We start from the raw sequence: 56,414 nt of genomic DNA, 5'->3' as shown, positions 1-56,414 counted from the left end.
GCGCCGAGGAACACCTGCTGCCGCTGATGGTGGCCGCCGGCGCGGCGCCGGCGGGCCGCGGCCGGCGCATCTTCAGCGACCGCGTGATGGAGACGACGATCTCCGGCTACCGCTTCGACTGAGCCGCCGGCAGGCGATCGTATAATCCGCCGCTTTCCGTCACCGATGGCATCCCCGTGAGTCCCCCAAAAAGTGCCGTGGGCGCGCCGAACTGGCGTCCCGATTCCTGGCAGCAGAAGCCGGCCGCGCAGCAGCCGCACTATCCGGACGCCGGCGCCCTGCAGGAGACGCTCGCGCAGCTGGCCACGCTGCCGCCGCTGGTCACCTCCTGGGAGGTCAACAATCTCAAGCAGCAGATCGCCGCCGCGCAGCGCGGCGAGACCTTCGTGCTGCAGGGCGGCGACTGCGCCGAATCCTTCGCCGACTGCCGCTCGGACGTCATCGCCAACCGCCTCAAGGTGCTGCTGCAGATGTCGCTGGTGCTGGTGCACGGCATGCGCCGGCGCGTGCTGCGCATCGGCCGCTTCGCCGGCCAGTACGCCAAGCCGCGCTCGGCGGACACGGAGAGCCGGAACGGCGTGACGCTGCCGAGCTACCGCGGCGATCTGGTCAACGCGCCGGCATTCACCGCCGCCGCCCGCGTGCCGGACCCGCAGCGCCTGCTCGAAGGCCACATGCGCTCGGCGATGACGATCAACTTCGTGCGCGGCCTGATCGACGGCGGCTTCGCCGACCTGCATCACCCGGAGTACTGGGACCTGAACTGGGTCGCGCATTCGCCGCTCGCCGCCGACTACCAGAAGAGGGTCGACGCGCTCGGCGATTCCGTGCGCTTCATGGAGACGCTGGCCGGCGCGCCGATCGGCGATTTCTCGCGCGTCGACTTCTATACCTCGCACGAGGCCCTGCTGCTGTGGTACGAGCAGGCGCAGACGCGCCAGGTGCCGCGCTCCGAGGGCTGGTACAACCTGGCTACGCATTTTCCGTGGATCGGCATGCGCACCGCCGAGATCGGCGGCGCGCACGTTGAGTACTGCCGCGGCATCCGCAATCCGGTGGGCGTCAAGGTCAGCCCGTCGATGACGACGGACTGGGTGCTCGAGCTGTGCCGCGTGCTCAATCCCGACCACGAGCCCGGCCGCCTGACGCTGATCCACCGCATGGGCGCCGACAAGATCGGCGATCACCTGCCGAGGCTCATCGAGGCCGTGCGCGGCGCCGGGCACACCGTGCTGTGGATGTGCGATCCCATGCACGGCAATACCGTCTCGACGCCGAACGGCCTGAAGACGCGGCCGTTCGACAAGATCATGTCCGAGGTCGAGCAGGCCTTCGCGATCCACCGGGCCTGCGCATCGCAGCTCGGCGGCGTGCACCTGGAGCTGACCGGCGAGGACGTCACCGAATGCACCGGCGGCGCCCGCAACCTCTCGCACGAGGACCTCGAGCGCGCCTACAAATCGCAGGTCGATCCGCGCCTCAACTACGAACAGGCGCTGGAACTGGCGATCAAGATCGCGCGCGTCGCCGGCTGATTCCGGCCGCTGTCGCGTCGGCATGGGTGCGGTGGATTACGCGCGGCTCGCGTTTCGAGCAGCCAGCCGCTGTCGATGCCGCGCGGCAGCGCCCAGGCTTTGCCCGGGAAATCGCCGGGGAATACATGGAAGTTTCGCGTCGCGGCGCTGCCGCGTCGACCCTGCCTACGCGGCGGCGCTCGCCAGCGCGCCGGGCCGTGGTGCCGGCGCGGACGGTCGTGTCGCCGAGCGGCGCAATGCGCAATGGCGAAGGCGAGTGGATTTACCCGCAGTACGGGACGCAGGCCGGCTGGATGCTCAAGCCGGCCGCCGCGCGCGAGGCGCACTCAGGATTCCTTGCGCGCGTAGCGCTCGCGCACGTGCTGCGCGATGTAGGTGCTCAGACCGCGGCCGGCGGCGGCGAGCGCCTGCATCCGCGCCACCGCGCGCGCGCCGGGAATGCGGTCGTCGTAGACGTAGGTGTCGCCGTTGGCGAAACGCACCTTGATGTAGCCGGGCCCGCTCTCGTAGGCGCGCACGCCGGAATGACCGTTGCGGTTGCGATAGCGCTTCATGCCGCGACTGCCTCGTGCGGGGCCTGTCGCTTCGACCGTCAATGCGCGTGGGAGTGCCCGCTGCGTGGCCACAGGGTCGCGATCCATGCGCGTCCGCCGCGACGCAGCAGCGAGGCGGCATAGAGCGCGAGCAGCGCCGCCAGCGCGATCTGCCGCAGCCGATCCGGCGGCGGCGCGACGGCGAGCGCCGGCCACAGCGGCGGCATGACGAAGGCGGCGACCAGCAGCAGGGCGAGGACCCGGGCGACGCTGCGGTCGACGAGGTCGATCGCGAACAGCCTGAGCGCGCGGCGCATGTCGCCGCGCGCGGCCGCGAGCGCGGCGAGCAGATAGGCGCCGAGCAGCCAGGGCGCGGCGCGCAGGGCGAGCTGCGCGGCGATCGCGAAGAAGCCGGCCGCCGGCAGCGGCTCGTCCTCGAGCGCGGTGAGCGCGATCAGGCCGGCCAGCGCGCAGAGATTGCCGCAGCCCTCGTAGCGCGAGGGCGGCGCGCTGGCGTGGTGCTGGCCGTCGAGATGCGGGCGGCCGAACACGACGTGCAGGATGGAGCCGGCGACCAGCGCCTGGAACCAGGCCCAGCCGGTGCTGCCGAAGGTCGCGCCGAGCGTGCCGCCGAAGACATAGCCGGCGACGGTGCCGGCGCACATGCCGGCGATGGCGGCGAGCGGCGGCCAGCGGCCGAACACCGGGAACAGCAGCCACCACACCATCAGGCCCACCGGCACGCTGTGCACGGCGACCGCGAGCGGCAGGGCGATGCCGAGATGCTCACCGCCGCCGGCCGACAGCGCGACGCCGTCGCCGAGGCTGTGTACGACCAGGCCGAGCATCGCCAGCGCCAGCGCCGCCAGATGCGCCTCGCGGCGCGCGCGGCTGATCCAGTGCTCCATCAGCGTCGGGCCGAGCAGGCCGGCAACCAGGAAGGGCACGCTCCACGGACCGCCGGCGCTGAAGGTGCCGGGCACGACCTCGAGGAGCACGAGGCCGAAGATGCTGACGAAAAGAAAACCGTCGAGGAACGTCAGCAGCGCCGGGCGGTGGCGCGCATACGCGTACAGCAGCGGACCGCAGGCGAGCGCGGCGAGCGTGGCAATGAGCAGGGCGAGATGCATGAGGCCTGTGGGCGCAAGGGACGTCGCCCGTCCGGTGACGTCGATCACGGTCATTATTCCATGCTCGTCAAGGGGTCATGTCCGGCTGCTACAGTGCGGGCTGTCGCCGGGGAGTCCACATCATGAAAAAACGCGCGCTGCCGGCGGCGATCGCGCTTCTGCTCGCGATCGCCGGCGGCTGGTTCTATTGGCACCGTCAGCACGACGGCTTCGACTACGAAGCGGTGTTCGAGCGGGCCGGCGCCGACGCGGGCGGGACCGCCACGCTTGTCGATCTCAAGGCCATCGCCGGCAAGGACCGGAACGCGGTGCGCGACCTGCTCGGCGAGCCGCAGCGCTGCGAGACCGGCGAATTCTCCGAGCGCTGCCGCTACGCGCGCGCCGAGATCACTTACATCGCCGGCAAGGCCGACTGGATCACCGTGACCATGGGCGGTGACATGCAGCCGCTGCTGCCGCAGACGCTTGCCGCGCTCGGCCTGCCGGTGCGTGATCCGGACGAGGTGAACGAACACGAGAACATCTGGCGCGACCTCGCGGGCTACCGCGAGGTGCGTCTCGTCGGCGGCGACCAGGGAGCGATCTATGCCCGCATCAAAGTCGCAACGCTCTGAGCGCCGGCGCCTGCAGGGCTTCGCGCGCGGGCTGGCCGCGGCCTCGCTGCTCGCGGCGACCGCCGCCGCGGCCGACGAACTGAAGCTGCTGCGCATCACGCCCGAAGGCCGCGACGTGCCGGCCGAGAACCAGATCGTGCTCAGCTTCGACCGCGCCGTGGTGCCGCTCGGCCGCATGGAGCGCGAGCCGTCCGAAGTGCCGGTGACCATCACGCCGGAGCCGGGCTGCCACTGGCGCTGGATCGATACCGAGAATCTCGCCTGCCATCTCGCCAGTGACGCGAAGCTGCGTGGCGCCACCGAGTACGTCGTGCAGGTCAAGGCCGACGCCGCGTTCAAGGCCATCGACGGCAGCACGCTGGCGGCGCCGGTCACGCAGCGCTTCGTCACCGAGCTGCCGCGCGTGCAGTACGCCAGCCTCGGCGAATGGCAGGGCCCGACGCAGCCGGGCGTGCGCGTGCGGTTCAACCAGCCGGTGACGGCCGCCTCGGTCGAGCGCGCGCTGAGCTTCGACGGTGCCGCGGTGCGCGCGCTGCCGGAGTACTACGACGACGACACGCCGTTCTGGACGCCGGACGGCGAGGCACGCCAGCTGTGGCGCGTCGAGCCGCGCGCGCCGCTCGCCGACGATCAGGACTACGCCCTGCGCGTGCGGCCCGGCCTGCGCTCGGCCTTCGGTCCGCAGACCGGCGACGAGGCGCGCGACATCGAGAGCCTGCGCACCTTCGCCGCGCCGCGCCTGATCGGCCTGCGCTGCAGCGACGGCAAGACCACGAAGCTCGTCGCGCCCGGCATGCCTTGCGCGCCGCTGGAAGGCGTGTCGCTCGTCTTCAACGCGCCGGTCGCGGTCGCGCAGCTGCGCGATGCGCTCAAGCTGGCGCCCGATCCGCGCGCGGCGATCCGCGATCCGCAATACGACCCTTGGGCGAACGCCGGCGCCGGCGACGAAGCCGAGGGCGAGGACGGTGCGTCGCCCGCGGCCGCGCACCGCTTCAGCGGCGACCATCACGGCGATACGACCTACGACGTCCGCCTGCCGTACACGCTCGCCGCGGAAACCGAGTACGCGCTGAGCCTGGCGGCGACGCTGAAGGACCGCTTCGGCCGCACCTTCGACCGCGAGTCGCGGCTCGGTTTCCGCACCGGGGCGCGCACGCCGCGCCTGGTGTTCGAGCACAGTCCCGCGGTGCTGGAGAGCGGCGTCGATTCCGAGGTGCCGGTCGTCGTCACCAATCTCGAGCGCCTGCAGCTGAAGGCGCAGCGCATGACGGCGGCGCAGCGCGACGACGTCGACAAGAGCGTGCCGGCCGGCGGTCCGCGCAATCTCGCGTTCGCGATGCCGCTCGGCATTCGCGAGCTGCTCGCCGCGGGCAGCGGCGCGCTGCGCGGCGAGCTCGGCAGCACGCCGTCGACCACGGCCAGACCGCTGCCGTTCTTCGCCGAGGTGACGCCCTGGCAGGTGCACGCCAAGTACGGCAACAGCAACCTGCTCGTGTGGGTGACGGCGATGGCCGAGGGCAAGGGCGTCGCCGACGCCGATGTCGCGGTCGTCGACGGCTGGGACGGCGCGGTGAAGGCGAGCGGCCGCACGGATCGCGAGGGTCTGGCGCTGCTGCCCGGCGGCGGCGAGCTCGACCCTGCGCTGCGGCTGCAGTACCTGTCGACGACCGGCGATGCGCATCAGCCGCTGATGCTGCGCGTGTCGCGCGGCAGCGATGTCGCCCTGCTGCCGCTGGCGAGCGAATTCCAGGTCGATACCTGGCGCGCCTCGCGCGAGCAGGTCTCGGAATGGCGCCGCGCGCGGCACGGCCACCTGCGCGCCTGGGGCACGACCGCGCAGGGCGTGTACCGCGCCGGCGACACCATCCAGTACAAGTTCTACGTGCGCGATGACGCCGAGCGCGGCCTGAAGCCGGCGCCGGCCAGCGCCTACACGCTGCGCATCGTCGATCCGACCGGCACCGTCGTGCAGGAACGCGAGGGCCTGGCACTGTCGGCCTTCGGCGCGCTGGCCGGCGAGCTGAAGCTGGCCGCCAGCGCGGCGGTCGGCTGGTACCGCTTCGAGCTGGTGCCGGCCTACGCCAAGGACCTCACGCTCGAACCGATGCGCGTGCTGGTCTCCGATTTCGTGCCGGCGCCGTTCCGCGTCGCCGCCGAGTGGCGCGCCAAGAGCGCCGCGCCCGGCGACGCGCCGGTCGCCGCCTTGCGCGCGACCCTGCACGGCGGCGGTCCGTTCGCCGACGCGCCGGCGCGGCTCGACGCGCGCCTGCAGTCGCGCGGCTTCGAGCCGGCCGATCCGCTGGCGCGCCGCTATCGCTTCGACACCTGGCAGAGCGGCGGCCGCGAGGCGGCGCCGCTGCTCGACGCGCAGGCGCAGCTCGACGCCAAGGGCGAATGGAGTTCGGCGTTCAAGCTCGGCGACGCGCCGGTGCTGTACGGCGAGCTGGTGCTCGAAGGCACGGTGCAGGACGATCGTGGCCGCTCGATCGTCGGCGCGGCGCGCGTGCCGTACTACGGCCGCGACCGCTACATCGGCATCGATCAGCAGGGCTGGGCGCAGGCCGGCAAGCCGGCGACGGTCGACACGCTGGTCGTCGATCGCGACGGCAAGCCGCTCGCCGGCGTGCCGTATTACGTGAAGATCGAACGCAAGATCACCAAGGGCGCGCGCGTGAAGGGCGCCGGCAACGCCTACATCACGCGCTACATCCAGCAATGGCAGCGCATCGCGACCTGCAAGGGTCGTTCGAGCGCGGAGGGCGACGTCTGCACGTTCACGCCGGACGCCGGCGGCGAGCTGCGCGCGATAGCCATGACGCAGGACACGAAAGGCCGTCTGCACGAATCGAGCACCTGGATCTACGCGCAAGGCGCCAACGCCGTGCTCTGGGAGGACACGCCGGACTATTCGCTCGACGTGCGCATCGACAAGGCGACGTACAAGGTCGGCGATACCGCCAAGCTGTTCGTCAAGAACCCGTTCCCCGGCGCGACCGCGCTGATCACGGTCGAGCGCTACGGCGTGATCGAGCGGCGCACCGAGACGCTGGCGACGGCGACGCCGGTGATCGACATCCCGATCAAACCCGACTATCTGCCGGGCGCCTACGTGTCGGTCGTCGTCATGTCGCCGCGCGTCGCGGCGCCGGTCAAGGACCATGTCGATCTCGGCAAGCCGACGTTCCGCATGGGCTACGCGACGCTGAGCGTCGAAGATCCGTATCGCGAGCTGCAGGTGCGGGTGACGCCGGCGAAGCCGGAGCTGCGGCCGCGCGACAGCGTGCAGGTCGCGCTCCAGGCGACGCCGCGCCACGCCAGCGGCGAGCCGGTCGAGTTCGCCGTCGCCGTGCTCGACGAGGCAGTGTTCGACCTGATCCAGGGCGGCGCCGGCTACTTCGATCCGCTCAAAGGCTTCACCCGCCTCGATCCGCTGGACCTGACCAACTACAGCCTGCTGACGCGCCTGGTCGGCCGGCAGAAGTTCGAGAAGAAGGGCGCGAGCCCCGGCGGCGACGGCGGCGCCGATCTGTCGCTGCGCTCGGTCGAGAAGTTCGTCGCGTACTGGAATCCGGCGCTGCCCGCCGATGCGCAGGGCCGCGCCAGCTTCACCTTCACCGCGCCGGACAATCTCACCGGCTGGCGCGTGCTGGCGCTGGCGGTCACGCCATCCGACCGCATGGGTCTGGGCCAGGGCTCGGTGGCGGTCAACAAGCCGACCGAGCTGCGCCCGGCGCTGCCGAACCAGCTGACGCGCGGCGATCGCGTCGACGCCGAATTCACGGTGATGAACCGCGAGCAGAAGGCGCGCACGCTGGCGCTCAGCATCGAGGCGAGCGGCGCGGCGCGCGGCACGCTGGCGCAGACCATCGAGCTGCAGCCCTTCGAGCGCCGCAACGTCGCCGTGCCGCTGACGATCGATGGCGGCGGCAAGGTGCATTTCGTCGCACGCGCCGGCGAGGGCGACCGCGGCGACGCGCTGCAGCTCGACGTGCCGGTGCACGAGCGGCCGATGACGGTGACCGCGGCCGACTTCTCCCCGCTGACCGCCGATGCGCCGCTGACGATTCCCCTGAAGCCACCGGCCGACGCGCCGCGCGCCGAGTTGCAGCTGAACTTCGCGAGCACGGTGATCGGCAATCTCGACGGTGCTTTCCGCTACATGGCCGAATACCCGTACCTGTGCTGGGAGCAGCGCCTGACCAAGGGCGTGATGGCGGCGCACTTCCTCAAGCTGCGCGATCGTCTCGCCGCGCCGCCGGAGTGGTCCGAGGCGGCGACGCTGACGCAGGCGACGCTCGACAATGCCGCCGCCTTCCAGGCGCCGGGCGGCGGCATGGCCTTCTTCGTGCCCGAGGACGAGCGCGCGAGTCCGTATCTGTCGGCCTACACCGCGCTCGCCTTCGGCTGGCTGCAGCAGCTCGGCTACGCGCCGCCGCGCGAGGTCTGGGACAAGCTCGACGCCTATCTGCAGCGCCTGCTGCGCGAAGACATCAAGGCCAGCGGCTACGACAGCGCCGAGATGCGCGGCCAGGTGCGTGCGATCGCGCTCGCCGCGCTCGCGCAGCGCGGCGAGCTGAGCGGCGACGAACTGCATCGCTACCTGCCGCAGCTGCCGCGCATGGGTCTGTTCGGCGAAGCGCTCTATGCGCAGGCCGCGGCGCGCACGAAAGGCGGCGACGACGCGCTGCAGGCGGCGGTCGCGCGCATCCTCGCGCGCGGCCAGCAGTCGGCCGGCACGCTGGCGCTCGACGACGACAGCGACACCACGGTCTACGCCTGGCTGCTCGGCTCACCCTTGCGCTCGAACTGCGCGGCGCTGTCGGCGCTGCTGGCGCGCGGCGCGGCGAACGACAGCGAGGCCGAGCTGCCGATGAAGCTGACGCGCACGATCGCGCAGGCGCGCGGCACGCGCACGTACTGGGAAGACACCCAGGAGAACGTCTGGTGCACGCGCGCGCTGATCGAGTATGCCGATCGCTACGAGGCCACGCCGCTGCAGATGAAGGCGAGCGCCGTCCTGGGCGAGCTCGCGCTCGGCAGCGTGCAGCTCGCCGCCGGCCGTTCGGCGAGCCTCGTCAAGCCGCTCGACGTGAAGGCCGCGACCGCCGCGCCGCTGAAAGTCAGCGGCGAAGGGCAGGGACGCGCCTACGTGACGACGATGCTGCGCTATGCGACGCCGCCACCCGCGGCGCCGCGGTCGGCGGGGTTGTCGGTCGTGCGCAAGTACAGCGTGCAGCGCCAGGGCCAATGGCAGCCGCTCGAAGGCGAGGTGCTGGCGGTGAAACGCGGCGAGCTGATCAAGGCCGAGCTCGTCGTCGACGTGCCGGCCTGGGCGACGTATCTGGTCGTCGACGATCCGGTGCCGGCCGGCTTCGAGCCGCTGAACCCCGATCTGGCGACGGCATCCGGTATCGGCGCCGAGGCGATGGCCGAGGCGAGCCCGGCGTACCCGTATCCCTTCTATCACCGCGAGCTGCGCTTCGACGCCGTGCGTTTCTACGCCGACGAGGTCACGGAGGGCCGCTACCAGCTGGCGTGGATCGGCCAGGCCGTCGCGACCGGCGAGTTCGCGGCGATCGAGACGCACGTCGAGCGCATGTACGACCCGGACGTGTTTGGCAACGGCATGGCGGCGCGGTTCCGGATCGGGGCCGGACCATGAAGCGAACGCGTGCAGGGAGCGTGGCGCCCCGCCTCGTCCAGCCCTCTGCGCCCGCCTCGCAGGGGCGGAGAGGGCTGCCAAGCCGTCGGTCCTGTGCGTTCCCCTCCGCCTGCTTGCGGGGGAGGGCCTAGGGGAGGTGGGCGTCGAGGTTTCGCGCCACGGCCTCCAGGAATCATGAAGCCCGATCGGCCGCCGCTCCGGATGTGTCGCCGCACTGCTTTGGCAGGCCGCGCCTGTCTCGCATTCACGGGCGCGGCAGGACTGCTGCTGATCTTCGCCACGCTCGTCGCCCAGCGCGACCTGCCCGACACCCTGCGCCTCGACGCCGAAGCGGCGCGCAGCGCCGAGATCCTCGACCGCGACGGCCGACCGCTGCGACTCGCCTACGACGGCGGCTGGAACCTGCACGAGCGCGTGCCGCTGTCGGCGGTGCCGGCGACCTTGCGCGCGGCGATCGTCGCCGCCGAGGACCGCCGTTTCTGGACGCATCACGGCATCGACTGGCGCGCACGCCTTTCCGCGCTGTGGACCAATCTGCGCAGCGGCCGCGCCGTGCGCGGCGCGAGCACGATCAGCGAGCAGGTCGTGCGCATCCTGCATCCGCGGCCGCGCAATCTCTGGTCGCGCTGGGTCGAAGGCTTCGAGGCGCTGCGCCTCGAGGCGCGGTTCGCCAAGGCCGACATCCTCGAGTTCTATCTGAACCAGGTGCCTTACGGCGCCAATCGGCGCGGCGTCGCGCAGGCGGCGGCGTACTACTTCGACCGCAGCCTCGACACGCTGTCGCCGGACGAGATGCTCGCGCTCGCGGTGCTGGTGCGCGCGCCGACCCGTCTCGCCAACGATCCGCCGGCGCTGCAGGCGCGCATGCAGACGCTGGCGCAGGCCATGACGGCGCGCGGCCAATGGCATGCGGCGGGGCCGCAGGCCGCGCCGCCGCTGGCCCGCGCACGGCCGGCGCTGCAGGCCGCGCACTTCGTCGCCTGGGCGGCGCGCGCGGCGGCGCGCACGCGGCCCGGCGCGATGCGCCTGCGCACCACGCTCGACGGCGAGCTGCAGGCCGCCGCCGAAGCCTTCCTGCGCGAACGCCTGCGCGATCTGGCGCGCGAAGGCGCGGCGCAGGGCGCGGTCCTCGTCGTCGACCTCGACGGCAATCGCGTGCGCGCCTATGCGACCGCCGATCGCCTGCATCCCGACGTGATCGGCATCGATCCGGTGCAGACGCCGCGCCAGCCGGGCTCGACCTTGAAGCCGCTGCTGTACGCGATGGCGCTCGAACGCGGCTGGCGCGCGGATACGACGATCGACGACGCCGAATTGCGCGAACGCATCAACGGCGGTCTGCACGAGTACCGCAACTACAGCCGCGTGCACTACGGCAGCGTCACGCTCGCCGAAGCGCTCGGCAATTCACTGAACATCCCGGCGGTGAAGGCGCTGCAGTTCGTCGGCCAGGCGCCGTTCCTGGCGCGGCTGCGCGCGCTCGGCGTCGACAGCCTGCGCGAGCATCCGGACGTCTACGGCGACGGTCTCGCGCTCGGCAATGGCGCGCTGACCTTGTACGAGCTGGTGCAGGCCTACACGGCGCTGGCGCGCGACGGTCTCTGGCAGCCGCTGACGGTGCTCGACGAATCGGCGCCGCGTCCGCCGCCGCGCGCCGCCTACAGCCGCGAGGCGGCGCGCGCCGTGAGCGGCATCCTGTCCGATGCCTCGGCGCGCCTGCTCGAATTCGGCGAAGGCGGCGTGCTGCGCTTCCCGGTCGCCACCGCCGTGAAGACCGGCACCTCGAGTGATTACCGCGACGCCTGGACGGTCGCCTACAACGGCCGCTGGCTGGTCGGCGTGTGGATCGGCAATCTGTCCGGGCGGGCGACGGAAGGCGTGACCGGCGCGCGCGGGCCGGCGCTGCTGACGCGCTCGCTGCTGGCGCGGCTGCCGGCCGACGCGGCGCTGCGCGCGCAGCGCGTCGCCGCCGCCGGCGACGCCGCGCCGGCCGCCGCCGACGACGACGAGGCGCCCGCCGTGCCCGAACTCGCACAGCCTTTCGATGGTCTCCTGTTGGCGCGCGATCCGCGCATACCCGAGGCGCTGCAGGCGTTTCGCTTCGAGCTGGCGTGGCGCGAGCCCGTCGCGGTGGTGCGCTGGGAACTGGACGGCCAGGTCGTCGCCGAGACGCGCGGGCCGTACTACGACTGGCCGCTGCGCGGCGGCGCGCACGTGTTGCGGGCGCTGGTGCGCGGCGGCGACGGCGCGGAGCATGCAAGCGGCGTCGCGCGCTTCACGGTACGCTGAGTCCACAGTGCCCGCGGCGGCAGGTCCGGGTTGCTCCGGACGGTCGCCAAGTCGTTGATGCCGTGACAGATGTCTGTGCGTGACCCGATGCGCGGCTTGATTCTTGCGACGATGGCCGCATCAGAGCCACATCGCTTATTTGGCGAGCCGGCATAATGCCGGACATCAACCAGGAGATCTCGTGGACAAACAGACCGAACGCACCGCACCCGTTTTACCGCTGCGCGATGTGGTCGTGTTTCCGCACATGGCGATCCCGCTGTTCGTCGGCCGCGAGAAATCGATCAAGGCCCTGTCGGCGGCGATGCAGGACGACAAGCGCATCCTGCTGGTCGCGCAGAAGACCGCTGACACCGACGAGCCGCGCGCCGACGACCTCTACCGGGTCGGCACGCTGGCCAGCATCCTGCAGATGCTGAAGCTGCCGGACGGCACCGTGAAGGTGCTCGTCGAAGGCGTGCACCGCGCGCGCATCAGTGATTTCAATTTCGAAGGGCGCTTCCTGACCGCGGAGTGCACGCAGCTGCCCGACGACAAGCTGGCGACCACTGACGACAAGGAAGTCGACGCCGCGACGCGCTCGATCCTCGCGCAGTTCGAGGCCTACGCGAAGCTCAACAAGAAGATTCCCGCCGAGCTGTTGCCGTCGCTGGCCAGCATGGATTCGCCGGGCCGTCTCGCCGACACCATCGCCGCGCACCTGAACCTCAAGCTCGAGGACAAGCAGGAAGTGCTGGAGATCGACGACGCGCGCGCGCGTCTCGACCACGTCATGCGCCAGCTGGAAAGCGAGATCGACGTGCTGCAGATCGAGAAGAAGATCCGCACGCGCGTCAAGCAGCAGATGGAGAAGAACCAGCGCGAGTACTACCTGAATGAGCAGATGAAGGCCATTCAGAAGGAGCTCGGCGAAAACGAGGACGCGCCCAACGAGCAGGAAGAGCTGGCCGGCAAGATCGAGAAGTCCGGCATGCCCAAGGAGGCGAAGGTCAAGGCCGTCGCCGAGCTGAACAAGCTGAAGATGATGCCGCCGATGTCGGCGGAAGCGACCGTCGTGCGCAACTACCTCGACGTGCTGACCTCGGTGCCGTGGAAGAAACGCACCAAGACCGTCATCGACCTCGACCTCGCGCAGAAGAAGCTCGACGAGGACCACTACGGCCTCGAGAAGGTCAAGGAACGCATCGTCGAATACCTGGCCGTGCAGGCGCGCATGAAGAAGCTGAAGGGGCCGATCCTCTGCCTCGTCGGTCCGCCGGGCGTCGGCAAGACCTCGCTCGGCCGCTCGATCGCCGACGCCGTGAACCGCAAGTTCGTGCGCATGTCGCTCGGCGGCGTGCGCGACGAGGCCGAGATTCGCGGCCACCGCCGCACGTACATCGGCTCGATGCCGGGCAAGATCATCCAGAACATGAGCAAGGTCGGGGTCAAGAACCCGATGTTCCTGCTCGACGAGATCGACAAGATGGCCATGGATTTCCGTGGCGATCCGTCGGCGGCGCTGCTCGAGGTGCTCGATCCTGAGCAGAACAGCACGTTCCAGGACCACTACCTCGAAGTCGAGTACGACCTCTCGGACGTGATGTTCATCGCCACCGCGAACACCCTGAACATTCCGGGCCCCTTGCTCGACCGCATGGAAGTGATCCGCCTGCCGGGTTATACCGAGGACGAGAAGGTCGCCATCGCCAAGCAGTATCTGCTGCCGAAGCAGATGAAGAACAACGGCGTGCGCGACGGCGAGCTGAGCGTCGGCGACGAGGCGCTGCGCGAGATCGTGCGCCTGTACACGCGCGAGGCCGGCGTGCGCTCGCTGGAACGCCTGATCAGCAAGATCTGCCGCAAGGTCGTCAAGGAGTTGCTGACCAGGAAGGACATCGGCAGCATCGAGGTGACGAAGGCCAATCTCGACAAGTATCTCGGCGTGCCGCAGTTCCGCTACGGCCGCGCCGAAGAGAAGAACCAGATCGGCCAGGTCACCGGCCTGGCGTGGACCGAAGTCGGCGGCGAGCTGCTGACGATCGAAGCCGCGCTGGCGCCGGGCAAGGGCAAGATGACGCAGACCGGTTCGCTCGGCAACGTCATGCAGGAGTCGATCCAGGCCGCGCTGACCGTGGTGCGCGCACGCTCGAAGAAATTCGGCATCGATCCGAAGTTCTACGAGACCAGCGACATCCACGTGCACGTGCCGGAAGGCGCGACGCCGAAGGATGGTCCGTCGGCCGGCATCGCGATGTGCACGGCACTGGTGTCGGCGCTGACCGACATCCCGGTGCGCGCCGACGTGGCGATGACCGGCGAGATCACCTTGCGCGGCGAAGTGCTGCCGATCGGCGGGCTCAAGGAGAAGTTGCTGGCGGCGCAGCGCGGCGGCATCAAGACCGTCTGCATCCCGCATGACAACGTCAAGGACCTCGCCGACATTCCGGAGACGGTGAAGTCGACGCTCAACATCGAGCCGGTGCGCTGGATCGAGGAAGTGCTGAAGATCGCACTGGAGCGGATGCCGGAGCCGCGCGTCGAGGCCGAGCCGAAGTCGGCGGCGGAAGCGGCGGCCGCCGAGGCGCGGGCGCACTGAGCGTCGCTTCGACGCAGCGAGCGGCAAGACAAAGGCCGCGGCGCATGCCGCGGCCTTTTTCGTTTCACGATGACTCCAGCATCGCATTTCGCTGGACTACGTCAAGCTGGCCCTGCCCTGGTGACGACCTTCTGCTTCGGCATACGGCGGAAATAATCGATGTTTCCAGCGGCAGGATCTCGCGCCACTTCGTCGAGATCCGGATTCATCCGGAAACGATCGTAATAGCCACCCGTCGGCACTTCGACCGTATGCCCACCGAAATCAACTTCGGTGAACCGGCCATCCGCCATTACATGCGCTTTCTCTGGCATGGCCTTGGCCTCATGCTCCACGTTTGACGAATCGCGTTTCCATCCAAAGGCGATACCGCTTCGCACGACGCTTCATGGCCAGTTGCGAAAGGATCAATGCCCAGAGAGGTGAAACACCCGGGGCTGTCCTTCGGCAGTGGCTGAGGCGGGTCAGTTGATATTTGACCGCCGCCATGTGCGCCGTTGCCGCGAGCGGCTTGTTCTTCCAAGTGATGGGCTTGAGTGCCGGCGCATCGGATTTTCCGTTTCGCCAATTCCGAGGCAAATTCGGCTCTATGGCCAACGCCGTGGCAATCCCGGCCATCGCAACACCGCTTTCGATCACCTTCTCTGCGACCTCACGCCGCCGAATGCCGCCGGTGACCATCAGCGGCATCGTTGCCACCTTGGCGATGTCGCGGGCGAATTCGAGGAAGTAGGCTTCACGCGCCAAGGTTCGCTCATCGCGAGCTGCGCCCATCATCGCCGGCGCCTCATAACTACCGCCGGAAAGTTCGACGAGATCAACGCCCAGCGGCGCGAGCATGGACACCACCACCTGCGCATCTTCCGGCGAAAATCCTCCTCGCTGGAAATCAGCCGAGTTGAGTTTGACCGCCACGGCGAAGCCGGGCGACACGACAGCGCGCACATGGCGAACGATGTCGAGCAGCAGCCGCGCGCGGTTCTCGATACTTCCGCCCCAGCGATCCTGCCGCTGGTTGGCCAGCGGCGAGAGGAATTGACTGAGCAGGTAACCGTGCGCCGCATGGATTTCCACGCCGGTGAATCCCGCGCGCTCGGCAAGAAGCGCGGTGTCCACGAAGCGTTTTTCGACTTCGGCAATGTGGGCTTCCGTCATTGCACGCGGCGTTCGAAATCGGTTCGACTGCCTGCCAAGATCGAGCGCGATCGCGGAAGGTGCCCACGTCTCCTGACCCAGCCCCGCCGGCATCTGCCGGCCGGGATGATTGATCTGCATCCACACCTGCGCGCCGTGCGCACGAGCCGCTTCGGCCCACGCGCGGAATCGGCCAAGATGATGATCGTTTTCCAACACCACGCCGCTGGGGCCGGTCATGGCCCGCGCATCCACCATCACGTTGCCGGTGATGATGAGACCCGCTCCGCCTTCGGCCCAGGCGCGATAAAGACGCAGCAACTCGGTCGAAGGCGCATGGTCGTTGTCGGCCATGTTCTCTTCCATGGCGGCCTTGGCGATACGGTTCGGAATGACCGAACCATGGGGGAGTTCAAGCGGAGAAAAGAGCTTCATGACAGAGGCTTTGCCTATTGAAAGCGCAGAGCCTAAGATTGAAGTTAACTTCAATGTCAAGCGCCGGGTGAGGCTCCATGAAAATTGGCGAATTGGCGAAAAAGAGTGGACTCACCGCCTCGCGTATCCGGTTCTACGAATCCTCCGGCTTGCTCCGCACGGCAAGCCGGCAAGCCAATGGGTATCGGGACTATTCACCGGATGCCCTGGTGGTGCTGCACATCATCACCAGCGCGCAGCAGGCGGGTTTCTCGCTGGATGAAATCCGCAATCTGGTGCCGGCTGACTTGTCCCAATGGCAGCACGATGAATTGATTGGCGCCCTGCAACGCAAGGTGCAGGACATCGAAGCCATGCAAGCCCGGCTTGCGCGGAGCAAGGCGCAACTGATCGAAATCCTGGCTGATATCGAAGCCAAGCCCGACGACGTCGATTGCGCCAGCAATGCCAGGCGCGTGCTGGCGCAGGTCTTGCCTGTCGAAATGAAAGCAGTGGCCGAGGCTGCGACCCGGCCCAAACCGTCACAGCAAGGACGCAATCTTCGCAGCCGTCGCCTTGGCTGAGTTCGGATTCTGGCCGGTGACCAACCGGCCATCCACAACTACCTTGGAAACGAACGGCAGCAGCGCCTTTTCGTAAAGCGCACCGCGCCGTTTCATTTCCTCTTCGGCGTTGTAGGGCATCTTCTTGGCGACGCCCGCCAAGACTTCTTCGTTCCAGGAAAAACCCGTCACGCGGCGGCCAGCCACGAGCGAACTTCCATCCGACAGCCTCGTATTGAGCAGTCCGCAATATCCGTGGCAGACCGAAGAGACGATGCCGCCACGCTCGTAGATTTCGCGTGTGATTTTCTGCAAGCCTGCACTGTCGGGAAAATCCCACATCACGGCATGTCCGCCGGTGAAATAGATGGCATCGAATTCCGACGAATCAATTTCGCTGGGCCGGGCCGTATTCGACAGCAATGCATGCCTGTTCTTGTCCGCGAGCCATGCCTTGACGGAAGCGTCCGCAAACGGCCACTTGAGCGAGCGTGGCTCCAGCGGCGAAACGCCGCCTGCGGGACTGACGATGCGTTGCGCATACCCCTTCGCCTCGAAAACCTCCCAGGCATGGGTCAATTCGGACAGCCACAGTCCCGTGGGGTCGGATTGATCTTCATAGTTGGCCACGTTGCTGACGACATGAAGAATGCGCTTGGTCATGCTGGACTCCTCTGTCTTCCAACCATAACCTTAAAGCTCGCTTCACGGTCAAGAGAATTGCGATAGTTGGCCAAAGGGTAAGTCTTGCTTGGATGTCCAGCGGCGGCGGGCTGTGCCGAGGCGCGTTGCAGCGATGCCATGTTGCCCTGGGCACATGGAGCGCCAAGGGCATCGCGGCGGTTCAAATCCCACCGAACACGCTGCTTGATTTGGCTTTCTCCTCATCAAGCTGATCCACGATTTGCTTGACGGCGGACGTTTTTCGTGGCTGCGACGGGCGCTACGGCGCGCAGATCGACCAGTTCGCCGGATCGTCCCAGACGTTGGTTTCGCGCACGCCGGGCACCGCTTCGCCGGTCCTGGCGTCGAGCACGCGCACCAGGATCTGCACCTGGCCGCGCTCGTAGCCCTGCGTGATGCCCTGGTATTTGCGCGTGCCGTCGGCCGACAGCCGGCAGACGTCGATGCCGCGTTCGCCGCGGATGCGGCTGATCTCGCGCGCGCGGTCGGCCGGTGACGGGGCCGCCGGCGCGCGGGTCGCCGGCGCGGTCGCGGCTTCGTCTGGCTGCGCCGCGGCAGCCGCGGCGGTCAGGACCAGCGCCGCCAGCAGCGGCGCGCGGAACAGGCATGCGTCCATCGTTCTCATCGTCCTTGTTGCGAAGATTGCTGCAGCGGTATGCAGGACCTCAGCCGCGAAAGCCGTCCTTCCAGCGGCGCAGTGCGGCGAACACGGCGACCTCGCCGTCGAGCGCGCTGCCGGCCTGGCGCTCGGCGGCGGCGCGGACGGCCGCCACGCGCGTGCGCAGGAAGGGGTTGTAACGCTTCTCGGCGCCGATCGTGCTCGGCAGCGTCGGCCGGCCGGCGGCGCGCAGGCGGCCGGCCTCCTCGATGCGCGCCTGCAGGTCGGCGTTGTCCGGTTCGACGGCGGCGGCGAAGGAGAGATTCGACAGCGTGTACTCGTGCGTGCAATGCACCGCCGTGGCATCGGGCAGGGCGGCGAGCGTCTGCAGCGACGCGTGCATCTGTGCCGGCGTGCCTTCGAACAGCCGCCCGCAGCCGGCCGAAAACAGGGTGTCGCCGCAGAACAGGCGTTGCGCCGCGGCGTCGTGGAAGGCGATGTGGCCCAGCGTGTGGCCCGGCACGGCGAGCACCGCGTAGCGCGCGCCGAGCACGTCTATCGTGTCGCCGCCGTCGAGCGCCTCGCTCAGCTCGCCGATCTTCGCGGCCTCGGCGCGCGGGCCGTAGACCGGCACGTCCCATCGCGCGCGCAGGGCGGCGATGCCGCCGGTGTGGTCGGGATGGTGATGGGTGACGAGGATCGCGCGCAGGCGCAGCGCCTGCGCCTCGAGATGGCGCTGCACGACGGCCGCATCGCCCGGATCGACGACCAGCACCTCGTCGCCCTGCGTGACGAGCCACAGGTAGTTGTCGGTGAACGCGGGCAGCGGCTGGACGGTCGTCACGGCGGGGGTATGATGGCTGACACGGTATGCAGGAACGTATCGAGGAGGGTAGTGCGATGACGCCGCGACGTCACCCCCGCAGCAGCAGGCTGTTCGATCGCCGCACGCTCGAACGCTGGTCCGATTCGGCGCGCGGACAGCGCCTGCTGCAGTTCGAGGCGCGCGAACTGCGCCGCCAGCTGCCCGAAATCTTCGGCCGCCACGTGCTGCAGATCGGCAGCTGGGCCGGCGGCACGCGCCTGCTCGAAGGTGCCGAGACCCTGCATCGCGCCGTGCTCGGCACCGTGATGGGCGACGGCTCGTCGGCGATCGTCGATCCGGAGCATCTGCCCTTGCCCGAGCGCTGCATCGACGCCGTGATCCTGCCGCACACGCTCGAGTACTGCGAATCGCCGCACAAGGTGCTGCGCGAGGCGGCGCGCGTGCTCAATGATCGTGGCCGCCTGTTCGTGCTCGCCTTCAGTCCCTGGGGCGTATCGGCCTGGCGTACGCGCCTCGGCTTGCGCTCGCGCGTGTTTCCGCCCGGCGCGCGCTTCTACGGCGCCGGTCGCGTCGGCGACTGGCTGCAGCTGCTCGATTTCGAGATTTCCGAGATTCGCCGCTTCGGTCCGGGCTTTCCGTGGATTTCGCCGCATTCGAGCACGCATCCGTGGACGCCGGGCGATCTGCTCGCGCCGTTCGCCGAGAGCTATCTGATCGTCGCGCGCAAGCGCGTGCTGCCGATCAACTTCGTCGGCAAGCTGCAGCGCGCGCAGATCCGGCCGCTGGTCGGTGTCACCGCGCCCGCCGCGCAGCGCCAGGGTCTCGACGGCGAGCCGAAGCCGACACCCTGAGTCGGCCGATGCGCCGCGCGGTCGCCGCAACGCGCGTGACCACGCGCCGAGCTGGCGCTGCGCGGAGAGAGGCGCGGAACGGGGCGCCGCCGCCGGCCCCTGCCGCCGCTTCCGTGCACTAGAATCCGCGCATGAGCGAAGCCACCGCGTCGAAACGCATCACGATCTATACCGATGGCGCCTGCAAGGGCAATCCCGGGCCGGGCGGCTGGGGCGCCGTGCTGCAGTACGGCGAGCACCGCCGCACGCTGAACGGCGGCGAGTTGGCGACCACCAACAATCGCATGGAACTGCGTGCGGCGATCGAAGCGCTCAATGCGCTGAAGCAGTCCTGCGACATCACGCTCTACACCGATTCGGTCTACGTCATGCAGGGCCTGACGCAGTGGCTGCCGAACTGGAAGGCGCGCGGTTGGAAGACGGCCGACAAGAAGCCGGTGAAGAACCAGGATCTCTGGCAGGCGCTCGACGCCGCCGCGCAGCGCCATCGCATCGACTGGAAGTGGGTCAAGGGCCATAACGGCGATCCCGGCAACGAAGAGGCCGACCGGCTCGCCAACGAAGGCGTCGGCCTCGCGCAGCGCGACAGCGCGGCGACGGCGGCCGCCGGAGCCGCGTCGTGACGCGCCAGATCATCCTCGACACCGAAACCACCGGCCTCGAAGTCGAGCTCGGCCATCGCATCATCGAGCTCGGCTGCGTGGAGCTGCGCAACCGGCGGCCGACGCAGAACAATCTGCATCGCTACATCAATCCGCAACGCGAGATCGACGCCGGCGCGATCAAGGTGCACGGCATCACCAACGAGCGCGTCGCCGGCGAACCGACCTTCGCCGCGCTCGCCCGGCAGATCTGGGAATATCTCGAGGGCGCCGAGCTGATCATCCACAACGCCTCGTTCGACATAGGCTTCCTCAATGCCGAGTTCGCGCGCGCCGGCATCCTGCGCAAGCTCGAGGAGGTCTGCGTCATCACCGACACGGTGAGCATGGCGCGGCGCCTGCATCCCGGCCAGAAGGTCAATCTCGACGCGCTGTGCAAGCGCTACAACGTCGACAACTCGAACCGCGAGTTCCACGGCGCCCTGCTCGACGCGCGCCTGCTGGCCGACGTCTACCTGGCGATGACCGGCGGCCAGAGCATGCTGGTGCTCGACAGCGACGGCGGCGGCCAGACGCGCCGCTCGCGCTTCGCCGAACTGCTCGGCGCCAGCGACGCTCCGCTGCCGGTCATCATGGCCGATGCCGCCGAACGCGCCGCGCACCAGGCGCGGCTCAAGAAGATCGCCGACAAGGGCAAATGCCTGTGGGCGGACGATCTGCCGGTGGCGAGCGCGTAACAGCGAACCACAGATTTCACAGATTCACACAGATTCACACAGATTCGAAAGCACCCCGTGATCACGTCCGATCAGTGACCCCGCTCTCCATTGCGTCGTCATTCCCCCGAACGCGGGAATCCAGGGCAGGGGCCCCGCCACCGGGTCCCTGGATGCCGCTCTTGGATCCGATAAGGAAGGCACCGGGACCGATGCACTTGCCTGTGAAATCTGTGGTTTCGTCTTTATCTCAGCTGATCTTGCGCGCCAGCGCCGTGACCACGCCGAAGTAGGGCGGCCGCGGTTCATGCGAGCTGATGCGGCAGCTCTCGACGTGGTAGCCGCAGCCCGCCAGCAGCTTGCGCAGCCTGTCCGGGCTGATGCCGAGGTTGAGATGGTCGTAGGCGCGCATGGTCTCCTCGTGCGTGTGCTCGGCGAGCGCCGCGACGATCAGCCGGCCGCCGCGCCTGAGCAGGCGCGCCGTCTCCTGCAGCACCGCCTTCGGCTCGCGCGTGTAGGCGAGGGTGTGCATCAGGAACACGTGATCGTACTGCGCGGCGGGCAGCTGCGTCGCGTGCATGTCGGCTTCGACGAAGCGCACGTTCGACAGCTGCCGCAGGCGCTTGTGGGCGGCGGCGATCACGGTCGGGCTGACGTCGACGCAGGTCACGCTGCCGGCCCGCTCGGCGATCAGCTCGGCGAGCACGCCGTCGCCGCAGCCGAGATCGACGACGTCGCCGAGGTTGAGCAGGCCGATCAGCGCGCGCGCCGTCGCCTCCCAGGTGCGGCCCGGCGAGTAGTGCAGCTCCATGCGCCCGGCGACCGATTCCGCCCAGGTCTGGCCCTGCTTGCGCTTGGCGATGACCTGGGCCGCGCGTTCGCTGTCGACGCGCGCCTGGCCGTCATCGAGCGTGCCGCGCAGGAGATTCCAGAAGGTCGAGGCCTCGCCGTCGTGGCTCAGCGCCGAGTAGTAGGCCGCGTTGCCGCTGCGCTTGTCCTGCACGAGGCCGGCGCGCTTGAGCCGCGCCAGATGCGTCGACACGCGGCTCTGCGCGAGATCGGTGACCTCGGTGAGTTCCGCCACCGTCAACTCGTAATGCTCGAGCAGGAGCAGCAGGCGCAGGCGGCTGACATCGGACAGCAGGCTGCAGAGCGCCGTGCTTTGCTCGAGCGTGAGGCTCATTTATGTGTTCATGCGGATGAGCGGATGGAACGACGATTGTCGCCTGCGGCGGCGCAAACAAAAAGGCCCGCCGGGGGCGGGCCTTGGCGCGGCGGCGGCGGATTCAGGGCAGCGCGCCGCTGCTCTGGGTGTCGCCGGCGGCGCCGGTTTCGCTGCCCGCCGGGGCGTCGCCGGAATGTTCGGCAGCTTCCTTCTTGCCCTGCGAGGTGGCGAGGAAGGCGCGCGACAGCGGCGAGGGCGTGATCTTCTCGACGGCGGCGACCACCGGCTCGCTCACTTCGGCGACCTTCTTCTCGACGGCGGCGACCGCTTCCTTGGCCCTGACCTCGACCTTCTTCACTTCCTTCCTGGCCTTGACCTCGACTTTCTTGACCGCGGCCTGGACCTTCTCGACGTCCTTCTTGACCGCGACCTGGGCCTTCTTCACTTCCTTCTTGGCAGTGGCCTGGACCTTCTTCGCCGTGGTCTGCACCTTCTTGACCGCCTTCTTGGCCTTGGCCTCGTTCTTCTTGACCGCCGCCCTGGCCTTCTTCACGGCCTTTTTCGCGCTGCTGACGGCGCTCTTGGCCTTCGACTTCAGCGAGGCGAGCGGGCTCTTCACGCTGCTCTTGGCCGGTGCCTTCTTCGCCGGTTTCCTGGCGGCAGCCTTTTTGGCGACCGTCTTCTTCGCAGCCTTGGCAGCTTTGGCCGGGCCCTTCTTCGCGGACTTCTTCATAAGCGTGACAAGCTCCATACGGGTTGCGGCCGTGTCGGCCAGGGATACGCGCACCGTATGGAGCCCTGGCAGCGACGCGCACTGGCACGCCACAGGTCCACCGGAGAACGTGGGAAAACGGCTCGTTGCGGGCAGCAAGGGACGGCGGTGGAGACGGGCCTGAGGGAACCTCCGGCGCGAGCACGCGACACGGCGGCGCGGCGGCCTTCAGGCCTCCTCAATGCGCTGCCAAGCGGACATTCCGGGTACGCCATCTGCTCCCCTTGACTTTTCCCCCGAAAAGATGCCTCGGAGTGTAGGGGGCGATAAAAACGTTGTCAAAAAATAAACACATGCGCTCGCCAGCGTAGGGCGGCGGCATGGCGCGGCGCGCAGTTTGGGCGGCCGCGCCTCGGGTTTCACCGGCGTGGCGCGGCCGCTATGATGGCCGCCTCCCGAAATCCAGCGGCGCGGTAATGCGGATTGTCGATCGCGCCGATCGTTTTTCCCATCGTTGAGAGAGGTAGCTCGCATGTCCAATGCGCCCATGTTTCAGGGGCAGTCCCTCCTGGTCGAAAAAATCGACAACGGCTACGCCGAACTGCGTTTCGACCGCCAGGGCGACGCCATCAACAAGTTCGACGCGGCGACCGTCAAGGAGCTTGGCCAGGCCGCCGAGGCGCTGAAGAAGGACGGTGCCATCAAGGGCCTGATCGTCACCAGCGCCAAGGACGTGTTCATCGTCGGCGCCGACATCACGGAGTTCGGCGCCAGCTTCCAGCGTTCCGAAGAGGACATCGTCGGCTGGCTCGAGGAGTCCAACAAGTCGTTCAGCGCCATCGAAGACCTGCCGTTCCCGACCGTCACGGCGATCAACGGCATCGCCCTCGGCGGCGGTTTCGAGATGGCGCTGTCGACCGATTACCGCGTGTCCAGCAGCACGGCCGTGATCGGCCTGCCGGAAGCCAAGCTCGGCCTGTTCCCGGGCTTCGGCGGCACGGTGCGCCTGCCGCGCCTGATCGGCGCCGACAACGCGATCGAGTGGATCGCCGGCGGCGAGCAGCAGAAGCCGGACGCGGCGCTGAAGGTGCACGCGGTCGACGCCGTCGTGGCGCCGGACAAGCTGCGCGCCGCGGCGCTCAAGCTCCTGCAGCAGGCGGCCGAGGGCAAGTACGACTGGAAGGCGCGCCGCGCGCAGAAGACCGGCAAGCTGCAGCTGAACCCGATCGAGGCCATGATGGTGTTCAGCACCTCGAAGGCCTTCATCGCCGGCCAGGCCGGCAAGAACTATCCGGCGCCGCTCGCCGCCGTGAGCGCGATCGAGAAGGCCGCCGGCAAGGGCCGCGACGAGGCGCTGAAGATCGAATCGCAGGCTTTCGCGAAGATCGCCAAGACCACGCAGGCGGACGCGCTGATCGGCCTGTTCCTCAACGACCAGCTGATCAAGAAGAAGGGCAAGGCCTACGTCAAGGCCGGCAAGAAGGTGCAGCACGCGGCCGTGCTCGGCGCCGGCATCATGGGCGGCGGCATCTCCTACCAGTCGGCGGTGAAGGGCGTTCCGGTCATCATGAAGGACATCGCCGACAAGGCGCTGGACCTCGGCATGGAGGAAGCCAACAAGCTGCTGTCCAAGCAGGTCGAGCGCAAGAAGCTGACGCCTGAGAAGGCCGGCCACATCCTGTCGACGATCCGCCCGACGCTGAACTACGGCGACTTCAAGACGGTCGACATCGTCGTCGAGGCCGTCGTCGAGAATCCGAAGATCAAGAAGAGCGTGCTCGCCGAGACCGAGGCGCAGGTCAAGGAAGGCACGATCATCGCCTCGAACACCTCGTCGATCTCGATCGACGAACTGGCCACGGCGGTGAAGCATCCCGAGAACTTCCTCGGCATGCACTTCTTCAATCCGGTGCATCGCATGCCGCTGGTCGAGGTGATCTACGGCGAGAAGACGTCGAAGGAAGCGATCGCCACGGTCGCCGCCTACGCGGCGGCGATGGGCAAGACGCCGATCGTCGTCAAGAACTGCCCGGGCTTCCTCGTCAACCGCATCCTCTTCCCGTACTTCTACGGCTTCCTCGGCGCGCTGCGCGACGGCGCCGACTTCGTGAAGATCGACAAGGTCATGGAAGGCTTCGGCTGGCCGATGGGCCCGGCCTACCTGCAGGACGTGGTCGGCATCGACACCTCGCACCACGTCGGCGACGTGCTCGCGGAAGGCTATCCGGACCGCATGAAGAACACGACCGGCGAGAAGACCGCGCTCGACGTGATGTACGAGAACAAGCGCTTCGGCCAGAAGAACGGCGTCGGCTTCTACAAGTACGAAACCGATCCGAAGGGCAAGCCGAAGAAATTCGCCGATCCGACGACCTACGAGCTGCTCAAGCCGGTCCAGAAGGGCCAGGTCGACATGAGCGAGGAAGAGATCATCGACCGGCATATGCTGCCGATGATCATCGAGACGGTGCGCTGCCTCGACGACGGCATCGTCGAAACGCCGACCGAAGCCGACATGGGCCTGATCATGGGCATCGGCTTCCCGCCGTTCCGTGGCGGCGCGCTCAAGTACGCCGACACGATCGGCATGAAGACCATCCTCGACAAGTGCGCCAAGTACGCGCACCTCGGCAAGCTCTACGAGCCGACCGAGTCGATGAAGAAGATGGCCGCGGAAGGCAGGCTCTACTTTCCCAAGTAAGCCCGCGCGCAAGGAATTCTTTTTGGAGATTTGCAATGACTGATGTCGTGATTGTCGACGCGATCCGCACGCCGATGGGCCGTTCGCGCGGTGGCGTGTTTCGCAATGTGCGCGCCGAGGCGCTGTCCGCGCACCTGATGCAGGAAATCCTCAAGCGCAATCCGGCCGTCAAGCCAGAAGAGGTCGAGGACGTGATCTGGGGCTGCGTGATCCAGACGCTCGAACAGGGCTTCAACATCGCGCGCAACGCCGCGCTGCTCGCCGGCCTGCCGCAGAGCGTGTCCGGGCAGACCGTCAACCGCCTGTGCGGCTCGTCGATGACGGCGCTGCACGCCGCCGTCGGCAGCATCAAGGCCGGCGTCGGCGACACCTTCATCGTCGGCGGCGTCGAGCACATGGGCCACGTGCCGATGACGCACGGCTTCGACGGCGCGCCGGAGCTGTCGCTCAACACCGCCAAGGCTTCGGCGATGATGGGCCTGACCGCCGAGATGCTGACGCAGACCCACCAAGTCTCGCGCGAGCAGCAGGACCAATTCGCGCTCGCCTCGCACCAGAAGGCCTACACCGCGTGGAAGAACGGCGAGTTCAAGAACGAGATGGTGACAGTCGAAGGCCACGACGCCGACGGCGCGCCGCTGGTCGTGGATTACGACGAAGTGGTGCGCGCCGATGCCAATCTGGCCGACCTCGGCAAGCTCAAGCCCGCCTTCAACCCGAAGGGCAGCGTCACCGCAGGTAACAGCTCGGCCATTTCTGACGGCGCCTCGTGTCTGCTGGTGATGTCGGCCGACAAGGCCAAGGCGCTCGGCCTCAAGCCGCTCGCCAAGGTCGTCAGCATGGCCTCGGCCGGCTGCAACCCGTCGATCATGGGCATCGGCCCGGTGCCGGCGTCGCAGAAGGCGCTGAAGCGTGCCGGCCTGTCAATCGACAACATCGACTACTTCGAGCTCAACGAAGCGTTCGCCGCGCAGTCGCTGGCCGTGCTCAAGGACCTCAAGCTCACCGAGCGCATGGACCGCGTCAACATCCGCGGCGGCGCGATCGCGCTCGGCCATCCGCTCGGCTGCTCGGGCGCGCGCATCACCGGCGCGCTGGCGCACGTGCTGAACGACAAGAACGCCGAGTTCGGTCTCGCCACCATGTGCATCGGCATGGGCCAGGGCGTCGCCACCGTGCTGCAGCGCGTGCAGTAAGCGCTCACCCGGCTGTCCGCGGTACGCGAAGGCCGGGCACCGCCCGGCCTTTTGCGCTTTCGACGCTGTATTTTCAGCGCCACACTTTCACGCTACGGTGTCGCCCGCGCCGCATTGGCATCAGGGCAAGAGGGGAGATCATGGAAATCGCAAAGGCGATGCTGCAGCCGCTGGTCGCGCTCGTGCTGTGGACCTTCGTGATGTGGCTGTGGATGTACGCGACGCGCGTGCCGGCGATCATGCGCATGAAGATGCGGCTCGATCCGATGCGCATCAACGGCGAGCAGATGGCGGAGCTGCCGCCGCAGGTGCGCTGGAAGGCCGATAACTACAACCACCTGCACGAGCAGCCGGTGCTGTTCTACGCCGTCGTGCTCGCGCTCGTCCTGCTCGGCGACGCTTCGCAGGCCAGCGTCGCGCTGGCCTGGGCCTACGTCGGCGTGCGTGTCGTGCACAGCCTCGTGCAGGCTCTGGTCAACAAGATCGAGGCGCGTTTCGGATTGTTCGTGCTCGGCTCGCTGCTGCTGCTGGCGCTGACGATCCGCCTGGCCTTGCAGATCTGTTGAGCGGTGCGGCGGCGCGACGCAGGTCTCGTCGCGCGCGCCGTCGATCCTCGCGAATCATCGCGCTGGCCTTCTCGGCGATCATCATGGTCGCAGCAGCGCGCAGCCGACGCTGCCGCCGACGATGATGTAGTCGTCGGTGCCGGGCGGCTGGCGGCCTCAGACGCTGTTCTTGATGCGCGCCACCAGTGCTTTCGTGAACGTCTTGGTGTCGGCCTTGCCGCCGAGATCGCCGGTGCGCACCTGATCGACATTGAAGGTGTCGTTGATCGCCTTGCGCAGGCGCGCGGCCTCGGTTGTGAGCTGCACGTGATCGAGCATCATCGCCGCCGCCAGCATCAGCGCGACCGGGTTGGCGATGCCCTTGCCGGCGATGTCGGGCGCCGAGCCGTGCACGGCCTCGAAGATCGCCGCGTCGGTGCCGATGTTGGCGCCCGGCGCCATGCCGAGTCCGCCGACCAGGCCGGCGGCGAGGTCGGAGAGGATGTCGCCGAACAGATTGGTCGTCACCAGCGTGTCGAACTGCCAGGGGTTCAGCACCAGCTTCATCGCGCAGGCATCGACGATCACTTCCTGCAGCTCGATCTTTCCCGCGTAGCGGGCCTTGTAGAGCTTGCGCGCCTCGTCGAGGAAGATGCCGGTCAGCGCCTTCATGATGTTGGCCTTGTGCACCACGGCGATCTTCTTGCGGCCCAGGGCGATGGCGTGCTCGAAGGCGTATTCGAGCAGGCGGTGCGAACCCTGGCGCGTGTTGACGCCGGTGGCGATGGCCACGGCTTCCGGATCGCCGTCGATCGGGATGTAGTGCTCGTAGCCGGTGTAAAGGCCCTCGAGGTTCTCGCGGAAGATCAGCAGGTCGACGTTCTCGTAGCGGCCGCCGGGAATCAGCGTGCGCGTCGGGCGCACGTTGGCGTAGAGCTTGAACGCTTCGCGCAGGCGCACGTTGCTCGAGCGGTAGCCGCCGCCGGACGGCGTTTCGAGCGGGCCCTTGAGCGCCAGCCGCGTGCGGCGGATGCTGGCCAGCGCCGCTTCCGGCAGCGGATCGCCGGCCGCCTTGATGCCCGCGAGGCCGGCCTGCTGCACGTCCCAGTCGAAGGACACGCCCAGCGCATCGAGCGCGGCGAGGGTGGCGTCGACGATCTCGGGGCCGATGCCGTCGCCGGGAATCAGCGTGGCGGAAAGGGTCTTGCTCATGGGGGCCTGCCTTGCGGGTGCGGGGGACGCGCGGATTCTACTGGCGCGCGCCGCGGGCCGACATTCGGGAAAGCCGCCAGACCGATGGCGCGCGCGCCGCCTTCACTGGAAGTACGCGCTCGGCGAGACGCCGAACTGGCGCTTGAACATGGTCGCGAACGCGCCGGGGCTGGCGTAGCCGAGCGCGAGCGCGGTGTCGAGCACGCGTTCGCCGCGCGCCAGGCGTTCGAGCGCGGCCAGCAGGCGCGCCTGCTGGCGCCACTGGCCGAAGCTCATGCCGGTGTCGCGCGCGAACAGGCGCTGGATCGTCTTGGCGTCGACGTGCAGGCGCTGCGCCCATTGCGTCGCCGTGCTGTTGTCGGCCGGCTCGGCGAGCAAGTGCGCGCAAATGCGCTTCAGCCGCGGATCGCGCGCTTCGGGCAGATGCAGCGCGAGCGACGGCAAGGTGCGCAGCTCGTCGATCAGCAGTTGCGAGAGGTGCTCGCCGCGCGAGCCCGGCGCGTGCGGCGGCTTGAGTTCGACGGCGGCGACGATCAGCTCGCGCAGCAGCGGCGAAACGGCCAGCACCGCGCACTGCGTCGGCAGATCGGGGACGAGCGCCGGGTCGATGAACGTCGAGCGCATCTGCACGGCGCCGACCATGCGCACGGCGTGCTGCGTGCGCGGCGGCATCCAGATGCCGCGTGTCGGCGGCACGACCCACTGGCCGGCTTCGGTGCGCACGATCATCACGCCGCTGACCGCGTAGATCAGCTGCGCGTAGGGGTGCTCGTGTTCGTGCGTGAAATGCCCGGCCCGATAGTCATTGGCGATCGCCGTGACCGGCGCCGGGCCGTGGTCGTAAGCGCGATAGCGCGTATCGGCCATCGATATGTCCCAATCGAGAAGGATGTCGCCTCATTCTCGCAGGACGGGCGGAATTTTGCCGCCTACGATGCGCGCCGGGTTCGTCGCCGAAGGCGAATTCCGCATAGCCATCCGGAGAATGAAGATGTCGTCCCGTCTCGAAAGCCCGCTGCAAGCTGCCGCGGGCGCCGCTCCCGCCGCCGCTGCGGCCAACGTCGCCGGCGCCGTTCCGCGCACCGGTTTCGGCGTGCTCGGCGCGATCAGCTTCGCGCATTTCCTCAATGACATGATGCAGTCGCTGATCCTCGCGATCTATCCGCTGCTCAAGGCCAGTTTCGCGCTGAGCTTCGCGCAGATCGGCCTGATCACGCTGACCTACCAGATCAGCGCGTCGCTGCTGCAGCCGGCGATCGGCCTGTACACCGACAGGCATCCGCAGCCGAACTCGCTCGCGGTCGGCATGGGCTTCACCCTGTGCGGCCTGCTGCTGCTGGGCTTCGCGCCGAGCTTCGGTTTCGTGCTGCTGGCGGCGGCACTGGTCGGCACCGGCTCGTCGATCTTCCATCCGGAATCGTCGCGCGTCGCGCGCATGGCGTCGGGCGGCCGTCACGGCCTCGCGCAGTCGCTGTTCCAGGTCGGCGGCAACGCCGGCAGCGCGGTCGGTCCGCTGCTGGCGGCGGCCATCATCCTGCCGCACGGCCAGCGCAGCGTCGCCTGGTTCTCGCTCGCCGCGCTGCTGGCGATCGTCGTGCTGCGGCAGGTCGGCGTCTGGTATCGCGCCCGGCAGCGCGCCGCGGCGAGCAAGCCGCGCGCGACGCCGTCGAGCCTGCCGCGCGGCGCGATCAGGCGGGCGATGCTGGTGCTGATGCTGCTGGTGTTCTCCAAGTATTTCTACATGGCGAGCATCACCAGCTACTTCACTTTCTATCTGATGCACCGCTTCGCGCTGTCCGTGCAGGCCGCGCAGCTCTATCTGTTCGTGTTCCTGTTCGCGGTCGCCGCCGGCACCGTGCTCGGCGGGCCGATCGGCGACCGCATCGGCCGCAAGCGCGTCATCTGGTTCTCGATCCTCGGCGTGGCGCCGTTCACGCTGGCGCTGCCCTACGCGGACCTCGCCTGGACCGGCGTGCTCGCCGCGATCATCGGCTTCGTGCTCGCTTCGGCGTTCTCGGCGATCCTGGTGTTCGCGCAGGAACTGGTGCCGGACAAGGTCGGCGCGGTGTCCGGCCTGTTCTTCGGCTTCGCCTTCGGCATGGGCGGCATCGCCGCCGCCGTGCTCGGCTGGTTCGCCGATCTGTACGGCATCGAGGCGGTCTACCAGGCCTGCGCTTTCTTCCCGCTGCTCGGCGTGCTGACGGTGCTGTTGCCGGATCAGCGCGGCGGGCATCTGGCCCGGCGCTGAAGCCGGGCGGCGCCGTGCTCAGCGCGCGGCGCCGCGCAGCTTGCGCGAGCCGATGCGGATCATCGGCGTCTGCGCCGACCGCGCCGCGGCCGGCGCGAGGCCGGCGACGCCCGGCATGCCGTCGAGGAACAGCCGCGTGACGTAGCGGGCGACGATTTCGGGCTCGTGCCGCGGCTGCTCGGCCATCAGGCGGCACAGCTCGTAGCCGGCGCCGAAGGAGATCGCCGTCAGCAGCTCGACGTCGATGGCCGCAAACACGCCGCGCGCCACGGCTTCGCGCAGGTCATCCTTCAGCGAACGCAGCATCAGGCCAAAAATGTTGTCGCTGTACAGCTCGCGCAGCACCGCCTCGTTGCGGAACATCATCGCGAAGAATTCCGGATCGGCCTGCACTTCCTGCAGCGCGCCGAGATAGGCGTCGTGGAAGAAGGCCTCGATGGTCGCCGCGTGCTGGCGCGAGGCGTGGATGCGCTGCTCGAGATGCGCGAGACGCACATCGGTCAGGGCGCGGAACACCGCTTCCTTGTCGGGGAAGTAGTTGTAGAAGGTGCCCGCCGCGAGGCCGCTGGCGCGGATCACGTCGCGGATGGTGATCGCGTCGTAGCCCTGCTCGATGAAGCAGCGCCGCGCGGCGTCGAGGATCGCCGCGCGGTTGGCTTCCTTGTTGCGCTCGCGGTTGCCGCTGGTGGTGGCGCCGCGGCGCGGGGGCTTGGTGGGCATGCGGTGATTATGGCCGCTGGCGCGTGGCGGCTGCACTACGCGGCGCGCATGCGGTTCGTCGCCGAGGCTTCCTCCTTGAGGCGGAAGATCGAGGCGTTCTTCGGCCGCGGGTGCGGACCGTCGCCGGCCTTCTTCAGCTCGGCGAACAGCTCGCGGCGGAAATCGGCGTAGTCGACTTCCGTCGAATGGCGCGGCGATTCGACGAACCGGTAATGCGGACGGCGACGCTCGGCCTCGATCTTCGCCCTCATGTCGGCCGGACGCGGATAGCGGCCGAGGATGTCGAGGCAGGCGAGGCGGGCCTGGTAATCGGCGAGCGGCCAGATGCAGCCGATCGGCTGGAACAGACCGATGAAATACAGGTTCGGCACGCTCTCGTGGAACATGCGGCGCCACAGCGGCACGTAGTGGGTGTCTTCCCAGTCGATGAACGATTTGTCGAAGAACGGGAAGCTGATCCTGTAGCCGGTCGCGGCGACGATGGTGTCGAACTCGTCGCTGCTGCCATCGCTGAAATGCACGCGCCTGCCGTCGAGCCGCGCAACGCCCGGGCGCGGCTTGATCTCGCCGTGACCGATGAAATAGATCAGCTCCGAGTTCAGCGTCGGGTGGCCCTGCAGGATCTTGTAGCTCGGCTTCTGCAAGCCGAAGCGCTCGTTGCGGCCGCCGATCATGTGCACGGTCAGCTGCATCGCCCACTGGCGCAGCCAGTTCGGCAGCCAGGCGGCGCGCTCGTAGATCACGTCGCCGGGCAGGCCGAACATGAACTTCGGCAGGAACCAGTGGCCGCGGCGCATCGAGATCGACACGTGCGGCGAGACGCGCGCGCACTCCACGGCGACGTCGGCCGCCGAATTGCCGCCGCCGATGACCAGCACGCGCTTGCCGCGGAACGTTTCGCCGCGCTTGAACTGGTGCGAGTGGATGAACTCGCCGTCGAAGTGGCCGGGGTAGCTCGGCAGGCGCGGATTCCAGTGATGGCCGTTGGCGACCAGCAGCGCATCGAAGCTCTCGATCCTCTCGCCGTCCGGCCCGCGCGAACGGATCTGCCACAGCCCCTGCGCATCGCGCGCCGCGCCCAGCACTTCGGTATGGAAGCGGATCTTCGGCAGCACGCCGAAGTGGCGCGCGTAGTCCTGGAAGTAGGCTTTCAGATGCGTGTGGTGCGGATAGTCCGGCACGCCGTCGGGGAAGGGGAAGTCCTCGTACTCGGAGTAGTACTTCGAGCTGATGATGTGCGTCGTTTCGTAGACACTCGAATGGCCTTCCTGCTCGCGGAACACCCAGTTGCCGCCGACCTGGTCCGATTTCTCGAAGACGACGAGGCCGTCGCCGAGCCCGAGCTGGATGCATTCCTTGGCCGCCGCGATGCCCGACGGTCCGGCGCCGATGACGGCGACGCGCTTGCCCGCGCTCATGAGTCCCTCCGCTGTTTTTCCGAATGCGCTGGCGGTGAGCATGAATAAAAATGACGCATGCGTCAACTTTGTCCCTGAACGAAGTCGCCGGCCCCGTGGCCGGCGACTTCGTCTCCGTCATGCGGCGGTCACCAGATGACGATCTGCCGCTTGCCCTCGCGCACCATGGCATCGCCACTCTTGCAGTCGAAGGCCTTGGCGAAGGCCGGCATGTTCGACGCGGCGCCGATCGCGCGGAAGCGGTCCGGCGCATGCGGGTCGGAAGCGACGATCACCTTCTCCAGCTCCGGCGTGTAGCGGCCGCGCCAGGCGGTCGCCCAGCCGACGAAGAAGCGCTGGTCGCGCGTCAGGCCGTCGATCTTCGGATCGGGCTCGCCGGCGGTCGCCGCCTGCAGGGCGTCATAGGCGATGTTGATGCCGCCGAGATCGGCGATGTTCTCGCCGAGCGTCAGACGGCCGTTGACCTTCGTGCCGCCCGGCGTCTTGTAGCCGTTGAACTGTTCGACGAGCTTGCCGGTCAGCGCCTCGAATTTCTTCTTGTCGGCGGCCGTCCACCATTCCTCGAAGTTGCCGGTCGGGCCGAAGCGCGCGCCCTGGTCGTCGTAGCCGTGCGTCATCTCGTGGCCGATCACCGAGCCGATGGCGCCGTAGTTGAGCGGCGCGTCGGCCTGCGCATCGAAGAACGGCGGCTGCAGGATGGCGGCCGGGAAGACGATCTCGTTCTGCAGCGGATTGTAGTAGGCGTTGACGGTCTGCGGCGTCATCGTCCACTCGGTCTTGTCGACCGGCTTGCCGATCTTGCCGAGCTGCCAGCGGTAGTTGAAGGCATCGGCGGCGAGGATGTTGCCGAGGTAGTCATCCGGCCTGGTCTGCAAGCCGTTCCAGTCGCGCCACTTGTCCGGATAACCGACCTTCGGCGTGAACGTCGCCCACTTGGCGAGCGCCCTCTGCTTGGTCTCGTCGCTCATCCAGCCGAGCTTCTCGATGCGCGCTTTCAGCGCCGTGCGCAGATTGCCGACGAGCTGTTCCATGCTGGCCTTCGACGAGGCCGGGAAGGCGACCTGCACGTACAGCTCGCCCATCGCTTCGCCGACTTCGCCTTCGACCATGCGCAGCACGCGCTTCCAGCGCGCACGCTGTTCCTTCTGGCCGGCGAGCGTCTTGTTGTGGAACTCGAAGCTCTCGGTGACGAACGCCGTGCTCAGCGCCGGCGAGGCGCTGTCGACGAGGTGGTAGCGCAGATAGCTCTGCCACTGCGCGACCGGCACGTCGGCGAGCATCTTGCTGACCTCGGCGTGGAAGGCGGGAATCGCCAGCGAGAACATGGCCGGCACGTCGATGCCCTGGGCCTCGATGAACGTCGTCCACGGGAAGTTCGGCGCGAGCTTGTCGGCGGCTTCCGGCGTCACCGGGTTGTAGTACAGCGAGGCATCGCGCGACAGGTCTTCCTGCGACTTCGACACCTTGGCCAGACGCGTCTCGAACGCCAGTACCGTCTTTGCCTGCCTGACAGCGTCATCGGCGGCGATGCCGGACAGCTCGAGCACCTTGGCGACGTGCTTCTCGTAGGCGTCGCGGATGTCCTTCTTGTCGGCGTCGAAGTAGTACGTCGTGTCGGGCAGGCCGAGGCCGCCCTGCATCGCGTAGGCGATCTCCATCGACGAGTTCTTGAAGTCGGCTTCCGGCGAGAAATCGAACAGCGGGTTCTGGCCGACGGCGGCGATCTTGCGCAGGTAGTCGGCGACGGCCGGGCCGTCGTTCAGCGCTTCGATCGTCTTGAGCTGGTCATTCAGCGGACTGATGCCGAGCTGCTCGATCTTCTGCTCGTCCATGCCCGACAGCCAGAAGTCGGCAATGATTTTCTCGATGCCGCCCTGCGGCTTGCCGCTGGCGATGTGCTCGGCGATCTGGTGACGCACGTCGAGCGAGCGCTCGGCGAGGGTGTCGAACGGACCCCAGCTCGAACGGTCCGACGGGATCGGATTGGCGTCGAGCCATTTGTCGTTGACGTAGTGATAGAGATCGTTGCAGGCCCCGCCATCGGCCGCGAAATCGGCCGGCGTGAAGCGCATCAGCGGCGTCAGCTTGCTCTCGTCGAGTTTCCATGCCGGCGCGATGGCGGCTTCCGGTGCCGCCGGCGCTTCGGCGGCGCGTTTGCAGGCCGCGACATTCGCCGCCAGCGCGAGCGCCAGCAGCCACTTGGTGGTCTTCATGAAAATCCCCCGGAGTCGGTGTGACCCGGGGACTGTAAGGGCTGCGACCGCCGGGCGATAGGGGAAACGCCCGGGGGGAAGGCTTACTCGAACTTCGAGAAGTCCGGCTTGCGCTTCTGCATGAAGGCGCCCAGCGCTTCCAGCGCTTCCGGCTGCTTGAGCATCGGCACGAAATGATTGATTTCGACGCCGATCACTTCCTTGACGCGCTCGCGCGTCCAGCGCTTCAGCAGGTCCTTGGACGTGCGCATTGCCTGCGGCGGCTGCGCGGCGAGCTTGAGCGCCTGGGCGCGGGCGTGCGCGTGCACCTCGGCGTCCGGCAGCACGTCGTTGACGAGGCCGTACTCGCGCGCCTTGGCCGCCGAGAACATCTCGCCGAGCAGGACCAGTTCGGCAGCGCGCGGATGGCCCATCATCGCCGGCAGCATCAGGCTCGAACCGAACTCCGGGCAGATGCCGATGTTGACGAACGGCATCTGGAAGCGGGTCTTCTCGCCGGCGTAGATCAGGTCGCAGTGCAGCAGCACCGTGGTGCCGACGCCGATCGCCGGGCCGGTCACGGCGGCGACGATGGGCTTGCTGCAATCGACCATCGAACGCATGAAGCGGCCGACCGCGGCGCCGACGGCGTCGCCGGAATTGAGAAAGTCGCCGAGATCATTGCCGCTGCAGAAACAGTCGTCGGTGCCGGTCAGCAGCACCGCGCGCACTTCCGGATTCGTGCTGGCGCCACTGAAGGCATCGGCGGACGCGTTGTACATGGCGCTGCTGACGGCGTTCTTCTTGTCGGGGCGGTTGAAGCGGATCGTCAGGACGCGATCCTGCAGCTCGGTAACGATGTGTTCGGTGCTCATGGCCAATTCCGGCGATCGAATGCGGAAGCGCTAGTGTAACGGCTGGAGCGCGGCCGCCCGCCTCCCGCGCCCGGACGAGCCGGCTCGCGCTCACGCCGCACGCTTCGGCGAGACGTACATCGTGATGTCGGCCTCCATGACGATCTCGCCGGCGGCGTTGCGCACGCGCGCCGGCACCGCGACGTCGCCGCGATGCTCGGCGCCGGGCATCTCGTCGAGCGTCGCGCGCACCACCAGATCGCCCTGGGCCTTCTTCAGGTAGCGCACCGTCATGCCGCGCGGAATCCAGCGCAGGGCCGCGGGCAGCGAGGCGTCGATCATGGTGCCGGCGGCCAGCTCGCACATCGCGCACATGGCGACCGCGTTGACGGTGCCGAGATGGTTGTGCACGGCGCGGCGGTCGCGGATCGCTACCTCGCAGAAGCCGGCGCGCAGCTCGAGGAAGCGCGGCGCGATCGAGGCGAAGTAGGGCGCGCGCCAGGTGACGGCGCGCGAGAACAGGCGCGTGCCGAGCGGATAGCGGCGGGCACGCGCGAAGAGTTCGGCAGGATTCATGAGGGCTGGACGACGTGAGGGATCAGGCGGCGAGCGGCAGCGACGGCGAGGCGGCGTCGCGCAGCCAGGCGAGCGTCAGCGGCCACAGCACGCGCGCCTCGCTGCGGAAGAAGCCGAAGTGACCGAGGCGGTGCAGGCCGTGCGCGCGGCCGTCGAGCACGCGCACGTCGCTGCGTGCGTGACGGTAGAAGCCGGCGAGTTCGCGCACGGCGGCCAGCGGCGCGTAGAACGCGTCGTCGGCGATCGCATAGAAACGCATGCGGCCGCGATAGGCGTCGAAGTGTTCGCGCAGCGGTCTGCCGCGGGCGTCGCTGATGTAGTGCGGCGAGCGGCACCAGCGCGCCCATTCGCGCGCCACGCCGCCCGGCAGTTCGCTGCCCATCAGCGCCGCCGGCACCTTGCCGCGCAGCGCGACCGCCGCCGGCAGCACGCCGTACCACAGCGCCGCCATCGTCGGCTGCAGGTGTGCCGGCCACAGGCGCCAGTAGCCGCTCTGCGCGGCGATCGCCAGCGCCGCGTCGACCAGATGGTTGTTTGCGGCGAGGCCGAGCAGCTGGCCGCCGGCCGAGTGGCCGATCGTGTACAGCGGCGCTTGCGGATAACGCTGCTTGAGCCAGGCGAGCATCGCGGCGAGATCGCGTTCGCCCCAGTGGCGCATGCGCAGCTGCTGCGGCGCGATGCCGCGCCACTGGCTGTCGCCGATGCCGCGATAGTCGTAGCACAGCACCGCATAGCCCTGCGCGGCGAGGAACTGCGCATAGGCGCGGTAATAGCGGCGCCGCACGCCGGTGGCGCCGTTGATCTGCACCGCGGCGAACGGCGTGCCGCGCGGCTCGAACAGGGTGGCGGCGAGCAGATGGCCGTCGCCGGCCGTCAGCGTCAGGTGAATCTCGCTGAAATCGTGTTGTTGATCGCGCATGTCGCGCTCCCGAACCAGTGGTAGGCGCAGTCTCGGCGCGCGCGCGGGCGGCGACAAACGAAATCGCGACGTGCTTCGGATGAAGGACATTCATCCGGCGGCGGGCTCAGCCGAGCAGGCGCGCGAGGTCGGCGACCAGCCAGTCGCGGAAAGCGATCACTTCGCGCCGCTCGCGGTCGGAGTCGCGGTGCAGCAGGTAATAGCCCTGCGGAATCTCGGAGCGCAGCTTCGGCCACGGCGTGGCGAGCTTGCGGCGCCGCAACCAGGGATTGACCATCGGCACCAGTCCCAGGGTCAGGCCGAGGCCCTGCTCGGCGGCGCGCAGGATGGCGAGATAGCTGTCGAGCCACAGATCGTTCTTCGGCCGGCCCAGCGTCGCGCCGACCAGGCGCGCCCAGTCCGCCCAGGCGTTCGGCATCGGGCTCGAATGGATCAGGGTGAGGTCGCCGATGTCGCCCGGCGCGCGCTGCCGCAGCGCGCGTGCCAGCCCCGGCGAGCACACCGGCACAGCCGACATGCGCATCAGCGGCACCACGCCGAGCTTCGGCCACTGGCCGTCGCCGAAGCGCAGCGCGATGTCGATGTCCTCGTGCAGCAGATCGACCGGGCGCAGCGTGGTCTCGATGTGCACGTCGATGTCCGGATGCTTTTCCTGGAACGCCGACAGCGCCGGCAGGATGACCTCGCTGCCGATGAACGGGCCCATGCTGATCTTCAGCCTGGCGCGCGCATGGCGCTGGGCGACGCGCTGGCTGCCGTCGCGCAGGCGCGCCAGCGTGTCGCGCACGACGGCGAGGTAGTCGCGGCCGCCGTCGGTCAGTTCCAGCGAGCGGTTGCCGCGGCGGAACAGCGTGAAGCCGAGGAAGGCTTCGAGCGCCTTGATCTGGTGGCTGATCGCCGAGGCGGTCAGGTGCAGCTCGGACGCCGCGGCCTTGAACGACAAGGTGCGCGCGGCCGCCTCGAAGGCCTGCAGCGTGTGCAGCGGCGGCAGGCGGCGGAACTTCACGCGAGCGCGAGCTGGAAACGCTGTTCGCGCAGCGCGCGTCCCCATTGCGTGCCGTCGAACTCCTCGGCGAGCACGAAGCCGGCCTGTTCGTAGAGCCGTCGCGCGGCGTCGAGGCCGGCGAAGGTCCACAGCTCCACGGCGCGGTAACCGCGCTCGCGGCAGAAGGCGAGGGCGCTGCCGAGCAGGCGATGACCGACGCCGTTGCCGCGCAGCGCGTCGCCGGCGATGAACCAGCGCAGGTGCGCGGCGCGCTCGGCGTGCAGGCCGTCGATGGCGATCGAGCCTTCGATGCGGCCGCCGCACTGCGCCGTCCACAAGCCATCGCGGCGCTCGTCGTAGCGGCTCATGAATTCGCCGAGATCGCGCGCGACGCGTGCTTCGAAGAAGGCGCCCAACTGCCAGTGCCATGCGTAGTAGCAGCCGTGCAGTTCGGCGATGCGGCCGAGGGCGCCGGGCACGTAGCCGCAATGGAGCGTGAATGCCTGCATGCGGCGATTGTGGCGCGGCGCGGCGTGCGCCGCTACGCGGCGGCGCGCGTCTGCTCGATCGGGAAGATCAGGCAGGTGGTCACCGCGTGCGCCAGCAGCTTGCCGTCCTCGGCGAAGATGCGGCCCTCGGCGGTCGCCAGCTGCCTGCCGCGATTGAGGATGGTGCCGACGCCGCGCACGCGCATGCCGGGCAGGATGGTGCGCGTCAGGTTCACCTTGAGCTCGATCGTCGTGTAGCCCTCGCCGGCGGCCAGCGTCGAATGCACGGCGCAGCCCATCACCGAGTCGAGCAGGGTGCAGGCATAGCCGCCGTGCACGCTGCCGAGCGGATTGAGGTGCTCGCGCTGCGGCGCGCCGTGCATCACCACTGCGCCCTCGCGCGCGCTTTCGAGCGTGATCGCCATGATTTCGGTGATCGGCGGGGCGGGCAGCTGTCCGGCGAGCATCGCCTGCAGGAACCGCAGGCCGCTGGTGCTGCCGCGCTCGGCGGGCGGTACCACGCCGTAGCGCGGGCTGGGGGAGGCGGTGGTATCGGCCATGGCGTTTCCCGGCTGGCTTCGGATTTGGAAGCCGAGTCTGGCGGCGCTATGCTGGCTTTGTCAATGAAAGCCAGAAAGCCCGAAACCGCCCTGCCGCTGACGCCCGAGCTGCGCCTGCAGCTGGTCGAGGACTGTTCGGTCGCCGCGGCCGTCGCCTTCATCGGCGACCGCTGGAGCCTGCTGCTGCTGCGCGAGCTGTTCCAGGGCGTGCACCGCTTCGACGATTTCGCGCGCTACACGGGCTGCTCGAGCGCGGTGCTGGCGGTGCGGCTGAAGAAGCTGCTCGACGCCGGCATCATCCGCCGCCAGGGCTATCGCGACGAAGGCGCGCGGCCGCGCCACGAATACCGGCTGACGCGCAAGGGCGTCGACTTGCTGCCGGTCGTGGTCGGCCTCATGCAGTGGGGCGACCGTCATCTGGCCGCGCCACACGGCGGTCCGGTGCTGCTGCGCGACCGCCGCAACGGCGAGCGGCTGCGCGTCGCGCTCGTCAACGAAAGCGGGGACATCGTCGAGCCGCGCGATTCGCAGCCGGTGCGCAATCCGCGCTTCGCCGGCCGCGCGCGGCGCTGACGCCCGGCTTCAGACCAGCAGGCGGTAGGTGTTGCGGCCGCGTCGCTTGGCCTGATAGAGGCATTCGTCGGCGCGGCGATAGGCGTCGGAAAGCGCCTCCGGCTCCTTGGCGCTGACCACGACGACGCCGGCGCTGCAGGTCAGCGTGCCGGTCGGGCTGGCGACGTGCTCGATGCCCAGGCCGCTGATGGCCTCGATGATGGCCTGCGCGCGCGCCGCGGCGGCGTCCGCCGCGCAGTCGTAAAGCAGCAGGGCGAACTCCTCGCCGCCGATCCGCGCCGCCATGTCGAGCGGGCGACGGGCGAGCCCGGCGAGCGCGACGCCCACTTCGGCCAGCGCGCCATCGCCGTAGTCATGTCCGTAATGATCGTTGAGCGCCTTGAAGTGATCGAGGTCGATCAGCGCGAACAGCAGCGTGCCGTGCTCGCCGCGCGGCAGCGCCTGCAGCATGGCGTCGTAGTGATCCTCGAAGGCGCGCCGGTTCGACAGGCCGGTCAGCGCGTCGCGATAGGCCATCATCTCCAGCAATCGGGTCGATGCCCATTGCCGGCGCAGCGACAGGCGCATGAGAACCACCGACAGCAGCACCATGCCGAGCAGCAGGACCTCCATCAGCCAGGCCGTCGCGCTGCGGTGCGCGCCGCTGTCCGGCCACAGCCGGGCGAGGCCGAGCATGGCGATGACGTAGACGGCGATGAACATCACGCAGTGCCGCACGCGCAGGCGCGCCAGGCCCATCAGAGCGACGGGCACGGTGACGGCGATCGAAGGCTCGATCTCGAAACCGGCGGAGCGGCTGATGTAGCGCACGATCTCGACGGTGACCATTTCGACGACGAAGGCGCCGATCAGGAACCATTCGACGCCTTCCGACGTGGGATAGCGCGCGACGACGAAGGTCAGCAGGCCGAACAGCGGCGCCATGACGGCCAGTTCGATGACGGTCATCAGCCCGGCGGTCTCGACGGGCGTGGCGAAAATCAGGCGCGTCCACAGCGGTGCGCTGACGAACAGCGCGAAGGTCAGCAGGGCGACGCAAATGCGCGCGGTGCGCGCCGACAGGCGCATGTCCGCCTGGAATTCGCTTTCCAGTGCCGGACTGAGACGATAGCGGCCGCGCTGGCCGCGGGCCATCGCTTCGAGCTGCTGGACGTCGCGCGGTTCGATCGTCGCGCCCGGCGTGGCGTTCGCGCGCGACACCTCGTAACTGGTGAGCGTCGGGGCTCGTCCGCGCCGGCGCAGCGCGCCGCCGGCAGCCGTGGCGGACGGCGGAGCCTGGGCGTCGGCGACTGCGGAATGCTCGTCCGTCGATTCGCCCACGCGCTCAGGCCCGCTTGCCGGGGCCGGCGAAGCGCCGGACAGGATGGGTGGTGTCGGCGCTCGGACAGGAAGCAACGGGAGCCGGACGCCCCAGCGCCGCTTCGGCGCCCCTTGCCGAAGGGATCGGCCCGTCACCGCCGCGACACTGGTGGTCGCGCCCGCACGTCCAGAACACAGCGTCCCCGTCGATGCGCCGCGACCTCCCGCGGCGACGGCGGTACGTTAGCAGAGGTCTAGAACATCTGCGTGCTGCTGGCGTCGACCCGCTCGGCCGGCTTGGCGCCGCGCGTGGGAATCCAGTCGCCGGTGATCATCTGCTCGTAGGCCTGGCCGGGGCCGACCATCGGATAGACCGAGGCCATCGGGTCGATCATCACTTCGAGGAAGGCCGGACCGTCGAAGGCGATGAACTCGGCGACCACGCGATCGAGATCGGCCTTCTTCTCGACGCGCGCCGCGAACTTGTAGCCGTCGGCCTCGGCAGCCTTGATGAAGTCCTTCTGGTGCAGTGTCTTGTCGGAGCCCGAGTAGCGCGATTCGAAGAACAGGCGCTGCCACTGCTTGACCATGCCGTCGCCGACATTGTTCAGCACCACGATCTTGACCGGGATGTTGTAGGTCGTCGCCGTTTCCAGCTCGCCGTAGTTCATGCGGATCGAGGCATCGCCGTCGATGTCGATGACGACCTTGCCCCTGGCCGCGTAGGCGGCGCCGAGCGCGGCCGGCAGGCCGAAGCCCATGGTGCCCATCGAGCCCGAGGTCAGCCACAGGCGCGGCTCCTTGAAATCGAAATACTGCGCGGCCCACATCTGGTGCTGGCCGACGCCGGTGGCGACCACCGCTTCACCCCTGGTGATGCGATTGATCGTCTCGATCACCGCATGCGGCTGGATCCACTCGCCGCCGCGCTCGTAGTTCATCGCGTAGGTCTTTTTCAGCTCGGCGATGTGCGCGTGCCAGGCCGTGTAGTCGGGCCTGAAGCCCTGTGCCGCGATGTGTTCGCGCAGCGTGGTCAGCGCCGCGTTCAGCTCGCCGACGTGATGCCAGTGCACGCGCTTGACCTTGTTGATCTCCGACGGATCGATGTCGAAGTGGGCGATGGCCTTCGCGCTCGGCGCGAAACGCGCCGGATTGCCGGCGACGCGATCGTCGAAGCGCGCGCCGATGGCGATCAGGAAATCGCAGTCGTCGACCGCGTAGTTGGCGAACGCGGTGCCGTGCATGCCGAGCATCTGCAGGCACAGCGGCTCGGTGGTGTCGTAGGCGCCGATGCCCATCAGCGTGGTCGTCACCGGGATGCCGAAGGCCTTGGCGAAGGCGCGCAGGCTCGCCGCGGCTTCGCCGTGGATCACGCCGCCGCCGGCGTAGATCAGCGGCCGCTTCGACGCCTTCAGCAGTTCCAGGAATGCCTCGGCCTGCGCCGGCTGCACGCGGTTCTCGTAGACCTCCTTGAGGCGCGCGCGGTAGCCGGGCAGCGGCAGCGTGCCTTCGCCGCGGAACGGGCCGGACCAGTTCTGCACATCCTTCGGGATGTCGACCACGACCGGACCCGGGCGGCCGGTGCGGGCGATCTCGAAGGCGCTGCGCACGGTCGCTTCGAGCTTGGTGGCGTCGGTGACCAGGAACACGTGCTTGGCGGCGGCGCCCATGATCGAGCTGATCGGCGCCTCCTGGAAGGCGTCGGTGCCGACCGCGGCGGTCGGCACCTGGCCGCAGATCACCACCATCGGGATCGAGTCGGCCATGCAGTCGCGCACCGGCGTCACCGTGTTGGTCGCGCCGGGGCCGGAGGTCACCATGCAGACGCCGACCTTGCCCGAGGCGCGCGAATAGCCGGCGGCCATGAAGCCGGCGGCCTGCTCGTTGGCCGGCACGATCAGCGGCATCGGTTCGCTGCCGTCGGCCCTGGCGTGCGCGGCATTGAAGCGGAAGATCGCGTCGTAGCTGGGCAGAATGGCGCCGCCGCTGTAGCCGAAGACGACGTCCACGCCCTCGTCGGCGAGGATCTGGACGAGCATCTCGGCGCCGGTCATGGTGTGGCCAGCGAGCGGATGCGGGGTCTTCAGCACGGCGTTCATGTTCGTCAGGGGCGGTCGGCCACGAAGGGGGCGCGATATTAGCGCCATTTGAGGGGCGCCCCCAATAGCCGCAGCGCCGCGTTCGTGCTAGCCGCGGCGCAATTTTTGAGTGATTTTCCGGGCGCGAGCCACTATCATGCGCGCCCCTATGCGTCACATCATCTCGATCCTGCTGCAAAACGAGGCCGGCGCGCTCGCGCGCGTGGCGGGCATGTTCGCGGCGCGCGGCTACAACATCGACTCGCTGTCGGTGGCGCCGACGCTCGATCCGGCGGTGTCGCGCCTGACGCTCGTCACCAGCGGCTCGGACGCGGTGATCGAGCAGATCATCAAGCAGACGCGCAAGCTGATCGACGTCGTCGAGATCGCCGATCTGTCGAGCGCCGAGCACGTCGAATCCGAGCTGGTGATCGTCAAGGTCGACCTGCCGCCGCAGCAGGCCAACCACTTCATCCACTGCGTGCGCGACCATCACGCGATCACGCTCGACGGCACCGACAACACGCGCACCGCGCAGCTGGCCGGCAGCGCCGCGCAGATCGAGGCCTTCATCGCCGCGCTGTCGAAGTTCTCGACCGTGCTCGAGCTCGTGCGCAGCGGCGTCGCCGCGGTGGCGATCGGCCATCAGGTCGTCACACCCGGCGCGACGTCCATCCCGTAAAAGACCCGCAAGCATCCGGCCCGCGCATCGGGCCAAAACTGGAGCATCCCGTGAGCATCAACGTGTACTACGACAAAGACGCCGACCTTTCGATCATCCAGTCGAAGAAGGTGGCGATCGTCGGCTACGGTTCGCAGGGCCATGCCCATGCGCTGAACCTCAAGGACAGCGGCGTTGATGTCGTCGTGGCGCTGCGCCCGGGTTCGGCGACCGCCAAGAAGGTCGAGGCCGGCGGCCTCAAGGTGATGAACGTGGCCGAGGCCTGCGCCTGGGCCGATCTGGTGATGATCCTGACGCCGGACGAGTTCCAGTCCGAGCTGTACAAGAACGAGATCGAGCCGAACATCAAGAAAGGCTCGACGCTGGCGTTCGCGCACGGCTTCGCGATCCATTTCAACCAGGTCGTGCCGCGCGCCGACCTCGACGTGATCATGATCGCGCCGAAGGCGCCGGGCCACACGGTGCGCAACGAGTACACCAAGGGCGGCGGCATTCCGGACCTCATCGCCGTCTACCAGGACAGCAGCGGCAGCGCCAAGCAGCTGGCGCTGTCCTACGCCTCGGCGATCGGCGGCGGCCGCTCGGGCATCATCGAGACGACGTTCAAGGACGAGTGCGAGACCGACCTGTTCGGCGAGCAGGCCGTGCTCTGCGGCGGCGCCGTCGAGCTGGTCAAGGCCGGTTTCGAGACGCTGGTCGATGCCGGCTACGAGCCGGAAATGGCCTACTTCGAGTGCCTGCACGAGCTCAAGCTGATCGTCGACCTGATGTACGAGGGCGGCATCGCGACGATGAACTACTCGATCTCCAACAACGCCGAGTACGGCGAGTACGTGACCGGCCCGAAGATCATCAATGCCGAGTCGCGCAAGGCCATGAAGCAGTGCCTGGAAGACATCCAGACCGGCAAGTACGCCAAGGCCTTCGTCGCCGAAGGCAAGCTCGGCTATCCGGAAATGACCGCGCAGCGCCGCCTCAACGCCGCGCACCCGATCGAGCAGACCGGCGCCAAGCTGCGCGCGATGATGCCGTGGATCGGCAAGAACAAGCTGGTCGACAAGTCGAAGAATTAACGCTGCGAGCAGCGTGGAGGGGCCCCTTGCGACGCATGGGGACCTAGCGTTGCGAGTCTGCGTCGCTGCAAGTAGCGAATAAAAGGGCGCCTTCGGGCGCCCTTTTTCATTTTGCCGCCGGGCGCTCCGCGTATTGCCATGCACAACCCGCTAAGATTCGCCCGACCACAGGGAACCCACGAACTTCATGGACACCGGCAAGCCGGCCAAGCGCCGCAAGGGCATCTATCTGGTGCCGAACCTGCTGACGACGGGCACGCTGTTCGGCGGTTTCTACGCCATCGTCATGGCCATGGCCGGGCGTTTCGAGCACGCGGTGTTCGGCATCTTCGGCGCCATGATCGCCGACGGCCTCGACGGCCGCGTCGCGCGCCTCACCAACACGCAGACGGATTTCGGCAAGGAATACGACTCGCTGTGCGACATGGTCGCCTTCGGCATCGCGCCGGCGATCCTGATCTACGCCTTTTCGCTGCATTACCTCGCCGATTACCCGTGGATCGGCGGCAAGCTCGGCTGGATCATCGCCTTCGCCTACGCGGCCTGCGCCGCCCTGCGCCTGGCCCGCTTCAACGTGCTGGCGGCGATCGCCACCTCGAACAAGGATTTCTACGGCGTGCCGAGCCCGGCGGCGGCGGCGGTCGTGACCTTCTTCGTGTGGAGCTGCGTCGATTCGAGCCGCTCGCTGTTTTCCTGGGTGTCCGGGCACATGCCGCTGGCCGGCGACGAGGTGCTCGGCTTCGCGGCGCCGCTGACGCTGGCGACGGCGCTGTCGATGGTGTCGAGCATCCGCTACCACAGCTTCAAGAAGCTCAACCTCAAGGCGAGGGTGCGTTTCCTGTCGCTCGCGGCACTGATCGGCGTGTTCGTGCTGGTGCTGTACGACCCGCCGCGCATCCTCTTCCTGGTGTTCTTCGCCTACGCGCTGTCCGGTCCGGTGGTCATCGCCTGGCGGCGCCTGCGCCGCAAGCCGCCGGCCTGAGCCGGCGGCCCGTTCGTCGGCGACGAGGGTTTTCCCGGGCGGCGAATTGGTCTACAGTAACGGCCCATGAACAGCGCCCGTCACATCGACACCGCGAACCGCACGCTCCGTGCGGCGCCGGCGCTCGCGCTTCTCGGTCTCGCGCTTCTGCCGTAAGGCAGACAGACGACCGCGCCAGCACGGGGCCGAAACCGTGCAAACCGACTCCAGAGCTTCACCCCCCGAATCCCGCCGCGACACGCCCGTGGGGCCGTGTCCGACACCGGCCAGGAATGCCGTCATGACCATGCTGAAAGACCCGTCGACCAAGTACCGCTCGTTCAAACCCGTGCATCTGCGCGACCGCCAGTGGCCGGACACCGTGCTCACCAAGGCGCCGATCTGGCTGTCGACCGACCTTCGCGACGGCAACCAGGCGCTGATCGAGCCGATGAACGTCGAACGCAAGCTGCGCATGTTCCGCGAGCTGATCCGCATCGGCTTCAAGGAGATCGAGGTCGGCTTTCCGAGCGCCTCGCAGACCGAGTTCGACTTCGTGCGCCGCCTGATCAACGAGGACCTGATTCCGGACGACGTCACCATCCAGGTGCTGACGCCGGCCCGCGAGGAGCTGATCCGCCGCACTTTCGAATCACTGAAGGGCGCCAGGCAGGCCATCGTGCACGTCTACAACGCCGTCGCGCCGATCATGCGCCGCGTCGTCTTCAACATGACGAAGGAGCAGGTGCTCAACGATCTGGCGATCAGGCATGCGCGCCTGGCGCGCCAGCTGGCGAACGAGAATCCGGGCACCCGGTGGCGCTTCGAGTATTCGCCGGAAATGTTCTCCGGCACCGAGCTGGAATTCTCCAAGCAGGTGGTCGACGCCGTGGTCGAGGCCTTCGGCGCGACCCGGGACGATCCGCTGATCATCAACCTGCCGTCGACGGTCGAGCATTCGACGCCGAACATCTTCGCCGACATGATCGAGTGGATGCACCGCAACGTCGCCAAGCGCGAGGCGATCATCCTGTCCGTGCATCCGCACAATGACCGCGGCACCGGCACCGCCGCCGGCGAATTCGCGCTGATGGCCGGCGCCGAACGCATCGAAGGCACGCTGTTCGGCAACGGCGAGCGCACCGGCAACTTCGACGTCGTCAACCTGGCGCTGAACCTGTACACGCAGGGCGTCGATCCGCAGCTGAATTTTTCGGACATCGATGAAATCCGCCGCGTCGTCGAGTACTGCAACCAGCTGCCGGTGCATCCGCGCCATCCCTACGTCGGCGATCTGGTCTACACCTCGTTCTCCGGTTCGCACCAGGACGCCATCAAGAAGGCGTTCGCCGCGCGCCAGGACGGCGACATCTGGGAAATGCCGTATCTGCCGATCGACCCGATGGACCTGGGCCGCTCCTACGAGGCGGTGATCCGCGTCAATTCGCAGTCGGGCAAGGGCGGCATCTCGTACCTGCTCGAGCACGAGTACGGTCTGGTGCTGCCGCGTCGCCTGCAGATCGAGTTCTCGCAGGTCGTGCAGGAGGCCATGGACGAGAGCGGCAAGGAGATGACGGCCGAGGACATCGGCGGCATCTTCATCCGGCACTACTTCGACGCGCAGCAGCCCTATGGCTATGTCTCGCATCACCTGGTCGAGGATTCGACGCGCAACGAAGTCGAGCTGTCGACCGAGATCCGCATCGACGGCCGCGCACAGAAGCTCGCCGGCCGCGGCAACGGCCCGATCGACGCGTTCATCGCCGGCCTGTCGCAGCTGATCGGCGAGAAGGTGACCGTCGTCGATTACCACGAGCACGCGATCACCAGCGGCGCCGATTCGGCGGCGGTGGCCTACATCGAGCTCAAGGTCGGCGACGGCAAGGCGCTGTTCGGCGCGGCGCGCGATCCGAACATCGTCACCGCCTCGCTGAAGGCCATCCTGTCCGGCGTCAATCGCGCGCGCGCGCTGCGCCGTCCGCAGGCCGAACGCCGCGTCGCCTGATTCGCCTGAATCAGCCCGGACCCGCTGCCGGCGCGTCGGCATCCACGGCTAAAATAGGCCGTATGGACGCCACGCGCCGCCAGCGTTATCTGAAACTCCTGGGCATCGATGCCTGGCGCCCGCGTGGCGCCGAGCCGGACATCGTCGAAGGCGAAGCACTGGCGGCGGTCGAAGCCGAGGCGCCACGCGCCGCGCGTCCGGCAGCAGCCGGGCCCGCCGCGCCGGGCGAGCCGCCACGCCCACCGCTTTCGCGGCCGTCGCCGCGCATCGCCCAAGCCGCGGCCGCGGTGCGCGTGTCCGAGTCGGCGCCGCCCGCCGCGCGCAAGCCCGCGGCCGAAGTGCCGCGCGACTGGGCCGGGCTGCGCGCGATGGTCAAGGACTGCACGGCCTGCAAGCTGTGCGGCACGCGCAGCAACACGGTGTTCGGCGTCGGTACCGAGAACGCGCCGCTGATGATCGTCGGCGAAGGGCCGGGCGCCGACGAGGATGCGCGCGGCGAGCCCTTCGTCGGCCGCGCCGGCCAGTTGCTCGACGAGATGCTCAAGGCGATCGGCCGTTCGCGGCAGAAGGACGATGCGGCCTCGGCGGTGTTCATCGCCAACGTCGTCAAGTGCCGGCCGCCGGGCAATCGCGACCCGGAGGCCGACGAGGTCGAGGCCTGCCGTCCGTATCTCGACCGGCAGATCGAGCTGGTGAAGCCGAAGCTGATCGTCGCGCTCGGCCGCATCGCCGCGCAGCGCCTGCTCGACAGCGACGCGCCGCTGTCGCGCCTGCGCGGGCCGATGTACCAGTACGGGCCGCAGCGGACGCCCCTCTTCATCACCTACCATCCCGCCTATCTGCTGCGCAGCCCGCGCGAGAAGGCGAAGAGCTGGGAAGACTTGAAGAAGATCCATCGGTTCCTGGCGAAGACCTCGTGAGCGCGCAGCCGCAGGACATCTGGCGCCTCTATCCGATGGCGCCCTCGCACCTGCCGCAGGTGCTGGAGATCGAGCGCGCCGCCTATGCGTATCCGTGGACCGAGGGCATCTTCGACGACTGCCTGCGTGTCGGTTACAGCGCCTGGGTCGTCACCAACACGCTCGGCGAGGTGCAGGCCTACGCGCTGATGAGCATGGCGGTCGGCGAGGCGCACGTCCTCAACATCTGCGTGGCGCCGGAGCAGCAGCGCCGCGGCCTCGCCAGCTTTCTGCTCAGGCATCTGATCATGGTCGCGCGCGCCGCCGGCGTGACCCTGATGCTGCTCGAGGTGCGCAAGTCGAACAAGGGTGCGCAGAAGCTGTACGACGGCTTCGGCTTCAAGAAGATCGGCGAGCGACGCAGCTACTATCCGGCGCTGGACGGGCGCGAGGATGCGCTGGTGCTCGCGCTCGAATTGATCGGCGCCTGAAGGCGCGGCGCGGCAAGCAATCCCGCGCGCGGGAACGACGGGAAGACACTGATGAACGCCGAACAGAGGGCGCGCTGGTCCTGGGCTTTCTACGACTGGGCGAACTCGTCGTTCGCGACGACCGTGATGGCGGGCTTCTTCCCGCTGTTCTTCGCCAGCTACTGGGCGCACGATCTCGAACCCGGCGCGCGCACGTTCTGGCTCGGCATCGCCAGTTCGGCGGCCAGCGTGGTCGTGATGATCCTCGCGCCGGTGCTCGGCGGGCTGGCCGACCGCAAGGGCTACAAGAAGCGCTTCCTGTTTCTCGCGACGCTGCTCGGCGCCGCCTCGACCGCGGCGATGTTCTGGGTGGCGAACGGCAACTGGACGGTCGCGCTGACGCTGTTCACCCTGGGCTCGATCGGTTTCTTCGCCGGCACCTCGTTCTACGATTCGCTGATCGTCGCGGTCGCCGGACCGGAGGAGATGGATTTCACCTCGGGCCTCGGCTACGGCCTCGGCTATCTCGGCGGCGGCCTGCTGTTCGCGCTGAACGTGTTCATGTTCCTCAAGCCGCAGACCTTCGGCCTCGCCGATGGCGCGCAGGCCGTGCTCTGGTCGTTCCTGATGGTCGGCGTCTGGTGGATGCTGTTCTCGCTGCCGCTGTTCCGCAATGTTCATGAAGAACCGATGCACGACCAGTCCGGCTCGGACTGGCAGGAACTGGTGCGCACCTTCCGCCAGGTGCTGACCATGAAGCCGGTGCTGCTGTTCCTCGGCGCGTACTGGCTGTATATCGACGCCGTCGACACCATCATCCGCATGGCGGTCGATTACGGCGTCAAGCTCGGTTTCGCGCCCGGCGCGCTGATCGGCGCGCTGCTGATGGTGCAGTTCATCGGCTTTCCGGCGGCGGTCGCCTACGGCTGGCTCGCCGAGCGCTTCGGCACCCGACGCATGATCTATCTCGCGCTCCTGGTCTACGGCGCCGTCACGGTCGGCTCGTACTGGCTCGAATCGGAGCGCGACTTCTTCATCCTCGCCGCGGCGATCGGCTGCGTGCAGGGCGGCATCCAGTCGCTGTCGCGCTCGTACTACGCGCGGCTGATCCCGGCCGAGCAGTCGGGCCAGTTCTTCGGCTTCTACAACATGCTCGGCAAGTTCGCCGCGGTGCTGGGGCCGCTGGTCGTCGGCTTCACCGCCGACGTCGTCAGCAACCAGCGCCTGCCGATCCTCACCCTGCTGCCGTTCTTCATGATCGGCGGCTGGCTGCTCGCCAAGGTGCGCGAGCCGGCCAGGGCCCGGGTGTCGAAGCTCTAGCTCGCGGCACTAGCCCATCGCGAAATTTTCCGGCCGCTTCGCGGCGACGCCGCGATAGAAGGCGAAGACCGGCGCCATGTCGGCATCCCAGTCGCCGCTCGGCTTGAACATCGGGCCGGTGAGGACGCGCTTCTCGCGATAGTCGATGCCGGCAACCAGCACCGGCACGCCGGCCTCGCTCGCCATGTGGTAGAAGCCGCGCTTCCAGCGCGCGACGCGCGTGCGCGTGCCCTCCGGCGCCAGGCCGATGACCAGCTGTTCGCATTCGCCGAAGGTCCGCGCTGTCTGCCGCACCACGCCGCCGGCGGCGCCGCGGTCGATGGCGATGCCGCCGAGCGCGCGGAACATGCGGCCCCAGGGGCCCTTGAAGATCGTGTGCTTGCCGAACCAGTGCAGCTCGAGTTCGAGCGCCAGCACGGCGGCCAGGCCGAACACGAAATCCCAGTTCGAGGTGTGCGGCGCGGCGATGACGATCAGCTTCGGCTGGTCGGGGATGCGCACCTGCAGCCGCCAGCCGCCGGCGCGCAGCACGCAGCGCCCCGCAATGCGCAGCAGCGGACGCCGGTGCCGGGGCACGGACGCGCCGATCTCGATGACATCGCTCATGGTATTGCCGCTTCTCGCTCGTTCGCCCGCCGCTTGCCGCGGGCTCGTCGTTGTCGGATCTGCCGCCGGCGGGGGACAGCGGCGGACGCGCATTATCAGGGATTGTGTGCGCAGGCGCCCGGCCGCGCGCCGGCGCGGCGCGGGCCGCGCGGGCGTCCGTGAGGATTCCGCCAGAACTCGCGGCACGCGTCCGCTGGCGCACCGGCGCGAACCTTGTTAGCTTCTCCGCCGGGGTATGCGCATCGCATGCCGGACCAGACAAGGTGCGCCGGGGGGCGACGATGAAACAGTTACTGGGCGTCTGTGCGCTTGGGCTTTTGGCTGCCTGCGCGGCCGGAACCGGGGGCAACGCGAATCCCGACGGATTCCGCACGGTGGAAATCGATCCGAGCCAGAAGGGGGCCGTGCAGGGCACCGGGATCGAGGGCCAGGACATCGTCGCGATGACCAACCGCATGGCGCGCGACATGTTCGCCAGCGGCTTCCTCAACGGTCTCACGCAGGCGCCGCGCATCCAGATCGACGAGCAGAACTTTCGCAACGAAGGCTCGCAGGCGATCAACCGCAAGCTGATCACCGACCGCCTGCGCGTCGAACTCAACCGCGCCAGCCAGGGGCGCATGGTGTTCGTCGGCCGCCAGTACGCGGCGGCGGTCGCCGAGGAGCGCGACCTCAAGCGTTCCGGCGTCACCGATTCCGGAACCACCGGGCTGACGCGCGCGCAGGCCGGCGTCGACTTCAAGCTCGGCGGCACCATCTCCACGCTCGATTCGCGCGACAACGCGCGCGGCGTGACGCAGAAGTACAACCAGATCGTCTTCGAGCTGTTCGACGCCGAAACCGGCGTGGTGGTGTGGAGCAACATCTACGAATTCACGCGCGCATCCGGAGAGGATGTGATCTATCGCTAGCGGATCGCCGGCACGCGGCCCGGGGGGCTTCGGTCGATCGGGTTTGGGGGATGCGATGAAGAGGAAAATTCCGGCAAGCCTTGCGGCCGCGGCGGTGCTGTGTGCGGCGGCGCATGACGTCCGAGCGCAGAACGCGCTGCTCGATGCGCAGCCCGCCGGTCTGCAGGGGCTGATGAACGCCACGTATGCCGAGGGCGAATGGGCGGCGGTGCTCAACTACAACCGCCTGGCGGTCGCGGCGATCGAGCAGGGCCGCGCCGACATCGCCGTCGACGCGCTCGATCAGAGCATCGCGCGCATCGAGTCCGTGTACGCCGACGATCCCACCGCGAAGAAGGCGCGCGGCCTGTGGTCGGCGGAGGGCATCAAGGACTTCAAGGGCGAGTCCTATGAACGCGCGATGACCTACTACTACCGCGGCCTGCTGTACATGGCGCAGGGCGATTACCAGAACGCGCGCGCCTCGTTCCGCTCCGGCGAGTACCAGGACACCGTCGCCGAGAAGGAAGAGTACGCCGGCGATTTCGGCATGCTGCATCTCTTGGCCGGATGGGCGTCGCACTGCGACGGCGACGACGCCATGGCGGCGGATTTCTACGACAAGGCCGGGGCCCAGCAGCCGGGCATCCTGCGTCCCGCGCCGGGCGCCAACACGCTGGTGCTGGTCGAAACGGGCTTGAGCCCGATCAAGTCGACCGCCGGCCAGTATCAGGAAGCGCTCGTGATTTCGGCCGGCGGTGGCGCCGGTTCGACCATCGTCGTCGGCGGCGCGCCGGCCGTGGTCGTCGGCGACATCGCCTTCCAGGCCATGACCCGCGGCGGCCGTCAGGTCGACAAGGTGCTGGCCGGCAAGGCCTCGTTCAAGGGCACCACGGAAACGGTCGGCAACGTCGCCACCGCCGCCGGCATGGGCCTGATGCAGGCCTCGACCTACGCCAACAGCCTCGACAGCATGCGCAACATGGCGGGCGTCGGCGCACTGGCCGGCCTGTTCGGCATGGTGACCAAGGCGACGTCGGCGGCCATGACGCCGAAAGCCGACAGCCGCTACTGGGACACGATCCCCGACAAGGTGCATGCGCTGTTCCTGGCCGCCGACACGCTGCCGCAGGTCAGCGTCGACGGCGTCGCCGTCGATCCCGTGCTGCACGCGAAGTCCGGCGCCTGCCGTCTCGGGCTGGTGCGCGCGGGAACCAATTCGGCACCGCCGGCCTCGGCGCCGGGCAACACCACGGCGGCGGAAAGGAAAGACATCTTCCGCCGCAACGGTGATCGCGACCTGCGCTTCCGCCAGGCGTTCACCGAGCTTCTGCAGGCCCATCCGCAAGCCCAAGCCTCCGCCGATCCCCAGGAGATGTGATGAAGAGCCGAATGGTGCGTATCGCCGGCCTCGCCGCCGGCATGGTCGTGGCTTCGATGCTGGGCGCCTGCGCGAAGGGGCCGGGGTTCGTCAACGCCGCGCCGCAGACCCTGCTGGTGTGCGACTTCAAGGCGCTCGAAAACAACAGCCGTCGCGAAGGACCAGCCATCGTCGCGCAGGCCTACGACAGTACCTCGGTGATTCCGCTCGGCGCCGTGGTGGTCGCCGATCCGGTGCTGTTCAAGCTGTTCATCGCGCAGACCATCGGCAGCGAAGTCACCGGCGGCTCGACCGTGAAGGTCTCGGCCCGTTTCGCGAACTGCGGCGCTTACCCGCTCGTCTTCCAGGCGCGCACGCATTTTCTCAAGGGCAGTGGCGCGCCCGCCGAGGCTGCTTCGAACTGGACCACGGTGCACCTGCCGCCGGGACTGACCGCCGTTTACGAAGAGGCCTCGTTCAGCCGGTCCGATGTCGTCAGCGGCTTCTACATCGAGGTCGCCAGGTTGTAGCGCGAACGTCCGTGCGCCGGCGCCGCCGGCGCCGCCGGCGCGCGGTCGCATGGGTTCTTGACGAGGGCATCCGCATGAAAATCAGATCTCTGCTGTTGCTGGTGATGGCCGGCTCGCCGCTGCTGGCGAGCGCCGCCACGCCGGGCGCCGGGAATTCGCAGCCCTTCTACCGCGACGGACAGCCGGCGGTCGCCACGCCGCCGCCGGCGCCGGTCGACGATCATGCCGCGCGTGCCGCCGATGGCCTGCGCTCGGCGCTCGGTCGCGCCGGCGGCCCGCGCTTCGTGATGCTGTGGAACCGGCAGCTCAGCGATGCGCTGGTCACCGAGTACGAATCGGTCGCCCACACCTCGCAGACGGCGCAGATCGGCGCCTCGTCGCGGTCGGCGTCGATCGAGACGGAGTCGCGCTTCTCGAATCGCGCGGTGCGCGAGCAGGAGTCTTCCGCGCTGGCCGAGGACGACGACTGGCAGGTGCGCGGCGCATTCGAGAGCTGGCTGCTGGACTGCGGCATGAATCTCGTCGACCGCACCGCGGTCTTGCGCCAGGCGGGGATCACGGTCGACAGCCGGCAACCGAACGCGCAGAAGATCGAGACGGAAGCGATCAACCAGTACGCCGACTACATCCTGGAGGTCCTGAGCACGCCGGCCAGCGGGCCGGCGGATGCCCGCTTCCGCATCCGCATCACGCAGGTGAAGAGCGGACGCACGATCGTCGGCTTTTCCAGCACCGGCCTGGGCGCGGAGCGAAGCACGTCCGGCTACGTGGCGACCGACAACGGCTTCCGGCACGTCTCGGAAACGCAGGTCACGACCGTCGACGACGTCGGCGCCAATGTCGCGATCGAAGTGGCGCAGCGCCTGAGCCGCGCGCTGGCGCCTTGAGCGGGCCTCGCGGCACCACGCCGTGCAAGGGGCGCATGGGGATGGCGCATGAATAGAAGGACGATCTCGATACCGCGACGGCGCCTGGCCTCGATGGCGCTCGCCGGTTTTCTCGGCGCGGCGTCTTCGCCACCGCTGTCGGCGCAGCAGTTCACAGCCGCGGCGAGCACGCGGGCCTATCTCGGCATCGCCCTGTCGGGGCAGATCCTCGAATCCGGCGTGAAGATCGGCGAGGTGCGCGAAGGCTTCCCGGCGGCACTCGCCGGCTTGCAGGCGGGCGATGTGATCGTCGGCTTCCAGGGCGAGGCGGTCAGCGACGGACAGGCGCTCTACGAACGCATGCGCGCGCTGAAGATCGGCGACGTCGTGACGATCGACTACGAACGCGATCATCAGGGCCGGCGCGCGACCATGACCGCCGTCAACCGCGACGGGCAGAATGCGCCGCCGGTCGCCGAGATCGCCGTTCCGGCGGCGGAGCCGCCACTGGTCGCGGCGCCGAAGGAGCCGGTAGCGCTCGCCGCCGCGCCCGCACCGCCGCCGCAGCTTGCACCGGCGCCGGCCGCCATCGCGCCGCGACCGGCCGAAGCGCCCGGAACCGCGGCCGCGTCGCCATCGGTGACGGCGGATGCCGGCGCACGGCCCGCCGCGATCGATACGGTGCCGCCGCAAGCCATCGCCGCGCCCGCCGCCGCGCCGTCCGCCTCACCGCTGGCTCCGCCATCGGTGCCGGCGACGCCGCTGCCGGCCGTCGCCGTATCGGCACCCGTCTCCGCAGCGGCGGCGCCGGTGCTTGCACCGCCGCAGGCCGCGACCGCCGCGGTCGAGCCGCCGCCCGCGCCTTCCGTGTCGCCGGCACCCGCGCCGGCGCCGAGCGTGTCCGCTCCGCAGCCGCGGCCGATCGAGCCGCCGGCAGCGGCCGTCGCCGCCGCGCATGGCGGCGCCAGCATCGGCATCCGCGGCGACGCGAAATGGGCGCAGGCCGGCGTCAGTGTCGTGGCGGTACGCCCGGGATTTCCGGCCGAAGCGGCCGGCATCCAGATCGGCGACGTGATCACGCGCTTCGCCGGCGCGCCCGTCGCCAGCCCCGAAGAACTGCGCGCGCGCATCGCGGCGATGAAGGCGGGCGACGTGGTGAGCGTCGGCTTCTTTCGCTACGTCGGCCCCTTGCGCCGCGCTTTCGATGCCAGCCTCACGCTGGCGGCGGGCGACGGCGCGAAGTGGTAGCCGCGCGGCCCTGCGCGTGACGGCGCGTGCTCAAGCCGGCAGACGCAGCGTGCGCACCAGACGGTGCAGCATGGCGAGCGCGGCGGCGTCGGGCGTGTCGAGATAACGGCTGCGCAGGTAGAGCTCGAGCGGCGGCTGCAGCAAGGGCCGCCACGCGGGGCGGGCGCTCAGCACGCGCGCGATGAAATCACGCGGCCCCTCGTCGGCGCGCGGCGCATAGCCGCGCCGTGCGAGCTTGCGCAGCAGGCGCTGCCATTCGCGCAGCGCGGCGTCGGGCGCGTGCGCCGGCGCGGCGCGGCGCATCAGCACGAAGCCGACGATCGTCATGCCGGCG

At 68.6% G+C, this 56,414-nt stretch carries 50 protein-coding genes and 1 pseudogene (2 of these 51 cut by a window edge); 27 read left to right on the top strand and 24 right to left on the bottom strand.

Annotated elements, in window-relative coordinates; all coding sequences use genetic code 11:
* Together K344_RS0115415 and K344_RS0115410 are read left to right on the top strand one after the other, a co-directional pair.
* A protein-coding gene (locus K344_RS0115415; protein WP_028081418.1) for a DODA-type extradiol aromatic ring-opening family dioxygenase crosses the window boundary here: on the top strand, positions 1-122 show its 3' end. The gene continues 694 nt to the left of window position 1, outside the view; only the last 122 of its 816 coding nucleotides appear in the window; the start codon falls outside the window, past its left edge; the stop codon is at positions 120-122.
* A 48-nt stretch (positions 123-170) separates the two neighbouring features.
* Positions 171-1,535 (top strand): class II 3-deoxy-7-phosphoheptulonate synthase, encoded by a 1,365-nt coding sequence (locus K344_RS0115410; protein WP_436278833.1) that lies wholly within the window; start codon positions 171-173, stop codon positions 1,533-1,535.
* 326 nt (positions 1,536-1,861) lie between these two features.
* On the opposite strand, the gene K344_RS0115405 is transcribed toward K344_RS0115410, so the two are convergent.
* Both K344_RS0115405 and K344_RS0115400 read right to left on the bottom strand, forming a co-directional pair.
* Positions 1,862-2,089 carry a hypothetical protein gene (locus K344_RS0115405; RefSeq protein ID WP_028081416.1) on the bottom strand — a complete coding sequence of 76 codons (228 nt, stop codon included), beginning with the start codon at positions 2,087-2,089 and terminating at the stop codon, positions 1,862-1,864.
* 38 nt (positions 2,090-2,127) lie between these two features.
* Complete coding sequence (locus K344_RS0115400) at positions 2,128-3,252, bottom strand: ZIP family metal transporter (protein WP_157622991.1); 1,125 nt, start codon at positions 3,250-3,252, stop codon at positions 2,128-2,130.
* Positions 3,253-3,320: 68 nt separating this feature from the next.
* On the opposite strand from K344_RS0115400, the gene K344_RS0115395 reads away from it, so the two are divergent.
* The 4 genes from K344_RS0115395 (at position 3,321) to lon (ending at position 14,341) form a co-directional block, all read left to right on the top strand.
* A complete protein-coding gene (locus K344_RS0115395) occupies positions 3,321-3,812 on the top strand; it encodes a hypothetical protein (RefSeq protein WP_028081414.1) in 492 nt (163 codons plus the stop codon).
* The gene (locus tag K344_RS22030) at positions 3,784-9,474 is read left to right on the top strand and encodes an alpha-2-macroglobulin family protein (protein WP_051362290.1); all 5,691 of its coding nucleotides are present in this window, start codon (positions 3,784-3,786) and stop codon (positions 9,472-9,474) included. The genes K344_RS0115395 and K344_RS22030 overlap by 29 nt, the downstream gene beginning before the upstream one ends.
* Before the next feature lie 219 nt (positions 9,475-9,693).
* Entirely contained in the window at positions 9,694-11,763 is a 2,070-nt protein-coding gene (locus tag K344_RS0115385; protein ID WP_051362289.1) for a transglycosylase domain-containing protein, read from the top strand.
* A 247-nt stretch (positions 11,764-12,010) separates the two neighbouring features.
* The gene (gene lon / locus K344_RS0115380; protein ID WP_028081412.1) at positions 12,011-14,341 is read left to right on the top strand and encodes an endopeptidase La; all 2,331 of its coding nucleotides are present in this window, start codon (positions 12,011-12,013) and stop codon (positions 14,339-14,341) included.
* A gap of 107 nt (positions 14,342-14,448) precedes the next feature.
* Here the strand turns inward: lon and K344_RS23605 are convergent.
* Together K344_RS23605 and K344_RS0115375 are read right to left on the bottom strand one after the other, a co-directional pair.
* Positions 14,449-14,634 (bottom strand): annotated as a pseudogene (locus tag K344_RS23605) (acetoacetate decarboxylase); the annotation flags it as partial.
* A 31-nt stretch (positions 14,635-14,665) separates the two neighbouring features.
* The gene (locus K344_RS0115375) at positions 14,666-15,910 is read right to left on the bottom strand and encodes an NADH:flavin oxidoreductase/NADH oxidase family protein (RefSeq protein WP_028081411.1); all 1,245 of its coding nucleotides are present in this window, start codon (positions 15,908-15,910) and stop codon (positions 14,666-14,668) included.
* Positions 15,911-15,987: 77 nt separating this feature from the next.
* On the opposite strand from K344_RS0115375, the gene K344_RS23600 reads away from it, so the two are divergent.
* Positions 15,988-16,473 (top strand): MerR family transcriptional regulator, encoded by a 486-nt coding sequence (locus K344_RS23600; protein ID WP_084197508.1) that lies wholly within the window; start codon positions 15,988-15,990, stop codon positions 16,471-16,473.
* Here K344_RS23600 and K344_RS0115365 read toward each other — a convergent pair.
* From K344_RS0115365 to gloB, 3 genes are all read right to left on the bottom strand, one after another.
* Complete coding sequence (locus K344_RS0115365; RefSeq protein WP_028081410.1) at positions 16,432-17,115, bottom strand: type 1 glutamine amidotransferase domain-containing protein; 684 nt, start codon at positions 17,113-17,115, stop codon at positions 16,432-16,434. The two genes, K344_RS23600 and K344_RS0115365, sit on opposite strands and share 42 nt — an antisense overlap.
* 280 nt (positions 17,116-17,395) lie before the next feature.
* Entirely contained in the window at positions 17,396-17,752 is a 357-nt protein-coding gene (locus K344_RS0115360; protein WP_028081409.1) for a hypothetical protein, read from the bottom strand.
* 49 nt (positions 17,753-17,801) lie between these two features.
* Positions 17,802-18,578, bottom strand: coding sequence for a hydroxyacylglutathione hydrolase (gene gloB, locus K344_RS0115355; RefSeq protein WP_028081408.1), 777 nt, complete (start codon positions 18,576-18,578; stop codon positions 17,802-17,804).
* A 56-nt stretch (positions 18,579-18,634) separates the two neighbouring features.
* Between gloB and K344_RS0115350 the strand changes: the two genes are divergently transcribed.
* The 3 genes from K344_RS0115350 (at position 18,635) to dnaQ (ending at position 20,750) form a co-directional block, all read left to right on the top strand.
* Positions 18,635-19,411 carry a methyltransferase domain-containing protein gene (locus K344_RS0115350; RefSeq protein ID WP_028081407.1) on the top strand — a complete coding sequence of 259 codons (777 nt, stop codon included), beginning with the start codon at positions 18,635-18,637 and terminating at the stop codon, positions 19,409-19,411.
* Between the two features lie 131 nt (positions 19,412-19,542).
* The gene (rnhA, locus tag K344_RS0115345) at positions 19,543-20,034 is read left to right on the top strand and encodes a ribonuclease HI (protein WP_028081406.1); all 492 of its coding nucleotides are present in this window, start codon (positions 19,543-19,545) and stop codon (positions 20,032-20,034) included.
* Positions 20,031-20,750: a DNA polymerase III subunit epsilon gene (gene dnaQ, locus K344_RS0115340; protein WP_028081405.1), complete on the top strand. Its 720-nt coding sequence runs from the start codon at positions 20,031-20,033 to the stop codon at positions 20,748-20,750. Before rnhA ends, dnaQ begins: the two co-directional genes overlap by 4 nt.
* A 229-nt stretch (positions 20,751-20,979) precedes the next feature.
* Here dnaQ and K344_RS0115335 read toward each other — a convergent pair whose 3' ends face one another.
* Together K344_RS0115335 and K344_RS24175 are read right to left on the bottom strand one after the other, a co-directional pair.
* Positions 20,980-21,912: a metalloregulator ArsR/SmtB family transcription factor gene (locus K344_RS0115335; protein ID WP_028081404.1), complete on the bottom strand. Its 933-nt coding sequence runs from the start codon at positions 21,910-21,912 to the stop codon at positions 20,980-20,982.
* A gap of 103 nt (positions 21,913-22,015) precedes the next feature.
* Positions 22,016-22,627 carry a hypothetical protein gene (locus tag K344_RS24175; RefSeq protein ID WP_051362288.1) on the bottom strand — a complete coding sequence of 204 codons (612 nt, stop codon included), beginning with the start codon at positions 22,625-22,627 and terminating at the stop codon, positions 22,016-22,018.
* Positions 22,628-23,138: 511 nt separating this feature from the next.
* On the opposite strand from K344_RS24175, the gene fadB reads away from it, so the two are divergent.
* From fadB to K344_RS0115315, 3 genes are all read left to right on the top strand, one after another.
* A complete protein-coding gene (fadB, locus tag K344_RS0115325; RefSeq protein ID WP_028081403.1) occupies positions 23,139-25,307 on the top strand; it encodes a fatty acid oxidation complex subunit alpha FadB in 2,169 nt (722 codons plus the stop codon).
* Positions 25,308-25,342: 35 nt separating this feature from the next.
* Positions 25,343-26,503: an acetyl-CoA C-acyltransferase FadA gene (gene fadA, locus K344_RS0115320; protein WP_028081402.1), complete on the top strand. Its 1,161-nt coding sequence runs from the start codon at positions 25,343-25,345 to the stop codon at positions 26,501-26,503.
* 140 nt (positions 26,504-26,643) lie between these two features.
* Positions 26,644-27,069, top strand: a complete 426-nt coding sequence (locus tag K344_RS0115315; protein ID WP_028081401.1) for an MAPEG family protein — start codon at positions 26,644-26,646, stop codon at positions 27,067-27,069.
* A 156-nt stretch (positions 27,070-27,225) separates the two neighbouring features.
* Here K344_RS0115315 and K344_RS0115310 read toward each other — a convergent pair whose 3' ends face one another.
* Positions 27,226-28,260 (bottom strand): isocitrate/isopropylmalate dehydrogenase family protein, encoded by a 1,035-nt coding sequence (locus K344_RS0115310; RefSeq protein ID WP_028081400.1) that lies wholly within the window; start codon positions 28,258-28,260, stop codon positions 27,226-27,228.
* A 102-nt stretch (positions 28,261-28,362) separates the two neighbouring features.
* Positions 28,363-29,127 (bottom strand): AraC family transcriptional regulator, encoded by a 765-nt coding sequence (locus tag K344_RS0115305; protein ID WP_043114684.1) that lies wholly within the window; start codon positions 29,125-29,127, stop codon positions 28,363-28,365.
* A 124-nt stretch (positions 29,128-29,251) separates the two neighbouring features.
* On the opposite strand from K344_RS0115305, the gene K344_RS0115300 reads away from it, so the two are divergent.
* Positions 29,252-30,508, top strand: a complete 1,257-nt coding sequence (locus tag K344_RS0115300) for an MFS transporter (RefSeq protein WP_028081398.1) — start codon at positions 29,252-29,254, stop codon at positions 30,506-30,508.
* Between the two features lie 18 nt (positions 30,509-30,526).
* Here K344_RS0115300 and K344_RS22020 read toward each other — a convergent pair whose 3' ends face one another.
* The 9 genes from K344_RS22020 to K344_RS0115255 all read right to left on the bottom strand — a co-directional run bounded on the left by K344_RS22020 (position 30,527) and on the right by K344_RS0115255 (position 39,220).
* A complete protein-coding gene (locus tag K344_RS22020; protein WP_051362287.1) occupies positions 30,527-31,228 on the bottom strand; it encodes a TetR/AcrR family transcriptional regulator in 702 nt (233 codons plus the stop codon).
* A 35-nt stretch (positions 31,229-31,263) separates the two neighbouring features.
* Positions 31,264-32,646 (bottom strand): flavin-containing monooxygenase, encoded by a 1,383-nt coding sequence (locus tag K344_RS0115290; RefSeq protein ID WP_028081397.1) that lies wholly within the window; start codon positions 32,644-32,646, stop codon positions 31,264-31,266.
* Between the two features lie 128 nt (positions 32,647-32,774).
* The gene (locus K344_RS0115285) at positions 32,775-34,859 is read right to left on the bottom strand and encodes a M13 family metallopeptidase (RefSeq protein WP_028081396.1); all 2,085 of its coding nucleotides are present in this window, start codon (positions 34,857-34,859) and stop codon (positions 32,775-32,777) included.
* An 83-nt stretch (positions 34,860-34,942) separates the two neighbouring features.
* On the bottom strand, positions 34,943-35,713 hold the full coding sequence (locus K344_RS0115280; protein ID WP_028081395.1) for an enoyl-CoA hydratase: 771 nt from the start codon (positions 35,711-35,713) through the stop codon (positions 34,943-34,945).
* A gap of 90 nt (positions 35,714-35,803) precedes the next feature.
* Positions 35,804-36,268: a hotdog fold domain-containing protein gene (locus K344_RS0115275; RefSeq protein WP_028081394.1), complete on the bottom strand. Its 465-nt coding sequence runs from the start codon at positions 36,266-36,268 to the stop codon at positions 35,804-35,806.
* A 22-nt stretch (positions 36,269-36,290) separates the two neighbouring features.
* Positions 36,291-37,187 (bottom strand): alpha/beta hydrolase family protein, encoded by an 897-nt coding sequence (locus K344_RS0115270; protein WP_051362286.1) that lies wholly within the window; start codon positions 37,185-37,187, stop codon positions 36,291-36,293.
* Positions 37,188-37,293: 106 nt separating this feature from the next.
* A complete protein-coding gene (locus tag K344_RS0115265; protein ID WP_028081392.1) occupies positions 37,294-38,193 on the bottom strand; it encodes a LysR substrate-binding domain-containing protein in 900 nt (299 codons plus the stop codon).
* On the bottom strand, positions 38,190-38,681 hold the full coding sequence (locus K344_RS22015; protein WP_051362285.1) for a GNAT family N-acetyltransferase: 492 nt from the start codon (positions 38,679-38,681) through the stop codon (positions 38,190-38,192). Before K344_RS22015 ends, K344_RS0115265 begins: the two co-directional genes overlap by 4 nt.
* A 32-nt stretch (positions 38,682-38,713) precedes the next feature.
* Complete coding sequence (locus K344_RS0115255) at positions 38,714-39,220, bottom strand: PaaI family thioesterase (protein ID WP_043114680.1); 507 nt, start codon at positions 39,218-39,220, stop codon at positions 38,714-38,716.
* A 63-nt stretch (positions 39,221-39,283) separates the two neighbouring features.
* On the opposite strand from K344_RS0115255, the gene K344_RS22010 reads away from it, so the two are divergent.
* Positions 39,284-39,793, top strand: a complete 510-nt coding sequence (locus K344_RS22010) for a winged helix-turn-helix transcriptional regulator (RefSeq protein WP_051362284.1) — start codon at positions 39,284-39,286, stop codon at positions 39,791-39,793.
* Between the two features lie 9 nt (positions 39,794-39,802).
* On the opposite strand, the gene K344_RS23150 is transcribed toward K344_RS22010, so the two are convergent.
* The gene (locus tag K344_RS23150; protein ID WP_051362283.1) at positions 39,803-41,113 is read right to left on the bottom strand and encodes a GGDEF domain-containing protein; all 1,311 of its coding nucleotides are present in this window, start codon (positions 41,111-41,113) and stop codon (positions 39,803-39,805) included.
* A gap of 233 nt (positions 41,114-41,346) precedes the next feature.
* The gene (gene ilvB, locus K344_RS0115240; RefSeq protein WP_043114678.1) at positions 41,347-43,191 is read right to left on the bottom strand and encodes a biosynthetic-type acetolactate synthase large subunit; all 1,845 of its coding nucleotides are present in this window, start codon (positions 43,189-43,191) and stop codon (positions 41,347-41,349) included.
* 136 nt (positions 43,192-43,327) lie between these two features.
* Here ilvB and ilvN point away from each other — a divergent pair, with 136 nt between their 5' ends.
* From ilvN to K344_RS0115200, 7 genes are all read left to right on the top strand, one after another.
* A complete protein-coding gene (ilvN, locus tag K344_RS0115235) occupies positions 43,328-43,852 on the top strand; it encodes an acetolactate synthase small subunit (RefSeq protein ID WP_245586236.1) in 525 nt (174 codons plus the stop codon).
* Positions 43,853-43,908: 56 nt separating this feature from the next.
* Positions 43,909-44,925, top strand: coding sequence for a ketol-acid reductoisomerase (gene ilvC / locus K344_RS0115230; RefSeq protein ID WP_028081388.1), 1,017 nt, complete (start codon positions 43,909-43,911; stop codon positions 44,923-44,925).
* A gap of 187 nt (positions 44,926-45,112) precedes the next feature.
* Complete coding sequence (pssA, locus tag K344_RS0115225) at positions 45,113-45,907, top strand: CDP-diacylglycerol--serine O-phosphatidyltransferase (protein ID WP_028081387.1); 795 nt, start codon at positions 45,113-45,115, stop codon at positions 45,905-45,907.
* Positions 45,908-46,193: 286 nt separating this feature from the next.
* On the top strand, positions 46,194-47,891 hold the full coding sequence (gene leuA, locus K344_RS0115215) for a 2-isopropylmalate synthase (protein ID WP_043114754.1): 1,698 nt from the start codon (positions 46,194-46,196) through the stop codon (positions 47,889-47,891).
* A 62-nt stretch (positions 47,892-47,953) separates the two neighbouring features.
* A complete protein-coding gene (locus K344_RS24705; protein ID WP_028081385.1) occupies positions 47,954-48,811 on the top strand; it encodes a uracil-DNA glycosylase in 858 nt (285 codons plus the stop codon).
* On the top strand, positions 48,808-49,281 hold the full coding sequence (gene rimI, locus K344_RS0115205) for a ribosomal protein S18-alanine N-acetyltransferase (protein ID WP_157622989.1): 474 nt from the start codon (positions 48,808-48,810) through the stop codon (positions 49,279-49,281). Before K344_RS24705 ends, rimI begins: the two co-directional genes overlap by 4 nt.
* A 51-nt stretch (positions 49,282-49,332) precedes the next feature.
* Positions 49,333-50,580, top strand: coding sequence for an MFS transporter (locus K344_RS0115200; protein WP_028081383.1), 1,248 nt, complete (start codon positions 49,333-49,335; stop codon positions 50,578-50,580).
* A gap of 9 nt (positions 50,581-50,589) precedes the next feature.
* Here the strand turns inward: K344_RS0115200 and K344_RS0115195 are convergent, their stop codons facing one another.
* On the bottom strand, positions 50,590-51,186 hold the full coding sequence (locus tag K344_RS0115195; RefSeq protein WP_028081382.1) for a lysophospholipid acyltransferase family protein: 597 nt from the start codon (positions 51,184-51,186) through the stop codon (positions 50,590-50,592).
* Between the two features lie 374 nt (positions 51,187-51,560).
* Here K344_RS0115195 and K344_RS0115190 point away from each other — a divergent pair, with 374 nt between their 5' ends.
* The 5 genes from K344_RS0115190 to K344_RS23145 all read left to right on the top strand — a co-directional run bounded on the left by K344_RS0115190 (position 51,561) and on the right by K344_RS23145 (position 56,080).
* Positions 51,561-52,097 carry an LpoB-related protein gene (locus K344_RS0115190; protein ID WP_211234560.1) on the top strand — a complete coding sequence of 179 codons (537 nt, stop codon included), beginning with the start codon at positions 51,561-51,563 and terminating at the stop codon, positions 52,095-52,097.
* Positions 52,098-52,152: 55 nt separating this feature from the next.
* The gene (locus K344_RS22000) at positions 52,153-53,457 is read left to right on the top strand and encodes a tetratricopeptide repeat protein (protein WP_051362282.1); all 1,305 of its coding nucleotides are present in this window, start codon (positions 52,153-52,155) and stop codon (positions 53,455-53,457) included.
* Positions 53,457-53,966: a hypothetical protein gene (locus K344_RS0115180; RefSeq protein ID WP_157622987.1), complete on the top strand. Its 510-nt coding sequence runs from the start codon at positions 53,457-53,459 to the stop codon at positions 53,964-53,966. Before K344_RS22000 ends, K344_RS0115180 begins: the two co-directional genes overlap by 1 nt.
* Positions 53,967-54,040: 74 nt before the next feature.
* Positions 54,041-54,853, top strand: coding sequence for a hypothetical protein (locus K344_RS0115175; protein WP_157622985.1), 813 nt, complete (start codon positions 54,041-54,043; stop codon positions 54,851-54,853).
* Between the two features lie 48 nt (positions 54,854-54,901).
* Entirely contained in the window at positions 54,902-56,080 is a 1,179-nt protein-coding gene (locus K344_RS23145; RefSeq protein WP_084197503.1) for a PDZ domain-containing protein, read from the top strand.
* 30 nt (positions 56,081-56,110) lie between these two features.
* Here K344_RS23145 and K344_RS0115165 read toward each other — a convergent pair whose 3' ends face one another.
* Positions 56,111-56,414: the final stretch of a transglutaminase TgpA family protein gene (locus K344_RS0115165; RefSeq protein ID WP_028081377.1), read on the bottom strand. Its footprint extends 1,685 nt past the window's final position; only the last 304 of its 1,989 coding nucleotides appear in the window; its start codon lies beyond the right edge, outside the window; it ends in the stop codon at positions 56,111-56,113.

This window comes from Solimonas soli DSM 21787 (assembly GCF_000474945.1).
Taxonomy (GTDB): domain Bacteria; phylum Pseudomonadota; class Gammaproteobacteria; order Nevskiales; family Nevskiaceae; genus Solimonas; species Solimonas soli.
The sequence above is the reverse complement of the archived record's forward strand: the minus strand, read 5'-3'. Positions and strand labels throughout refer to the sequence as shown.

What these genes read in the sequence shown, in the direction of transcription:
- K344_RS0115405 (WP_028081416.1), bottom strand. Translation starts at nt 2,089, where the DNA reads ATGAAGCGCTATCGCAACCGCAACGGTCATTCCGGCGTGCGCGCCTAC.
- K344_RS0115400 (WP_157622991.1), bottom strand. Translation starts at nt 3,252, where the DNA reads ATGACCGTGATCGACGTCACCGGACGGGCGACGTCCCTTGCGCCCACA.
- K344_RS0115395 (WP_028081414.1), top strand. Translation starts at nt 3,321, where the DNA reads ATGAAAAAACGCGCGCTGCCGGCGGCGATCGCGCTTCTGCTCGCGATC.
- K344_RS22030 (WP_051362290.1), top strand. Translation starts at nt 3,784, where the DNA reads ATGCCCGCATCAAAGTCGCAACGCTCTGAGCGCCGGCGCCTGCAGGGC.
- lon (WP_028081412.1), top strand. Translation starts at nt 12,011, where the DNA reads ATGGCGATCCCGCTGTTCGTCGGCCGCGAGAAATCGATCAAGGCCCTG.
- K344_RS0115375 (WP_028081411.1), bottom strand. Translation starts at nt 15,910, where the DNA reads ATGAAGCTCTTTTCTCCGCTTGAACTCCCCCATGGTTCGGTCATTCCG.
- K344_RS23600 (WP_084197508.1), top strand. Translation starts at nt 15,988, where the DNA reads ATGAAAATTGGCGAATTGGCGAAAAAGAGTGGACTCACCGCCTCGCGT.
- K344_RS0115365 (WP_028081410.1), bottom strand. Translation starts at nt 17,115, where the DNA reads ATGACCAAGCGCATTCTTCATGTCGTCAGCAACGTGGCCAACTATGAA.
- K344_RS0115360 (WP_028081409.1), bottom strand. Translation starts at nt 17,752, where the DNA reads ATGGACGCATGCCTGTTCCGCGCGCCGCTGCTGGCGGCGCTGGTCCTG.
- K344_RS0115350 (WP_028081407.1), top strand. Translation starts at nt 18,635, where the DNA reads ATGACGCCGCGACGTCACCCCCGCAGCAGCAGGCTGTTCGATCGCCGC.
- rnhA (WP_028081406.1), top strand. Translation starts at nt 19,543, where the DNA reads ATGAGCGAAGCCACCGCGTCGAAACGCATCACGATCTATACCGATGGC.
- K344_RS0115335 (WP_028081404.1), bottom strand. Translation starts at nt 21,912, where the DNA reads ATGAGCCTCACGCTCGAGCAAAGCACGGCGCTCTGCAGCCTGCTGTCC.
- K344_RS24175 (WP_051362288.1), bottom strand. Translation starts at nt 22,627, where the DNA reads ATGAAGAAGTCCGCGAAGAAGGGCCCGGCCAAAGCTGCCAAGGCTGCG.
- fadB (WP_028081403.1), top strand. Translation starts at nt 23,139, where the DNA reads ATGTCCAATGCGCCCATGTTTCAGGGGCAGTCCCTCCTGGTCGAAAAA.
- fadA (WP_028081402.1), top strand. Translation starts at nt 25,343, where the DNA reads ATGACTGATGTCGTGATTGTCGACGCGATCCGCACGCCGATGGGCCGT.
- K344_RS0115315 (WP_028081401.1), top strand. Translation starts at nt 26,644, where the DNA reads ATGGAAATCGCAAAGGCGATGCTGCAGCCGCTGGTCGCGCTCGTGCTG.
- K344_RS0115310 (WP_028081400.1), bottom strand. Translation starts at nt 28,260, where the DNA reads ATGAGCAAGACCCTTTCCGCCACGCTGATTCCCGGCGACGGCATCGGC.
- K344_RS0115305 (WP_043114684.1), bottom strand. Translation starts at nt 29,127, where the DNA reads ATGGCCGATACGCGCTATCGCGCTTACGACCACGGCCCGGCGCCGGTC.
- K344_RS0115300 (WP_028081398.1), top strand. Translation starts at nt 29,252, where the DNA reads ATGTCGTCCCGTCTCGAAAGCCCGCTGCAAGCTGCCGCGGGCGCCGCT.
- K344_RS22020 (WP_051362287.1), bottom strand. Translation starts at nt 31,228, where the DNA reads ATGCCCACCAAGCCCCCGCGCCGCGGCGCCACCACCAGCGGCAACCGC.
- K344_RS0115290 (WP_028081397.1), bottom strand. Translation starts at nt 32,646, where the DNA reads ATGAGCGCGGGCAAGCGCGTCGCCGTCATCGGCGCCGGACCGTCGGGC.
- K344_RS0115285 (WP_028081396.1), bottom strand. Translation starts at nt 34,859, where the DNA reads ATGAAGACCACCAAGTGGCTGCTGGCGCTCGCGCTGGCGGCGAATGTC.
- K344_RS0115280 (WP_028081395.1), bottom strand. Translation starts at nt 35,713, where the DNA reads ATGAGCACCGAACACATCGTTACCGAGCTGCAGGATCGCGTCCTGACG.
- K344_RS0115275 (WP_028081394.1), bottom strand. Translation starts at nt 36,268, where the DNA reads ATGAATCCTGCCGAACTCTTCGCGCGTGCCCGCCGCTATCCGCTCGGC.
- K344_RS0115270 (WP_051362286.1), bottom strand. Translation starts at nt 37,187, where the DNA reads ATGCGCGATCAACAACACGATTTCAGCGAGATTCACCTGACGCTGACG.
- K344_RS22015 (WP_051362285.1), bottom strand. Translation starts at nt 38,681, where the DNA reads ATGCAGGCATTCACGCTCCATTGCGGCTACGTGCCCGGCGCCCTCGGC.
- K344_RS0115255 (WP_043114680.1), bottom strand. Translation starts at nt 39,220, where the DNA reads ATGGCCGATACCACCGCCTCCCCCAGCCCGCGCTACGGCGTGGTACCG.
- K344_RS22010 (WP_051362284.1), top strand. Translation starts at nt 39,284, where the DNA reads ATGAAAGCCAGAAAGCCCGAAACCGCCCTGCCGCTGACGCCCGAGCTG.
- ilvB (WP_043114678.1), bottom strand. Translation starts at nt 43,191, where the DNA reads ATGAACGCCGTGCTGAAGACCCCGCATCCGCTCGCTGGCCACACCATG.
- ilvN (WP_245586236.1), top strand. Translation starts at nt 43,328, where the DNA reads ATGCGCGCCCCTATGCGTCACATCATCTCGATCCTGCTGCAAAACGAG.
- pssA (WP_028081387.1), top strand. Translation starts at nt 45,113, where the DNA reads ATGGACACCGGCAAGCCGGCCAAGCGCCGCAAGGGCATCTATCTGGTG.
- leuA (WP_043114754.1), top strand. Translation starts at nt 46,194, where the DNA reads ATGCTGAAAGACCCGTCGACCAAGTACCGCTCGTTCAAACCCGTGCAT.
- K344_RS24705 (WP_028081385.1), top strand. Translation starts at nt 47,954, where the DNA reads ATGGACGCCACGCGCCGCCAGCGTTATCTGAAACTCCTGGGCATCGAT.
- K344_RS0115200 (WP_028081383.1), top strand. Translation starts at nt 49,333, where the DNA reads ATGAACGCCGAACAGAGGGCGCGCTGGTCCTGGGCTTTCTACGACTGG.
- K344_RS0115195 (WP_028081382.1), bottom strand. Translation starts at nt 51,186, where the DNA reads ATGAGCGATGTCATCGAGATCGGCGCGTCCGTGCCCCGGCACCGGCGT.
- K344_RS22000 (WP_051362282.1), top strand. Translation starts at nt 52,153, where the DNA reads ATGAAGAGGAAAATTCCGGCAAGCCTTGCGGCCGCGGCGGTGCTGTGT.
- K344_RS0115180 (WP_157622987.1), top strand. Translation starts at nt 53,457, where the DNA reads ATGAAGAGCCGAATGGTGCGTATCGCCGGCCTCGCCGCCGGCATGGTC.
- K344_RS0115175 (WP_157622985.1), top strand. Translation starts at nt 54,041, where the DNA reads ATGAAAATCAGATCTCTGCTGTTGCTGGTGATGGCCGGCTCGCCGCTG.
- K344_RS23145 (WP_084197503.1), top strand. Translation starts at nt 54,902, where the DNA reads ATGAATAGAAGGACGATCTCGATACCGCGACGGCGCCTGGCCTCGATG.